The organism is Streptomyces sp. NPDC057002, assembly GCF_042673825.1.
In the GTDB taxonomy this organism is placed as follows: Bacteria; Actinomycetota; Actinomycetes; order Streptomycetales; family Streptomycetaceae; genus Streptomyces.
The window spans coordinates 292,168-349,838 of sequence record NZ_JBHURZ010000009.1 but is presented as its reverse complement, the minus strand read 5'-3'; the positions used below and the strand labels follow the sequence as shown (position 1 = coordinate 349,838).

Sequence of the window (57,671 nt, the reverse complement as noted above, 5' to 3'; positions counted from 1 at the left end):
ATGACCTGGTCGTTCTCGTCGACGATGTCGAGGATCTCGTCAGCAGCGCTCATGCCCTCATCCAAGCAGTGAGCGGCGCCGGAAATCACTGGGGCTGCGGCTGTGCCTGCAGCTTTCCCACGTGGGCCCGCTTCGCCAGTCCGTGCGGCATCGCCGGATGCAGCCCCAGCAGCACGATCCCGGCGACCACGGCCAGCAGACCGCCCGCCTCCCAGCTCAGGGCCACCGCGTCGGTCCGCAGCCGGTCGCCGAGGAAGCCGACGCCGCAGATGATCCCGGCGAGCGGCTGGGCCGCGGTCAGGGCGGGCAGCGACTTGCGCAGGGAGGCAGTCTCGAAGGCGCTCTGCACGAGGACCAGCCCCGTGACGCCCAGCGCGAGGACCGCGTACGGCTGCCAGCCGGTCAGCAGCTCGGCGAAGCCGCCCTCGGAGAACTTCTGCCCGCTCACCCGGGTCAGCGCGTCCTGCACGCCGTACAGCAGCCCGGCGGCCAGGGCCAGCAGCACCGGTCCGGAGCTCAGCCGCGAACGCTTGGCGTGGGTCGTGAGCAGCAGGGCGAGACCGACCATGGCCCCGATGATCAGCCACTGCCGCACCGGATCCGCCGTCGCGGCTCCGCCCTGCGGCTGGCCCGCCACGATGAACGCGGTCACCCCGCCCGCCAGCAGCAGGAGCCCCGCCCAGCCCTGGCGGCCCAGTGGCTGCTTGGTCTGCCTGCGGGACAGCGCGAGCGCGAACAGCAGGTTCGTCGCCAGCAGCGGCTCCACCAGGGACAGCTCGCCCTGCCCGAGGGCGGCGGCGCCCAGCGCCATGCCGACCACCATCAGCGCGATGCCGCCGAGCCAGCGCGGCACCTTCACCAGGTCGATCAGCAGGCGGAAGGAGAGGAAGTCGCTCAGCGGAGCCCGCTGGGCCGCGTTCTGCTGCAGAACGAAGCCGAAGCCCAGACAGCAGGCGGCGCTCAGGGCGAGCACGAGTACTAGAACCGACACGCGGTGTACCTCGATCATCAGGTCGGGTTCACGGTTGCGTAGGGGCCGACTGTACCGGCCGGCTCCGCCCGGCGCGCCCGTACGTCCTGCCATGGTCCGGGTCAAAACCGGCCAACGCTATGACGTACGTCACAAAGGGCGAAACGGAAAAATCGGATGTCGGTCTCACGCTCCTCCCACACCCCGTTGATCACAAAACCCTCACGAGTCACGCTACTTGACGCGTGTAACGCGATGGCGGCCCTTGACGTCAACCGTTGGCGGGGGGTTGGCTGTGTGTGATCAGTTCATGGCATTGCGCACACCCGCGCCCCATCGACCGCCGTGAGCCGAAACACCAGAAGAGCGCGTGAGGAAGTCCCGCGGTGTCCCCACCCCCGCCTCCCCTCGGCCGTGGCCGCAGACGTGCGGCACAGGCCTTCGACGAGGCCCTCGACGACGCCGACCTCGTGGCCGCGCGCGCCGCGCTGGCGCAGGGCCGCTGGCAGCACGTCCGTTCCCTGCTAGTCCGGACCGGAGAGGACTGGGACCGCCGCGGCCACCGGATCACGGTCCTCGCCGGGGAGTCCTACAGCGCCGCCTGGGCCCGTGAGTGGCTGCTCGCCGAACCCGAGTCCGCCGACGCCTCCGTCCTGCTCGCCCTCGCCGAGGTCCGGCGGGTGCTGCGCGGCAAGGGCAAGCCGGTCCGCGCCCGCGAGGCCTGCGAGACCGCCGCCGCCCGTGCCCCGGCCGACCCCACCCCGTGGCTCGGCCTGCTCATGCTGGAGTGCGCGACCGGCAGGGACCTGGACGTGGTCCGGCAGTTCGAGGCGGTTCGCGGCCGGTATGCCGACCACCACCACGCCCACCACCTGATGGTCGCCCGGCTCGCCGCACGCCGTACCGACGCCGGCCCGGACCCGTTGCACGAGGTCTACGACTTCGCCAACTGGGCCGCCGAACAGGCGCCGGCCGACTCTCCGCTCGCGATCCTGCCCGTCGTCGCCCACGCCGAGCGCTACCGCGTGCTGGCCGCCGCCGGGTACGAGCCCGCCGATCCGGCCGCCTCGGGCCACTGGGCCGGCCGCCGTGCCCGGCAGGTGATGAAGGCCGCCTTCGACTGGTGGCTGGAGTGGGAGCTGGAGGGCCACCCGCGCCGGCTGATCGACCTGAACTTCCTCGCCCATGCCAAGTTCTGCGAGGGGCGGGGCGCCGAGGCCGCCGCCCTGTTCCACCGGATCGGCCGGTACGCCACCCCGGCGCCCTGGTCGTACCCGGACCGCGACCCGCACACCGCCTTCGCCGCCGCTCGCGCCGGCGCACTCGGCACGGCCTGACCCCCCGCCATTTCAGAAGTGAGGACGCTCTCCCGATGACCACGGACAGTTCGAGTACGAGCACGTCCGCCGCCGGCGGCGGCATCAGTACGTTCAAGGGGCAGGAGCGCGCCCTGCGCGCCGACCGCCTCGGCACCGGGGGACTGCTGCTCTCCGTCCTCGCGGCGACCGCCCCGCTCATGGTGGTCGCTGGTGTCATGCCCACTACATTCGCGGTGATGGGCATCGTCGGCCAGCCGCTGCTCTTCGTCGTCCTCGGCGTCGTCCTGGTCCTGTTCAGCGTGGGCTACGCCGAGATGAGCCGCCACGTCCACAACGCGGGCGCCTTCTACGCGTACATCTCCCGCGGCCTCGGCGGCACCGCCGGCGCGGGTGCCGCCCTGGTCGCCCTCGTCGCCTACAACGCGCTCCAGATCGGCATCTACGGCATCTTCGGCTTCGAGGTCTCCGGGCTCCTCGCCACGTACGCCGACGTGGAGATCGCCTGGTGGATACCGGCCCTGGTGGCCGCCCTGGCCGTCGGACTGCTCGGCTGGCTGAAGATCGACGTCAACGCGCGGGTGCTCGGCGTGCTGCTGGTCATCGAGGTGCTCCTCGTCGTGATCTTCGACGTCGCCGCCCTCGCCGACCCCGGCAAGGAAGGCCTGTCGCTGCACGCCTTCAACCCCGACACGCTCACCGGCGCGGGCGTCGGCACCGCCCTGTGCTTCTGCATCGCCGCGTTCCTCGGCTTCGAGCAGGCCCCCGTCTACGCCGAGGAGACCAGCCGCCCGCACGTCCTGGTGCCGCGCGTGATGTTCTTCGCCGTCGGCGGGGTCGCCGTCTTCTTCGCGCTGAGCAGCTGGGCCCTCACCGTCGCCACCGGCCCCTCCGCGATCGTCGGCACGGCCCAGAAGCAGAGCGCGGGACTGCTGTTCTTCCTCACCGAGTCCCGCCTCGGCGGCACCTTCACCGACGTCCTGCACGTCCTGTTCGTCACCGGCATGTTCGCCGCCCTGCTCAGCTTCCACAACGTCGTCGCCCGGTACGCCTTCGCCATGGGCCGCGAGGGCCTGCTGCCCGCCGCCTTCGGCCGCACCAGCGGCACCAGCGGCGCCCCCGGCACCGGCTCGCTGCTGCAGACCGTCACGGCCGTGGTGGTCGTGATCGCCTTCGCGATCGCCGACGACAAGCCGGTCGGCGACCCGACCGCGCCCGTCCTGCAGCTGTTCACCTGGCTCGGCAACATCGGCGCCCTCGGCGTGATCGTGCTGATGGCGGCGGCCTCCCTGTCGGTCGTCGTCTTCTTCGTCCGCCGCGGCGCCGCCGGCGCCCAGGCCTGGCGGCTGGCCACCGCCACGCTGTCGGGCCTCGCCCTGCTCGTGATCGCCGGCTACACGGTGAAGGACTTCGAGGTGCTGGTCGGCGCCGGCCCCGACTCCTCGCTGAGCTGGGTCCTGCCCGGCGTCATCGGCCTCGCCCTGGCCGCCGGCCTGGTCCTGGGCCTGGTGCTGCGCGCCCGCGCCCCCGAGAAGCACGCCCGGATCGGGCTCGGCAACGAGGCGTTCCAGCTGGACAAGGCCGCGTCGTCCTGACGCACCGGACGTAAGAACCGGTTACGGAACTCTGACGAGCACCCGCGATCCCTGTCCTACCGGGGGCTGCGGGTGTTCGAATGAGAACGTGAACGAGAACGCGGGCAAGGACGTGAATGGGGGCGTGCACGAGGACGTACAAGACGGCGTGAACGACGGACACCCCGAGGAGCGGGGCACCCCGGTCGGCCGCCGTGTCTTCCTCGGCACCCTCGCCCTGGGCGCCCTGGGCGTCGCCGCCGCGCCCAAGCTGCAGCGCGGCCTGGAGGGATTCCTCGGCGGCGCCGCCGACAAGGACCCCACCGGCCTGACCGGACTGCTCCCGAACGGCGGCGGCTTCCGCTACTACTCGGTCGCCTCGTCCGTCCCGCGCAAGAACGACGACACCTACCGCCTCAGGATCGACGGCCTGGTCGACCGCCCCACCACCTACACCCTGGACGCGCTGAAGGCCCTCCCGCAGACCCGCATGGTCCGCGACGTCCAGTGCGTCACCGGCTGGCGGGTCCCGGACACGCCGTTCGAAGGCGTACGTCTCTCCCGGCTCCTCGACGCGGCCGGGGTACGCCCCACCGCGAAGGCGGTCCGCTTCACCTGCTTCGACGGCACGTACAGCGAGAGCCTCACCCTCGCCCAGGCCCGCCGCGCGGACGTCCTGGTCGCCCTGCGGATGCAGGACAAGGACCTCGGCCACTCCCACGGCGGCCCGGTACGCCTCTATGTGGCGCCCATGTACTTCTACAAGTCGGCCAAGTGGCTCTCCGGCATCACCCTCACCGACGAGGTCGAGCCGGGCTACTGGGAGGAGCGCGGCTACGACGTCGACGCCTGGGTGGGCCGCTCGAACGGACGCGACGATGCCCCCACTAGCTGACACCGCGGCCGAGGTCGGCCGCTTCACCCGGGCCGAGCGCTGGATCCACCGCACGACGGCCGCCCTGATGGGCGTCTGCGTACTGACGGCGGCCTGCCTCTACGTCCCTCAGCTCGCCGAACTCGTAGGCCGCCGTGCCCTGGTCGTCACCCTGCACAAGTGGTCAGGCCTCGCCCTGCCCGTCCCGGTCCTGGCAGGCCTCGCCTCCCGCGCCTTCCGAGCCGACCTCGGCCGGCTCAACCGCTTCGGCCCCCACGACCGCACCTGGCTGCGCGCCGCCCTGCACCGCGACAAACGGCAGGCTTCCCGCCCGGCCGCCAAGTTCAACGCCGGCCAGAAGATCTACGCGGCCTGGATCGCCGGAGCCACCCTCGTCATGCTCGCCACCGGCCTGATGATGTGGTTCACCCACCTCACCCCCCTGCTCTGGCGCACCAGCGCAACCTTCGTCCACGACTGGCTGGCCCTCACCATAGGAATCGTCCTGGCGGGCCACATCGGCATGGCGGTGGCGGACCCGGAGGCCCGCAGAGGAATGCGAACGGGCAAGGTGAGCAGCGACTGGGCGACCCGACAGCACTCTCTATGGCGCTTGTAGGTGTTGCCCTTCAGGGGCGCGGGGAACTGCGCGAACAACCACACCGCCCCCGCAGCCCCCGGACGACATCAACCACCTACGGCGCAACGGCGAAATCCAACAGCACCTTGCAAGACCGACTCCGATCAGCGGCCAGGGCAAAAGCCGACTCGGCCTCCCCCACGGGAACCACCGCACTCACCAGACCGTCGAACGCCGGCTCCACAGCCAACAACTCCAGCGCCGCATCAAACTCCGTGTCGAACCGGAACGCCCCCCGAAGCTCGATCTCCCGGCTCACCACAAGGTTCCCCGCAAACGGACTCTGCCCCGGCGGCAACATCCCCAACTGCACGACAACCCCACCCCGCCGCACCCGCCGCAGACACGCGTCAAGCCCCGCGGCCACCCCGGACGCCTCGATCGCCACATCGACTTCATCGGGCCACCCGGCGTCATCCGGGTCATCGGCCCGGACAACCGTGTCCGCACCGGCGACCCGGGCATACTCCAACGCCTCGGGCAGCAGGTCCGTCACAGTGACCCGCGCCGCCCCCGCCGCCTTCGCCGCCGCGACCACCAGACACCCGATGGGCCCGGCACCGGTCACCAGAACATGCCGCCCGGCCACGTCCCCGGCCCGCCGCACCGCGTGCAGCGCGACGGACAGCGGCTCGGCGAGCGCGGCCCGGCGCGGCTCCAGACCGTCCGGCAGCGCCCGCAACTGCTCACTCGGCACGACCACCCGCGCCGCGAACCCGCCCTGCACATGCGGGAAACGCGCCGCACTGCCCAGATAGCGGGTGTCCCGGCACACGTTCCGCCGCCCGGCCGAGCACTCCGGGCACACTCCGCACGGGGTCGCCGGGTGCACGGCCACGGCCGTACCCGGAGCCGGGCCCGAGGCGCCGTCCCCGTACGCGAGCACCGTGCCGACGACCTCGTGCCCGAGCACCATCGGCTCGCGGAGCCGGAAGTCCCCGACGCCGCCGTGCCGCCAGTAGTGCAGATCGGACCCGCACACCCCGCCGTACCGGACGGCGATCAGGGCCTGCCCGGGACCGGGCTCAGGAACCGGCAACTGCGCGACCCGGAGGTCGTCCTGACCGTGAATCACACAACCCAGCATCGAAACCTCCTGATCGGTCACTGCGATGGTCACAGCACGCTCGTCATGCCGCCGTCGACGTACAGCACCTGCCCGCTGATGAAGTCGGCGGCCGGGGAGGCGAGGAACAGCACCCCGCCCACCAGGTCTTGCGTACGGCCCCAGCGCCCGGCCGGGGTACGCCGCCGCACCCAGGCGCTGAACTCCTCGTCGTCGACGAGGGGCTTGGTCAGCTCGGTCTCGATGTAGCCCGGGCCGAGCCCGTTGACCTGCACACCGCTCGGGCCCCAGTCCGCGCACATGCCCTTGGTGAGCATCTTCAGCGCGCCCTTGGTCGCGGCGTACGGCGCGATCCCGGGCCGTACGACCTCGCTCTGCAGCGAGCAGATGTTGATGATCTTGCCGTGGCCGCGTTCCGTCATCCGGCGCGCAGCCTCACGGCCGGTCAGGAAGGCACTGGTCAGATTGGTGTCCAGGATCCGGTGCCAGTCCGAGTCGGTGAACTCCAGCAGCGGGGCGCGCAGTTGCATGCCCGCGTTGTTGACGAGGATGTCGAGCGGGCCCACCCGCTCCTCGACCTCGGCGATCCCGTCCGCCACGGACGATCCGTCGGTCACGTCGAACGCGGCCGTGTGCACCTTGTCGCCGGGCAGCCCGGCGGCGGCCTCGGCCAGCCGGTCCTTGTCGCGTCCGTTCAGGACGACCGTGCAGCCGGCTTCCGCCAGACCACGGGCGAGGGCGAGTCCGATGCCCCGGCTGGAGCCGGTCACCAGGGCCGTACGGCCGCCGATGTCGAACAGGGGGTGAGCAGTCATGGCCGTACCTCTCCTAGATCACCAAGGACAACAGCAGGACGATGCCGCCGGCGACCACCGAGATGATCGTCTCCATGACGGACCAGGTCTTGATGTTCTGGCCGACGGTCAGTCCGAAGTACTCCTTCACCATCCAGAACCCGGCGTCGTTCACATGGCTGAAGAAGAGCGAGCCTGCGCCGATGGCCAGGACGAGGAGGGCCGCGTGCGTCGTCGACATGTCGGCCGCCAGCGGGGCGACCAGACCGGCCGCCGAGACCGTCGCCACCGTCGCCGAACCGGTCGCCAGCCGGATCGCCACCGCGATCAGCCAGGCCAGCAGCAGCGCCGGGATCGACCAGTCCTCGGAGATCTCCAGGACCATCCGGCCCACGCCGGTGTCGATCAGCGTCTGCTTGAAGCCGCCGCCCGCGCCGACGATCAGCAGGATGCCCGCGATCGGCATGAGGCTCTTCTCGACGAGCGGCGAGACGCGCTCCTTGGAGAACCCGGCGGGCCGCAGCAGCGTGAAGATGCCGACCAGCACCGAGGCGAGCAGCGCGATCATCGGGGCGCCGATGACGTCGAAGACGCGCTGGACCGGGTTCTCCGGGTCGTCCACGACGATGTCGACCAGCGCCTTGGCGAGCATCAGGATCACCGGCAGCAGGACGGTGAACAGCGTGGCGCCGAAGCCGGGGCGCTTCTCCAGGTCCTCGGAGGCGCGCTGCGGAATCATGTTGTCGGGGGCGGGCACGTCCACCCAGCGGGCGGCGTACTTCGAGAACACCGGACCGGCGATGATCACCGTGGGGACGGCGACCAGGACACCGAGCGCCAGCGTCACGCCGAGGTCGGCCCCGACCGCGTCGATCGCGACCAGCGGACCGGGGTGCGGCGGCACCAGGCCGTGCATCACGGACAGGCCCGCGAGCGCCGGGATGCCGATGCGCATCAGCGAGTAGTTGCCGCGCTTGGCGACCATCAGCACCACCGGGATCAGCAGCACGATGCCGACCTCGAAGAAGAGCGGCAGTCCGATCACGGAGGCGATCAGCACCATCGCCCACGGCATCGACCGCCCGCCGGCCTTCTCCAGGATGGTGTCGACGATCTGGTCGGCGCCCCCGGAGTCGGCGAGCATCTTGCCGAGGATCGCGCCCAGGGCGATCAGCACGCCGACGCCGGCGACCGTGGTGCCGAGGCCGGCGCTGAAGCTGGTGAGGACCTTGTCCAGCGGAGCCCCTGCGATCGCGCCGAGCGCCAGTGACCCGATGGTCAGCGCCAGGAACGCGTGCAGCTTGAACTTGGTGATGAGCAGGACGATGACGGCGATGCCCGCCAGAACGGCGATGCCCAGCTGAGCGTGGCCGGCCGAGGTGATCGGCTCGGGTGCGTCCGCTGCCAGCATCTCGACGCTGAGTCTGGTCACGGGTGAGGTGTCCTTGGGGTGAGGAGTCGTAGGAAGGGAGTGAGGGGCTACTGGACGGGCTCGGGGAGATCCTCGAGCGCGCTAGCCGCCCGTTCGGTGATCTCCTCCGGGCTGCCCAGGACGTCCACGCGGACCCCCGCCTCGTCGCTCTCCAGCGGCTGGAGGGTGGCGAACTGGGAGTCGAGCAGCGCCGTGGGCATGAAGTGCCCCTGCCGGTGCGACATCCGGTCCTCGATCAGCGCGCGGTCGCCCGCGAGGTGCACGAAGACCACGCCGGGCGCGGCGGCCCGCAGCCGGTCGCGGTACGACCGCTTCAGTGCCGAGCAGCTGACCACCCCGCCGAGCCCGGCCCGCCCGTGCCCCCACGCGCCGATGGCGTCCAGCCAGGGCCAGCGGTCCTCGTCGGTGAGCGGCGTACCGGCCGACATCTTGGCGATGTTGGCCTGCGGGTGGAAATCGTCGCCCTCGGCGTAGGGAACGCCGAGCCGGGCCGCGAGCAGGGGACCGATGGTGGTCTTGCCGGTGCCCGCGACGCCCATGACCACGACGACGTGGGGGGTGTTCATCGCTGCCTCACTGTCTGCTGTCTTCGTCGACACGTGATGTCGACGCAACTGAAACCCATTAGGTACGACTAATTCAAGAGGCCGTGACAAATAAGTCTGACTTTTTATCTCCGTGATCTACCCCGTACGCTGAGTGCATGAGCACACCGGGTCGAGGGCTGCACGGCCATGTACTGGACACCCTCGGCCCCGAGATCACGGCGGGCGAGTACCCGCCGGGCAGTGTGCTGCGCACGGACGAGCTGGCCCAGCGTTTCGATGTGTCGCGCTCCGTGATGCGCGAGGCGGTCCGCGTCCTCGAGTCCATGCACCTGGTCGAGTCCCGCCGCCGTGTCGGCGTGACGGTCCGCCCCAAGTCCGAGTGGAACGTCTACGACCCCGAGGTCATCCGCTGGCGTTTGGCCGGCGCCGACCGCGCCGGGCAGTTGCGGTCCCTCACGGTGCTGCGCTCGGCGGTCGAACCGGTCGCGGCGGGCCTCGCCGCCCGGCACGCCACCGCCGAGCAGTGCGCCGAGCTCACCGAGTGCGCCCTCGGCATGGTCGCCAACTCACGCGGTCACAGGCTGGAGGAGTACCTCGTCCACGACGTCGCCTTCCACCGCGCCGTCCTGGCCGCCTCCGGCAACGAGATGTTCGCCCGCCTCGGCGACGTGGTCGCCGAGGTCCTGGCCGGCCGCACCCACCACGACGTGATGTTCGAGGACCCCGACCCGGCCGCCGTCACCCTGCATGTCCAGGTCGCCGAGGCGGTCCGCGCGGGCGACGCGGCCCGCGCGGAGGAACTGACCCGTGAGATCACGGTCGGAGCCCTCCAGGAACTGGACATCCTGGCGCCCTAGTTCTGAGCGGCTCTCAGTCGAGGATGTCTCCGTCGACGTACACCCAGGCCCCGCCGACCCGCTCGAACCGGCTCCGCTCGTGCAGCGATCCGCCCCGGTACGAGGCCCGGAACGTCACGGTCCCGGTGGTGTGGAACGCGGACCCGTCACTCGTGTCCAGGATCTCCAGGCCCGTCCACCGCATCCCGGGATCGAGGTCCAGCCGCCCGGGCCGCGTCCGAGGATGCCAGGTCCGCAGCAGATACCCGGCGTCCCCCTTCACGAAGGCGCTGTACCGCGACCGCATCAACGCCTCGGCGGTCGGGGCGGCGGCGCCTCCCGAGTGGTAGCGCCCACAGCAGTCGCCGTAGGTCCCGGGGCGGCCACAGGTGCAGGAAGGCGTCGTCATGCCGGTCATTGTCCTAGACGGCCCCACCCGTCCGGGGCGAGGGCAGCGGAGGCAGCGTCGTTCCGTACAGCCACATGTGGAACAGCGCGTCCAGCGGCTCGTCCGTGAACCGCCCCACGTGCGCGGTGAAGTTCGCCGTCGTCACGGCCCCGCCCCGGTGCTGCCCCGCCCACCCGCGCAGCATGCGGAAGAACGCGTCGTCGCCCAGGGCGCACCGCACCGCGTGCAGGACGAGCCCGCCCCGCTGGTAGAGACGGTCGTCGAACATCGACTTCCGCCCCGGATCGGCCAGCCGGAGGTCCTGAGGCAGCGAGAACAGCAACCGGTGTGCACCGGCGGCCAGTTGCTGGGCGCTGCGCCCTCCCGAGCGCTCCGACCACAGCCACTCGGCGTACTTCGCGAACCCCTCGTTCAGCCAGATCTGCCGCCAGTCGGCGATGGACACGCTGTTGCCGAACCACTGGTGCGCCAGCTCGTGCGCGACCAGCCGCTCCGAACCCCGCTCCCCGTCCACGTGGTTGGACCCGAACAGCGACAACCCCTGCGCCTCGACGGGGACGTCGAGCTCCTCCTCGGTCACGACGACCGCGTACTCGTCGAACGGGTACGGCCCGAACAGCTCCTGGAACAGGTCCATCATCGCGGGCTGCCGCGCGAAGTCCCGGGCGAACCGGGGGAGCAGATGCGCCGGGATGTGCCCGTGCTGCGGAACCCCGCCCGGGCCCGGGTCACCCAGCAGCACCGTCTGGTACTTCCCGATCGACAGCCCCACCAGATAGCTGGACGTCGGCGCCGCCTGCTCGTAGACCCAGGTGGTCGTCGAGGCCTTCGTGGTGCGGGTCAGCAGGCGTCCACCGGCCACCACCGCGTAGGCCGACGGCGTCGTGACCGAGATGTGGTACGAGGCCTTGTCGGCGGGCCGGTCGTTGCACGGGTACCACGAAGGCGCCCCGACCGGCTGGCTCGCCACCAGCGCCCCGTCCTCCAGCTCCTCCCAGCCGAGACCGCCCCAGGGACTGTTCACCGGCCGGGGGTTCCCCGACCACTGCACCTCGACGGTGAAGGCCGCACCGGCGCGCACCGGCTTCGCGGGGCGCACCCGCAGCTTGCCGCCCCGGTGCGTGTAGTGCGGCGTACGGCCGTCGACCTTCACCCGGCCCACCCGGAAGTCCGCGAGGTTCAACTGGAACTCGGTGAGCTGCCCGCGGCCCGCGATGGCGTTGATCCGCGCGGTCCCCGACAGCCGGTTCGGCGCGGGGCGGTAGTCCAGCGTGAGCTCGTACCGGTGCACCCGGTACCTGAGGTCACCGTTGCCCGGGAAATACGGGTCCTGACCCACTGACTGCTGAACCGCCACTGTTGCGTCTGCTCCCTGCACTGCGCTCGTACGACGTCCGCCGGCCCCGTGGGGGGCTGTGCCTAGCGACGCCATGCCTCGATCGGGTTGCCCAGCCAGCGCGTGTCGTCGGGCACGGACTCCGCGGCCATCACCAGGGACGCCGGACCCAGCGTGGCGCGGGCCCCGACGGCGCTGCCGGGCAGGATGATTCCGCCCGGGCCCAGAGTGGCGCCCTCACGGAGGACCACAGTATCCGTCCGCAAGATCCGGTCGTGGAAGAGGTGGGTCTGGAGCACACAGCCCCGGTTCACGGTCGCCGCGTCCCCGAGGGTCACCAGATCCGTCTCCGGCAGCCAGTAGCTCTCGACCCACACCCCCCTGCCGATGTGCGCACCGAGTCCGCGCAGCCACGCCGACAGCAGCGGCGTACCCGGCACCGAACCGGCCAGCCACGGCACGGCCAGCACCTCGACAAAGGTGTCCGCCAGCTCGTTGCGCCACACGAAGGAGCTCCACAAGGGGTGCTCGGCCCGGCGATGCCGCCCCACGAGCAGCCACTTCGCGGCGATCGAGACGAGCCCCGCCGCGCAGCCCGCCCCGAGCAGCACAAGACCCGACAGCAGGGGAGCCCACACCCCGAGCGCGCACAGCGCCGCCGCCGTCCCCACCGCCAGCGCCGCCGAGCAGAACACCGGCAGGATCCGGCAGAGCTCCACAAGACCGCGCGCCCACAGCAGCCGCGCGGGCGGATCGTACGTACGGCTCTGGTCGCCGTCGGACGCGGCCCGCGGCAGCTTCATCGGCGGCAGCCCCAGATACGAGCTGCCCTTCTTGGCCTTCTTCGGCGTCGCCGACAGCACACCCACCAGGCCGCCGTCCGGCACGCTGCGCCCCGGCCCGGTCATCCCCGAGTTGCCGAGGAAGGCCCGCCGCCCGATCTCCGCGCGCCCGACCCGCAGCCAGCCGCCGCCGAGCTCGTACGGCGCGGTCAGGGTGTCGTCCGCGAGGAACGCGCCCTCACCGACCGTGGTCAGGCTGGGCAGGGCCAGCACGGTGGACACCTCGGCCCGCCGCCCGATCCGCATCCCGAGCAGCCGCAGCCACACCGGCGTGACCAGCCCCGCGTACAGCGGGAACAGCGTGTCCCGCGACCGGTCCATCAGCTGGGTCACGGTCCAGGCCTGCCAGCCCACCCGGCTGTGCGTGGCGTGCGTGCCCTCCCGAAGCCCCAGGCTCAGCAGCCGTACGCCGATCACGATCAGCAGCGCGTACGCCAGCCCGAAGGCGAGCGTCGCCGGCACCAACGCGAGCACGGCACCACGCAGGGCCGCCGCGAGCCCGGCGTCCGGACCGACGAACAGCCCCGCCACCAGCAGCGCGGCAGCCGCCGAGACCACCGGCAACGCGGTCAGCGCGAAACCCGTCACGCCGTACATCACCCGCCAGAACGCGCCCCGCCCGGGCCGGTCCCCCGGCCAGTTGCGCTTGGCACGGCCCAGCTTGACCGCCGGCGCGCCCGCCCACCGCTGCCCGGTGGGAATCTGTCCGGTGACCGCCGAGCCGGGTGCCACCTCGGCCCGCTTGCCCACCCGCGCGCCCGGGAAGAGCAGGCTGCGCGTGCCGACGACGGCGTGCGCGCCCACCTTCACCGGCCCGACCTCCAGCCGGTCGCCGTCCAGCCAGTACCCGGACAGGTCCACCTCGGACTCGACGGCCGCGCCCCGGCCCAGCTTGAGCATGCCGGTGACCGGCGGCAGCGAGTGCAGGTCCACGTCCTGCCCGACCTTGGCGCCCAGCGCTCGCGCGTACCGCTCCAGCCAGGATCCGGTCAGTGAGGTCGCCCCGCTGAACTCGGCCAGCCGCTCGGCCGTCCACAGCCGCAGATGGACGCTCCCGCCGCGCGGGTAACGGCCCGGCCGCACCCCCCGCAGCAGCAACCGGGCCCCGCCCGCGGCGAGCCCCAGACGCCCGGGCGGGCTGAAGAGCAGCACGGCACCGGCCGCGACCAGCCACCAGGGCGCGGTCGGCAGCCAGGCGTAGCCGGGCAGCACGTTCCCGAGCGCGGCGAGCGGCACGGTCCAGCGCAGCCCGAGCAGTGTGAACAGCGGAACCAGCAGCAGGAGCTGGACGAGCTGGGCACGCCTCGGCACCGGGGCCACGACCCGCTGGGCGTTGTCGTCCTGTACCGACTCCTCCAGGTGGCGGGCCAGCTTCCGCAGGACCGGCCGCTGGTAGATGTCGAGGACGGCGGCGCTCGGGTAGCGCGTGCGCAGCCTCGTCGTCAGCTGGGCGGCGGCCAGACTGCCCCCGCCGATCGCGAAGAAGTCGTCGGAGGCCGACGTCACCGGAATGCCGAGGACATCCGTCCACTGCTCGGCGAGCCAGGCCTCGGTGCCGTACAGCGGCTCCGCCGGGCCGCCCGTCTCCAGCCCCTCCAGCGGCCAGGGCAGCGCGTCGCGGTCCACCTTGCCCGACGTACGCGTCGGCAGCTCGTCGACCGGCGCGAGCAACGGCACCAGGGCCGCGGGCAGCTCGGCGCGCAGCCGCTCGACGGCGGTCGAGTGGTCCCAGCCGTCCTGGATGACGACGTAGCCCACGAGGAGCTCGTTGCCGCTGCGGGCCGTACGCACCGCGGCCGCGGCCCCGGCCACCCCGGGCAGCGCCTGAAGCGCCGCGTCCACCTCACCGAGCTCGATACGGCGCCCACCGAGCTTGATCTGCTCATCGGCCCGCCCGAGGAAGACCAGCCCCTCCGGCTCGGCCCGCACCAGGTCACCGCTGCGGTACGCCCGCTCCCAGCCCAGCGACTGAAGCGGTGCGTACTTCTCCGCGTCCTTCTCGGCGTCGAGATACCGGGCGAGCCCGACCCCGCCGATCACCAGCTGACCGCTGCCGCCCATCGGCACGGGCTCCCCAGCCTCGTCCACGACGGCCAGCTCCCAGCCGTCCAGCGGCAGCCCGATCCGGATCGGCTCCTCGCCGCTCATCAGCGACGCGCACGCCACGACGGTCGCCTCGGTCGGCCCGTAGGTGTTCCACACCTCGCGCCCCTCGGTCACCAGACGCTGCGCCAGCTCGGGCGGGCACGCCTCCCCGCCGAAGATCAGCAGGCGTACGTCGTTGAGCGTCTCCGGCTCCCAGAGCGCGGCCAGCGTCGGCACGGTGGACACGACGGTGATCTCCTGCTCGACCAGCCAGGGCCCGAGATCGGCACCGCTCCTGACCTGCGAGCGGGGCACCGGCACCAGACAGGCGCCGTGCCGCCACGCCAGCCACATCTCCTCACAGGACGCGTCGAACGCCACGGACAGCCCCGCCATGACCCGGTCACCGGGCCCGATCGGCTCCTCGGCCAGGAACAGCCCGGCCTCCGCGTCCACGAACGCGGCGGCGCTGCGGTGGCCGACGGCCACGCCCTTGGGCTTGCCGGTGGAGCCGGAGGTGAAGATGATCCACGCGTCGTGCCCGAGGCCGGGCCGGGCGGCGGTGTGCCCGGCGGCATCGCCGACGGTCAGCTCGTGACCGGCCCCGATGACCGCCCGCACCCCGGCCTCGCCGAAGACCAGCGCGGCCCGCTCGTCCGGGTCCTCGGCGTCCACGGGCACGTAGGCCGCACCGGCGGCCAGCACGGCGAGGATCGCCACGTACAGGTCGTTGGTGCCCGACGGGACCCGGACCCCGACGCGGTCCCCGAGCCCGACCTTCGCGGCGGCCAGGCTCCGGCGCAGGTTCTCCACCTCGGCGGCCAGCGCGCGGTAGGTGAGCAGCCGGTGGCCGTCGTCGAGCGCCGGCTCGTCGGGATACGACCGTACGGATGCCTCGAAGATGTCGACCAGGGTGCGGGGCGAGGCCGCGGGGCCGGCGGAGAAGCGGGCCATGTCGCGGAGTCCTGTGCTCCACTCCCGGTCCAGCAGAGTGAGGTCGGGGCTTTCGTGCAGGGCGGCCATCGGATCCTCGCGTCTCGAACCCGGACGGTCCGGGGCGCCGTCGGGCCCGCAGGTCTGCCTGGGGATGTTCCGGTCCGGCGCGAACAAGCCCAATACTCTAGTGGTCGGGTGACTTCGTCCTGTCATGTCCGCCACTCGGAGGCAAACGCGAGACACCGCTCAGGCGCGGCGCCGCCCCCTCCCACCTGCGCTTCTCCCGGCGGGGCGAGACGTCGACCACATTCCTCGCGTCCCGGGCACAAACGACGAAAAGCCCCTCGATGAGAGGGGCTTTTCGATCTGTGTCCGAGGGGGGACTTGAACCCCCACGCCCGATAAAGGGCACTAGCACCTCAAGCTAGCGCGTCTGCCATTCCGCCACCCGGACAAGGTGTCTGTCGCGTGGGTTCTCCCCGCGGCGACGACGTAAACATTACCAGGCTTTCAGGGGTGGCCGATCACCCCCGCCCGCGCCGCGGTGGGGTGTGAACGGCGTGTGACGGGCCGGGAGCGGTCTTGGGGACCGGGCCGTCTGGAGAGAGGATGAGAGAGACCCACCAGCAGTGACAGCGGGAGGAAGCACGTGAGCGAGACGGACACGGCCAGGAGCGTCACCGGCGAGGACGAGGTCGTGGACCTCTGCCGCGAGCTGATCCAGATCGACACCAGCAACTACGGCGACCACTCGGGTCCGGGCGAGCGCAAGGCGGCCGAGTACGTCGCCGAGAAGCTCGCGGAGGTCGGGCTCGAACCGCAGATCTTCGAGTCGCACCCGGGCCGCGCCTCCACGGTGGCCCGGATCGAGGGCGAGGACCCCTCCCGGCCGGCGCTTCTCATCCACGGCCACACCGACGTCGTACCGGCCAACGCGGACGACTGGACCCACCACCCCTTCTCCGGCGAGGTCGCCGACGGCTGCGTGTGGGGCCGCGGGGCCGTCGACATGAAGGACATGGACGCGATGACCCTCGCGGTCGTCCGCGACCGGCTGCGCAGCGGGCGCAAGCCCCCGCGCGACATCGTCCTCGCGTTCCTCGCCGACGAGGAGGCGGGCGGTACGTACGGAGCGAAGCACCTCGTGCGCAACCACCCCGACCTCTTCGAGGGCGTCACCGAGGCGATCAGTGAGGTGGGCGGATTCTCGTTCACCGTGAGCGAGCAGCGGCGGCTCTACCTGATCCAGACGGCCGAGAAGGGCATGCACTGGATGAAGCTCACCGTGGCCGGCACGGCCGGGCACGGGTCGATGATCCACCGGGACAACGCGATCACCGAGCTGTCGGAGGCCGTGGCGCGGCTGGGGCGGCACAAGTTCCCGGTGCGGGTCACCAAGACCACCCGCGCCTTCCTCGACGAACTCGGTGACGCGTTCGGCACCGAACTCGACCCGGAGGACATGGAGTCGACCCTCGCGAAGCTCGGCGGCATCGCCAAGCTCATCGGCGCGACGCTGAGCAACACGGCCAACCCCACGCAGCTCGGTGCCGGCTACAAGGTCAACGTCATCCCGGGCGAGGCGACCGCCCACGTCGACGGCCGGTTCCTGCCCGGTTTCGAGGAGGAGTTCCTCACCGACCTCGACGGGATCCTCGGTCCGAACGTGCGGCGCGAGGACGTCCACGCCGACAAGGCCGTCGAGACCACCTTCGACGGGGCGCTCGTGGAGGCGATGCAGTCCTCGCTGCTGGCCGAGGACCCGACCGCCAAGGCCGTCCCCTACATGCTCTCCGGCGGCACCGACGCCAAGTCCTTCGACGACCTGGGCATCCGGGGCTTCGGCTTCGTACCGCTGAAGCTGCCCCCGGAGCTGGACTTCGCGGGCATGTTCCACGGTGTCGACGAGCGGGTGCCGGTGGACGGCCTGAAGTTCGGCGTGCGGGTGCTCGACCGGTTCATCGACGCGTCCTGAATCGGCCCTCCGGTACGGAACTATTCGCTCGCCCGTACGGAACCGACTGGGAAGAGTGAATGCGACCATAAGCTCGTAGCCTCATTACTCCCTCCTCGTTACAGGTAATGCGATCGCAAGATGGGTCGCTTTGCCAACTAGGAGGAATAATGATCAAGAAGGTCGTCGCTGCTGCGGCTGCCACCGGTGGGCTGGTTCTCGCGGGCGCGGGCCTGGCCGTCGCCGACTCGGGTGCCCAGGGTGCCGCCGTGCACTCCCCGGGTGTCCTGTCCGGCAACGTTGTTCAGGTGCCCGTTCACGTCCCGGTGAACGTCTGCGGCAACACGGTCTCCGTGATCGGGCTGCTGAACCCCGCCTTCGGCAACACCTGCATCAACAAGTGATGCTTTCCCCTCGCTGAGGGGAGCTCAAAAGCCATCGGTCCCGGAGCGCGTGCCATGCGCTCCGGGACCGAACGCTTCTTTCGAGTAATTCGAGAAGAATTCGAGACAGGGCCGAAGGTAGGTATTCAGCAATGCGACAGGTCACCCGCAAGGGTCTGATGACCGTGGCGGCCGCGACCGGCGTGATCGCCGCCGCGGGCGGCTCCGCTTACGCCGACTCGGGCGCGCAGGGCTCCAGTTCGGGCTCGCCCGGCGTGCTCTCCGGGAACACGGTGCAGGCGCCGGTGCACGCGCCGGTCAACGTCTGCGGCAACACGGTCAACGTCATCGGTGTCCTCAACCCGTCGGTGGGCAACTCGTGTGCCAACAAGGGCGGTGGATCGTCCCCGGGCGGCCACGGCGGCTCGCACGCGGGCGGCCACGCCAGTGACTCGCCCGGCGTCGGCTCGGGCAACCACGTCCAGGTGCCGATCCATGTGCCGGTGAACGCCTGCGGCAACAGCGTGGATGTCATCGGCGTCGGCAACTCCACCACGGGCAACGACTGCGCGAACGGCTCCGGCGGGCATCACACCGACCCGCCCGGCGGCGGATACGAGACGCCGCCCGGGCAGCCGGGGAACCCCGGTGAGCCGGGGGAGCCCGGCAACCCGGGTGAGCCGGGTGAGCCCGGCAATCCTGGTGAGCCGGGGAACCCCGGTGAGCCTGGCAACCCGGGTGAGCCCGGTAACCCGGGTGAGCCCGTCAACCCCGGTAACCCGGGGGAGCCCGGCAACCCCGGTGAACCCGGCAACCCGGGCAGCCCCGAGAACCCCGGGAACGAGCCGGGCGGCCAGTTCGTCACCCAGCCCAAGGGCGACGCCCAGCTCGCGGAGACCGGCAGCAGCCTGCCGCTCGGCCTCACCCTGCCGGCCGGTGCGGGCGCGCTGCTGGCGGGCGCGATCCTCTACCGCAAGGCGCGTGCCTCGGCCTGACACCTGCGGCAAACACCCAGGCAAACGGAGCGGGCCCCGCCGATGCGGGGCCCGCTCCCGTGTATGCCTTCTCCCGGTGCGCCGTCTCAGCTCACCACGTGGCCCGCACCTGGCGGATGATCCGCCGGCGCAACCGCACCTTGCGGCTGCCGTCGCGCAGCAGGCTCAGACGGTGCAACTCCCAGTGTCCGTACTCGGCGTGGTCCGTCAGCAGACGTGCCGTTTCCTTGCGGGAGACCCCACGAGGTACGTACACGTCGACAAATTCGTATTCCGGCATCGCATCTATTGTGCGGGCTGGGGCCTGGTACGGATAGCGTCTGCACTATGTCTGATGCTGCGCAGCCCACCGCTGCCGAGGTACGCGCCGCCGCCGAGGCGGTCAAGACCGCGCTCGACCGCCACCTGGCCGCGGTCGAAGGCAGGTCGGGTGAGGACGACCCGGCCGTCTACGAGGCGTTCAACCAGCTGGCCGCGGCCGCAGAGGTGTACGACGAACTGCTCTACGACCGCTATGACGAGGTCACCCCCTTCGAGATCCCCGGTGCGGAGGACGCGCTGCCCCCGTACGCGGGCCCCGAGGAACCGAACGCGCTGAGCGTACTGATCCGCCGCGACTACGCGGTGGCGGAGCCACAGCGTCTCCTGGCACAGGCGCAGCGGATCGAGGCCGCCGAAGGCGAGGACGGCCCGGCCGCCTCCGGGACGACCCATGGCGCGCTCGGCCTGCTCTTCGGCGAGTTCGAGCCCGACGAGATCGCCTCCCGGCACAAGGAGTTCGGACTCGAGGAGGGCGACTCCACTCTCTGGGTGATGGCGGCGGACGAACCGGCCGAACCCGGAGAGTGGCTGGAGGCCCCGTTCGAGCAGGTCGACCCGCAGCAGGTGGTCTGCCGCTTCGACGTCAGCGCCGTGTTCGACGACGTCGAGGACGACGATGTCGAAGAGGACGAAGAGGACGACGATGGGGAGGGCCTGGAGGAGGGCCTCACCGACCTGGACGAGGACGAGGACCTGGAGCGCCTGGACGCGGACCGCCGCTGAGCGCACACGCCGGCCACCCGACGGCGGTGGTCACGGGGACTGCCCCGTGACCACCGCCGTCGTCAGCTTCCGTCGACCTGCGGAGCGAGCAGCACCGGAAGCCGGGTCGTCCGGGGCTTCGCCGGAACCTCGGCCACGGCCTTGGGCAACGCCTGTTCCACCCCGTGCACCACGGACAGATGGCGGTCGGCCCGCCCGAACGCCGTGTACACCCAGGGCCGGCTGAGCGTCTGCGCGGCATCGCCGGGCAGTACCACGACCACCGCGGGCCACCGGCTCCCCACCGCCTGGTGCGCGGTCAGCGCCCACCCGTGCCGTACGGACTGCTCGACCCGCTCCTTCGGTACGACGACGTCCTCGCCCTCGCACGACAGATGGAGCCCCTCGGCGTCCGCCTTGACCACACGGCCCGGCAGCGTACGGCCCGGCGTGGGGGAGTGGACGATCCGGTCACCGGGGTCGAAGCCGCCGAAGCGGCCCGGGCCCGGGTTGAGCCGCTCCTTCAACGCCGTGTTGAGCGCGCGGGTGCCGACGGCGCCGCCGTGTCCCGGTGTGATCACCTGAGTCTCCTCGGCCGGTACGCCGATCGCCCGCGGCACCGAGTCGACCACGAGCTGCACCGCCCGGTGCACCGCCTCGCCCGCGTCCCGCACCGGCACGATCACGACCTCCTTGCCGGGGGCCTCGACCGGGTTCAGCTCGCCGATGCCGATCCCCGAGACCAGCTCGCCCAGCGGCCCCGGGTCCGGCCGCCGCGAGGCGACCTGCGGGCAGATCCGCGCCGCGAGCAGATCCGCGAACACCCGGCCCGGCCCCACGGACCACAGCACCGCGGGGTCCCCGGCCAGCACCAGCCGCGCCCCGTCGGGCAGCGACTCCGTCAGCAGCGCCGCCGTCTCGACGTCCAGCTGCGGCGCGTCGAGCACGACGAGCAGATCGAGATCCAGCGCCCCCTCGGCATCCCGGCCGGGGCCTTCGAGGCCGGCGAGCAGCCCGGAGACGGTGGCGACGGGGGAGCGGCCCTCATCCGCCGCGCCCTCATCCGCCGCGCCCTCCGGGCCGGAGCGCAGCAGAGCCGCGAAACGGTTCCGGCCGATCGGGCCATGGGCGGCCGCCCAGGCGCGCAGCCCGAGGGAGTGCGCGGCGGTCAGCAGCGCGGCCGGTTCGGCCAGGGACGCCTCCGCGCCGGTGTGCAGGACCAGGCCATGACCGGCGACCGCGCGGAGCAGCTCACCCGCCGATCCCTGGGCCGCGGCGGCGAGCCGTTCCCACTCCTCGGCCGAACCGTCCTGCTTGGGCGCCGAGTTGACCAGCCGGGCCAGACCGTCCGCCAGGCTCTCCTCCGCGAGCGCGTACCGCTCGAGCCCGACCAGGACCCGGACCGGGCGCTCCTCGTCCTCCTCCGAGCCGTCCTCCTCCGAGTCGTCCTGCTTCGCCCGGGCCGGCGCACCGGTCTCCTCCAGGGCGTCCTGGAAGACCAGCGCGTCGCCCTCCGCGATCGTGTCCTGCACGGCGCTGTCGGGCTCCGGCACGCCCCGCTGCGCCAGGGCCGCGAGAAGCGCCGGCATCTCCAGGGCGGTGTGCCCGGCCAGCGCGGCCTGCTCCAGGAGCCAGACGGTGACGGCCCGGCCCCGTCGCTCGTCGTCCGGGCCGCACTCGGCGCCGAGCAGCGCCCGCGCGAATCCGTCGGCCTGCTCGGGCCGCACACCGGCGACCCGCAGCAACTGCCAGGGGTCCGCGCGCAGCCGCTCGTCCGCGCCCTCGCCGAGTGCCTCGGCCACTTGCGGCGCGAGCGTGTCCGGGGCACCGCCCTCGCCGAGCACACGCAGGACGGCCCGCACCGCCTCCGGAGCGGGTGCCGAGGACGCGGCGACGGTCTCGGCCGGCACCGGCCGCGGTGGCCGTACCGGCTCGGGAGCGGAGCGCCGGGGGGCGGGCGCGGGCTCTGCGAACACCGCGGCCGCCGGCTTCTCACCGCTCTCCACGGCCCGTACGGCGGCGAGCAGATCGGCGGCCTTGCCGCTCAGCTTGGTGCCGCTCTCGATCGGCGCCTGCTTCTCGGCCTTCCGCTGCTCGATGCGCTCCCGCTCGGCCTGCTGGGCCCGCAGCTCGGCCTCGGCCTCGGACACCTGGCCGGCAGCGGCCGCGTCCCCTTGGGCCTCCTCGGTCTCCGCACCACCGGTCGGCTTCCCCGGCTCGGCGTCCTCCGTGGTCTCCGGCTCCGTGCTCACAGCGTGCTCCAGTCGTGATCGGGATAGCGGTGCACGGGCGCCGACACATCGTCGAGCGCCCGGCAGATCTCGTCAGGAAGACTAAGGGCCTCCACTGACAACGCGGCCGTGAGCTGCTGCGCGTTGCGCGCGCCGACGACGGGGGCGGCCACGCCCGGCCGGTCACGGACCCATGCCAGGGCCACCTGGAGCGGCGTCACCGCGAGGCCGTCGGCCGCGGTCGTCACGGCGTCCACGATGCGGCTCGCCGTGTCGTCGAGGTACGGCGCGACGAACGGGGCGAGGTGCTCCGAGGCGCCGCGCGAGTCCGAGGGCGTCGTGTCGCCCCGGTACTTGCCCGTCAGCACCCCACGCCCCAGCGGGGAGGACGGCAGCAGTCCGATGCCCAGGTCCAGCGCGGCCGGCAGCACCTCGCGCTCGACACCGCGCTGGAGCAGCGAGTACTCCAGCTGGGTGCCCGCCAGCCGGGTCCGGGTGCCGGGGGAGGCGAGCTGCCAGGTGGCGGCCTTGGCCAGCTGCCAGCCGCAGAAGTTGGAGACCGCGGCGTAGCGGGCACGTCCGCTGGTGACCGCGAGGTCCAGGGCCTGGAGGGTCTCCTCCAGCGGGGTGTCCGGGTCGAAGGCGTGCACGTGCCACAGGTCGACATAGTCGGTTCCGAGGCGGGAGAGCGAGGCGTCCAGCGCGGCGAGCAGATGGCCACGCGAGCCGTCGAAGCGGCGGTCGGGGTCCGGTACGCTGCCGGCCTTGGTCGAGATGACCAGGTCACGGCGGGGCACCAGGCCGTCTATGAGTCGGCCTAGCAGGTACTCGGCCTCTCCGTCGCCGTACACGTCCGCGGTGTCGACGAGGGTCCCGCCCGCTTCCCAGAACGTCTTCATCAGGTCCGCGGCGTCGTGCTCGTCGGTGTCCCGCCCCCAGGTCAGGGTGCCGAGCCCGATCCGCGACACACGAAGGCCGGTGCGGCCGAGATGCCTCTGCTCCATGAACGCCGAGATTACTGGCCAGAACCTACGGTGTGGGGGGCTGTGGACGACCGATTTCCGCGCGCTATGGTCTGCGGACAAGGCACGTTACTGATGGGTAAGGGGAATCGGGATGCAGCTCGGTATCAACCTCGGCTACTGGGGTGCCGGCATGGACGCGGACAATCTGGCCGTCGCCCAGGAGGCCGACCGGCTCGGATACGACGTCTGCTGGGCCGCCGAGGCCTATGGATCCGACGCCGCCACCGTACTGACCTGGGTCGCCGCCCAGACCGAACGGATCGACGTCGGCTCGGCCATCTTCCAGATCCCGGCGCGCCAGCCCGCGATGACCGCCATGACGGCCGCCACCCTCGACTCGCTCTCCGGCGGCCGCTTCCGCCTCGGCCTAGGCGTCTCCGGGCCGCAGGTCTCCGAGGGCTGGTACGGCGTCAAGTTCGACAAGCCGCTGGCACGCACGCGTGAGTACGTCGAGATCATCCGCAAGGCCATGACGCGCGAGCGCCTGTCGTACGAGGGTCAGCACTGGACGCTGCCGCTGCCCGGCGGTCCGGGCAAGCCCCTCAAGCTGACCGTGCACCCGCAGCGCGAGCACATCCCGCTGTACATCGCCGCGATCGGCCCCAAGAACCTCGAGCAGACCGGCGAGATCGCCGACGGCGCCCTGCTGATCTTCCCCTCCGCCGACCACCTCGAGGACACAGCGATCCAGTACCTGCGGGCCGGCCGGGAGAAGGCGGGCAAGACCCTCGACGGCTTCGACATCTGCCCGACCCTGCCCCTGGCCCTCGGCGACGACAAGGACGTGACCACGCTCGCCGACACCTTCCGCCCCTACACCGCGCTGTACGTCGGCGGCATGGGCAGCCGCAAGCAGAACTTCTACAACCAGCTCGCCCAGCGCATGGGCTACGAGAAGGAAGCCGCCGAGATCCAGGACAAGTACCTGTCCGGCGACAAGCAGGGCGCCGCGGCCGCCGTACCGCACGACCTGATCGACAAGACGACCCTGCTCGGTTCCGTGGAGCGCATCGCGGACCGGATGAAGGCCTACGCTCAGGCCGGTGTCACCACGCTCACCCTGGCCCCGGCGGGCTTCACGCTCGACGAGCGGATCGCGTCCCTCCGCGCCGGCACGGAGGCCCTGGAGCGCGCCGGGCTCGCCTGACACGGCTGAAGCCCGACGGAGATTTCTGCGGCCGTGGTGGGGGCTCGGGGGGTCTTCCCCGCCACGGCCGTCACGCAGAACAACGCGGGGAGCCGCCGACGGTTACGTCCTCCATTTGGCGGAGTTGTCCGTCGCACCTGTTGCAGCACCGTGCGGCCCGCACTTGACTCGTTCTTTGCGGAAACTGCGGAATCCTGCAGCACGCGCACGCGCGCGGGAGAGGTGCCCACGATGCTTTCGGCCAAGAGTCTGTTCCAGGAGATCCTCGCCAACGACGAGTCCTTCGCCCTGTTCTGCTCCATCGCCGCGAGCGGCGAGTCCCAGGGCGGCTGGGAGAACGCCCGTATCGCCGCGCTCGTCCCGGAGAGCGAGCGAGAACTCGCCCCCAAGATCACCCGCCACGGCGCCGACGAGGACAAGCACGGGCGGATCTTCAACGCCCTGCTGAAGAAGCGCGGCCTCGACCCCGTCCCGGTCCCGCCGGAGACCGACTACACGATGCTCCTGGAGAAGAACGGCATCGGCCTCGCGCACGAGCAGCTCAAGCGCGACGAGCGGCTCGCGGTCCGGGACATCGTCACGTACCTCTCGCACAGCAGGGTCACCGAACAGCGCGCCTCCGAGCAGATGGACCTGCTCCGCAAGCACTTCGCCGACGACCCCGACATCGGCCGCGCGGTCAAGCAGATCTCCAACGACGAGGACAACCACCTCGCCTACTGCCACGAGGAATTGCTGCGCTTCGCCTACGCGGGCCACGGCCGGGTCATCCAGCGGACCCTGCGCGAGTGCGCGCTCGCCGAGATCCGGATCTACCGGGACGTCAGCCTCGCGGTCATGGCGAACATGGGGCGCATCCTGGGCTGGCCGAAGGCCAAGTCGGCGATGCTGGCGGCGGGCATCCACGCGGTGTACGCCTACGAACGGCTGGGCGGCTGGCGCCGGATGGTGTCCCTGGAGATGCCCGAGCGCCGCGACGCGCTCGGCGGCCCGGCCTCCACGGCACCCGAGTTCGCCTGAGCCCACCCGGTCTACAGCCACCCCCGGCGCTTGAACAGGCGGAACACCAGCACCTCCAGGACGACCATCAGCATGATGAGAACCGGGTAGGACCACTCCCAGCGCAGCTCGGGCATGTGCTCGAAGTTCATGCCGTAGATCCCCGCGACCATCGTGGGGATCGCGGCCATGGCCGCCCAGGCGGAGATCTTCCGCATGTCGTCGTTCTGCCGGACGCTCATCTGCGCCAGATGTGCCGAGAGGATGTCCGACACCAGCCGGTCCAAGTTCTCCACGGACTCGTTGACGCGCGTGAGGTGGTCGCCGACGTCCCGGAAGAAGGGCCGGGCCCGGTCGTCCACGAACGGCACCGTCACACCGGACTGCGCCGTGCCCGCCAGCCGGCTCACCGGCAGGGCCAGCGGCCCGGTCGCCCGGCGGAACTCCAGAACCTGGCGCTTGAAGGCGTAGATCCGGGACGCGGTGTTCCGCGAGCCGCCGTCGAGCGGTGAGAACACCTCCGTCTCCAGCCCCTCCAGGTCGGCCTGCAACTCGATCGCGACGTCCAGATAGTGGTCGACGGTGGCGTCGGCGATCGCGTACAGCACGGACGTGGGCCCGTTGCCCAGCAGCTCCGGCTCGTGCTCCAGCCGGTGCCGTACGGCCTTGAGCGGGGCGCCCTCGCCGTGCCGGACGGTGACCGCGAAGGAGTCGCCCAGGAAGATCATGATCTCGCCGGTGGAGACGGTGTCGCTCCGCGGCTCGTAGACCACCGGCTTGAGGACCACGAAGAGCGAGTCGTCGTACACCTCCAGCTTGGGCCGCTGATGGGCCTTGAGGGCGTCCTCGACGGCCAGCGGGTGCAGGCCGAACTCCCGGGTGACATGGTCGAATTCGCGCTCTGTCGGCTCGTGCAGCCCGATCCACACGAAACCTCCCGCCCCACGGGCCTCACCCAGGGCGTCGGAGAAGTCCTCCGGCCCCTCGGTCCGGTGTCCGTCGCGGTAGATGGCACAGTCGACGATCACGAAGCGAGTCTCCCGTCACTCGAACGACACCGTACGCGCGCGTGCGCCTACGCTGGATCGCATGCCCACGTTGATCCTGGTCCGGCACGGACGTTCCACCGCCAACACCGAGGGACTGCTCGCCGGCTGGACGCCCGGCGTGGCCCTCGACGAACGCGGCGCCGCGCAGGCCGCCGCGCTGCCCGGGCGGCTCGCCGAACTGCCCCTCGCCGAGATCGTCGCCAGCCCGCTCCAGCGCTGCCAGGAGACGATCGGGCCCCTTCTCGAGGCCCGGCCGGATCTGCGCCCGCACACCGACGAGCGCATCGGCGAGTGCCACTACGGCGACTGGTCCGGGCGCAAGCTCGCCGAGCTCAAGGACGAGCCCCTGATGGAGGTGGTGCAGGCGCACCCGTCCGCGGCGGCCTTCCCCGGCGGCGAGTCGATGCGGGCCATGCAGACCCGTGCCGCCGAGGCCGTGCGCGAGTGGAACGCGCGCGTGGAGCGCGACCACGGCGCCGACGCCGTCTACCTCATGTGCTCGCACGGCGACATCATCAAGTCGCTCGTCGCCGAGGCACTCGGACTTCATCTGGACCTCTTCCAGCGGATTTCCGTTGAACCGTGTTCCATCACCGCGATCCGTTACACACGACTGCGACCGTTTCTCGTCCGCCTCGGCGACACCGGCGACTTCACGTCCCTGGTGCCGCGCGAGGAACCGCCGGGCGACGACGCCCAAGTCGGGGGTGGTGCGGGCGCACCGTGATCGTCCGCCGCAGTAGGGTGAAGCGGTCGCAGCAGTGCCGTGGTCACACGGCCCCCACGATTCCAATGGAGACAGGACGTGTCCCGTCAGGTGTTCCTCTACGACCATCCGGAGCGTTTCGTGGCCGGTACGGTCGGGCTGCCCGGACGCCGTTCGTTCTTCCTCCAGGCCACCGCCGGCTCCCGGGTGACCAGCGTGGCCCTGGAGAAGACCCAGGTCGCCGCGCTCGCCGAGCGCATGGACGAACTGCTCGACGAGGTCGTACGCCGTAGCGGCGGCAGCGCCTCCGTCCCCGCCGTCGCACCGACGGAGATCAACGACAGCGCCCCGCTGGACACCCCCGTCGAGGAGGAGTTCCGGGTCGGCACCATGGCGCTCGCCTGGGACGGCGACGAGCAGCTCATGATCGTCGAGGCGCAGGCGCTCGTGGAGCTCGACGCCGACTCCGAGGAGGACCTCGCCGAGGCCGAGGAGCGGCTGCTCCAGGACGAGGAGAACGGGCCGCCGATGCTGCGGGTCAGGCTCACCGGCGCGCAGGCGAGGGCCTTCGCCAAGCGCGCCCTCGACGTCGTCAACGCCGGGCGGCCGCCGTGCCCGCTGTGCAGCCTCCCGCTCGACCCGGAAGGACACGTATGTCCGCGCCAGAACGGATACCGCCGCGGAGCGTGACACCTCCTGACGACCCCGCCGAGCTGCTCGCCCGGGGCGAACTCACCGTACGCGGCCGCATCCGTGACGCCTCCAACGCCGCCCTGTACTGCTCGGTGTCCTACGACGGCCGGGAAGCGGCCTGCGTCTACAAGCCGGTCGCCGGGGAGCGGCCCCTGTGGGACTTCCCCGACGGGACCCTCGCCCAGCGCGAGGTCGCCGCGTACGAGGTCTCCGAGGCGACCGGCTGGGGCCTCGTACCGCCCACCGTGCTGCGCGACGGCCCCTACGGCGAGGGCATGTGCCAGCTGTGGATCGAGGCGGTGCCGGACGCCGAGCTGCTCGCGCTGGTCGACGGGGAGGAACCCGAACCGGGCTGGAAGGCGATCGGGTTCGCCGAGGTCGGCGAGGGACGTACCGCGCTGCTCGTGCACGCCGACGACGAGCGGCTGCGGCGGCTCGCGGTGCTGGACGCCGTGATCAACAACGCCGACCGCAAGGGCGGGCACCTGCTGCCCACGGGCGACGGGCGGTTGTACGGGATCGACCACGGCGTGACCTTCAACGCGGAGAACAAGCTGCGGACCCTGCTGTGGGGCTGGGCGGGGGAGCCCCTCACCCGGGAGGCCGCCGACGTCCTCGAGGGCCTCAGAAAGGATCTGGCCGAGGGCGGGGCCCTCACCGCACGGCTGGAACCGCTGATCACCGCCGCCGAGATCGACGCCGCACGCGCGCGGGTCGGTGCGCTCCTCGCCTCGGGGACGCATCCGGAGCCGAGTGGGGAGTGGCCGGCGATTCCCTGGCCACCCGTGTAGGAGCACAGAGGCCGAGATCGCGCAAGAACGCCTTCTCGGCCGTCCGGACCGCTCCCATTCGTATATGGAACTTCAGTCCGGTTACGCTCATGACATGCATGCCTGGCCCGCTTCCGAGGTCCCCGCCCTGCCTGGTCAGGGCCGCGACCTGAGGATCCACGACACCGCGACCGGCGGCCTCGTCACCCTCGACCCCGGTCCCGTCGCCCGTATCTACGTCTGCGGCATCACCCCGTACGACGCCACCCACCTGGGACACGCGGCGACGTACAACGCGTTCGACCTCGTGCAGCGCGTGTGGCTCGATACCAAGCGGCAGGTTCACTACGTCCAGAACGTCACCGACGTCGACGATCCGCTCCTGGAGCGGGCGCAGCGCGACGGTATCGACTGGGCCGCCCTCGCCGAGAAGGAGACGGTTCTCTTCCGCGAGGACATGACGGCCCTGCGGATGCTGCCGCCGCGGCAGTACATAGGCGCCGTCGAGGCGATACCCGGCATCATCCCGCTCGTCGAGCGGCTGCGGGACGCGGGCGCGGCCTACGAACTCGAAGGGGACGTCTACTTCTCCGTCGAGTCCGACCCGCACTTCGGCAAGGTCTCGAACCTCGACGCCGAGGCGATGCGGCTGCTGTCCGCCGAGCGCGGCGGCGACCCGGACCGGCCGGGCAAGAAGAACCCCCTCGACCCGATGCTCTGGATGGCGGCCCGCGAGGGCGAGCCCAGCTGGGACGGCGGATCGCTCGGGCGCGGACGGCCCGGCTGGCACATCGAGTGCGTGGCCATCGCCCTCGACCATCTCGGCATGGGCTTCGACATCCAGGGCGGCGGCTCCGACCTCGCCTTCCCGCACCACGAGATGGGCGCCTCGCACGCCCAGGCCCTCACCGGCGAGTTCCCCATGGCCAAGGCGTATGTGCACGCCGGCATGGTCGCCCTCGACGGCGAGAAGATGTCCAAGTCCAAGGGCAACCTGGTCTTCGTCTCCAAGCTCCGGCACGACGGCGTCGACCCGGCCGCCATCCGGCTCGCGCTGCTCGCCCACCACTACCGCGCCGACTGGGAGTGGACCGACCAGGTCCTCCAGGACGCCGTCGCCCGGCTCGGCCGCTGGCGTGCCGCCGTGTCCCGGCCCGACGGCCCGCCCGCGGAGGCCCTCGTGGAGGAGATCCGCGAAGCCCTCGCGAACGATCTGGACGCCCCTGCCGCGCTCGCCGCGGTCGACCGCTGGGCCGCCCTCCAGGAGGAGAGCGGCGGTACGGACATCGGCGCACCCGGTGTCGTCTCCCGCGCGGTGGACGCGCTGCTCGGCGTGGCGCTCTAGCCGTAGACAGGCAGAAGGGGCGTCTCCCGGCCGGGAGACGCCCCTTCTGCCTGTGCATGCGCGGCTCAGTCCTCCGACGACTCCTCGTCGTCCGTGCCCGGCTTGGGCTGGGACGGGGACTCCCCGTCGTCCGTGCCCGCCTTGGGCGGCTTCGGCGGTCGGGTACGGCCGCTGGGGCTGTCCCGCAGATACGACGTGCTGTCGCTGCCGTCCGCCGTGGCGTGTCCGCCGGAGGCGGTCGGTCCGCCGCCGTCCCGGCGTCTCAGATAGCGCTCGAACTCACGCGCGATGGCCTCGCCCGACGCCTCCGGCAGCTCGGCGGTGTCCCGGGCCTCCTCCAGCGACTGGACGTACTCGGCGACCTCGCTGTCCTCGGCGGCCAGCTGGTCCACTCCCACCTGCCAGGCGCGCGCGTCCTCGGGCAGCTCGCCCAGCGGGATGCGCACATCGATCAGGTCCTCCAGGCGGTTCAGGAGAGCCAGCGTGGCCTTCGGGTTGGGCGGCTGCGACACATAGTGCGGCACCGCAGCCCACAGCGAGACGGCCGGTACGCCCGCGTGCGTGCACGCCTCCTGGAGGACGCCCACGATGCCCGTGGGGCCCTCGTACTTGGTCTCCTCCAGGTCCATCCGGCGGGCCAGGTCGGCGTCGGACGTCGTCCCGCTGATCGGAACCGGACGCGTGTGCGGGGTGTCGCCGAGCAGGGCGCCCAGGACGACCACCAGTTCCACCCCCAGTTCGTGCGCGAAGCCCAGCAGTTCGTTGCAGAACGAGCGCCACCGCATGGACGGTTCGATGCCCCGCACGAGAACGAGATCGCGCGGCTTGTCCCCGCCGACCCGGACCACCGACAGCCGTGTCGTCGGCCAGGTGATCTTGCGGACGCCCGCTTCCATGAACACCGTGGGGCGGTTCACCTGGAAGTCGTAGTAGTCCTCGGCGTCCAGCGCCGCGAACACCTCGCCCTTCCATTCCCTGTCCAGATGCGCGACCGCGGTGGAGGCGGCGTCGCCGGCATCGTTCCAGCCCTCGAACGCGGCCACCATGACCGGGTCGACCAGCTCGGGAACCCCCTCGAGCTCGATCACCCAGTGCCTCCTTCCGACGTACCCTCGCGAACGCCCCAACCTTACGGCGTGCCAAGGGGGCGCCCGCAGCCCCCTCGCAGGGGGAGTGACCCCATCACTGCCCCGCGACGCACTCCTGAACACCCCGGATTCATCCGAGCTGTCCGTGAGGCTCCGGTCACAGCGTGGAGCGCAGCCACTGCTCCACGCTCGCGATGTGCACGGTCGCCCACGAGCGCGCCGCCTCGGCGTCCCGGTCGCGCAGGGCGGCGAGGATCGCCCGGTGCTCGCGCAGGGTGCGGGCGACGGCGTCCTCCTGGGTGAGGCCGCGCCAGATCCGCGCCCGGGTGGTGGGGCCGGACAGCCCGTCGAGCAGCGAGCACAGCACGGAGTTGCCCGAGCTGTGCACGATGCCCCGGTGGAACTCCAGGTCGCAGGCGACGAGATCCTCCACGGACGGGGCGTCGCCGAGCTTGTCCAGCTGGGCCGTGAGCGCGTCCAGCTGCTGCTCGCTGATCCGCAGCGCCGCCATGGCCGTCGCGGCCGGCTCCAGGATGCGGCGTACGGCGAGGAACTCCAGGACCGTGTCGTCGCGGTGGAAGTCCACGACGAAGCTCATGGCCTCCAGCAGGAGTTGCGGATCGAGGCTCGTCACATACGTGCCGTCGCCCTGCCGGACGTCCAGGATCCGGATGAGGGACAGCGCCCGTACGGCCTCCCGCAGCGAGTTGCGGGACAGGCCGAGGTCGGCGGCGAGCTCGCTCTCCTTGGGCAGCCGGTCGCCCGGGCGCAGCGCGCCGGAGACGATCATTCCCTTGATTTTCTCGATCGCCTCGTCGGTGACTGCCATGGCCGGCCTCCTGTCGCTTAAGACCTCCGACGTATCACGTCATTATGCGGCCACGGAAACGGGGAAGGGGCGGCTCCGTCGGCGGGGAGCCGCCCCTTCGTGCACGGGGCCCGTATCGCGCCTACTTCTTGTCGAGCAGGTCCTGGACCTTGGCGCGGACGTCGTCCGTGGCCAGGCCGCGGATCGTCAGCGTCGTCCGGCGGCGCAGCACGTCGTCCTGCGTCTCGGCCCACTCGTGGTCCCGGGCCCAGGCGACCTGCGCCCAGATCTCCGGGGCGTCCGGGTGCACGCGCTCGGCGAGCTCCGGGTTGTCGTTGGCCATGCGGGCGATGTCGAACGCCAGCGAGCCGTAGTGCGTGGCCAGGTGCTTGGCGGTGTCGGCGCCCATCCGGGGGCCGGGCGCCGGGCGGTCGGTGAGCAGCCGGTGGGCGACCGCGCGCGGGTTGGCGATGCCGGGCAGCGGCAGCTTCTTCGGCAGCGAGCTGATCGGCTCGAAGTCGTCGCCCAGGGGGTGGCCCGGCAGCGACTCCAGCTTCTGCATGATGGTGCGGCCGATGTGCCGGAAGGTGGTCCACTTGCCGCCCGCGACGGACAGCATGCCGCCCCGGCCCTCGGTCACGACCGTCTCCCGCTTGGCCTTGGAGGTGTCGCCGGGGCCGCCCGGCAGCACCCGCAGGCCCGCGAAGGAGTAGGTGATGAGGTCGCGGCTCAGCTGCTGGTCGCGGACGGAGAAGGCGGCCTCGTCGAGGATCTGGGATATGTCCTTCTCGGTGACCGAGACATCCGCCGGGTCGCCCTCGAACTCCTCGTCGGTGGTGCCCAGCAGCAGCATGTCCTCCCAGGGGAGGGCGAAGGTGATGCGGTACTTGTCGATCGGGGTGGCGAGCGCGGCCTTCCAGGGGGAGGTGCGCTTCAGGACCAGGTGCGCGCCCTTCGACAGCCGGATGGACGGCGCCGCCTTCGGGTCCTCCATCTTGCGCAGGTGGTCGACCCACGGGCCGGTCGCGTTCAGCACCAGCCGGGCGCTGACACCGAACTCGTCGCCGGACAGCCGGTCCTTCAGCTCGGCCCCGGTGACCCGGCCCTGGGTGAAGCGCAGGCCCGTCACCTCGGCGTGGTTGAGGACGACCGCGCCCGCCTCCACGGCGCCGCGGACCGTCATCAGCGCCATGCGCGCGTCGTTCATCTGGTCGTCGCCGTACACGGCCACGGCCTTGAGGTTCTCGGTGCGCAGCTCCGGCACGTCCTGCGCGGCCTTGGCCGGCGAGAGCAGATGTCCGACGCCGTCACCGAACGCGGAGAGCGCGGAGTAGGCGAAGACGCCCGCCCCGAGCTTCGCCGCGCCGTGCGGTCCGCCCTTGTACACCGGGAGGTAGAAGGTGAGCGGGTTCGCCAGGTGGGGGGCCACCTGGCGCGAGACCGCACGGCGCTCGAAGTGGTTCTCCGCCACCAGCTTCACCGCGCCGGTCTGCAGGTAGCGCAGACCGCCGTGGAGCAGCTTGGAGGAGGCGGAGGATGTGGCACCGGCGAAGTCGCCGGCGTCGACCAGAGCCACCCTGAGGCCGGACTGCGCGGCGTGCCAGGCGGTGGAGATGCCCAGGATGCCGCCGCCGATCACGAGAAGGTCGTACGACGCCTTGGCGAGCTGCTCCCTGGTCTCGGCTCGGCTCGGGTTCGAGCCGGAGGCCGGGTGCGTCCCCAGGGCAGGCACGGACTGCAGGGTGGACTGAGTGGTCATGCTGTTTCTTACTCCTCGTCCTCGAGCCAGCCCATGGTCCGCTCGACGGCCTTGAGCCAGCTCTTGTACTCACGGTCGCGGATTTCCGCGTCCATGCGGGGGGTCCACTCGGCGGCCCGGCGCCAGTTGGCGCGCAGGTCGTCGGTGCTGTTCCAGAAGCCGACGGCGAGGCCGGCGGCGTAGGCGGCGCCGAGGCAGGTGGTCTCGGCGACCATCGGGCGCACCACGGGGGCGTCCAGGAAGTCCGAGAGCGTCTGCATCAGCAGGTTGTTGCTGGTCATACCGCCGTCGACCTTGAGGGCGGTCAGCTCGACGCCGGAGTCCTTCGTCATGGCGTCGGCGATCTCCCGCGTCTGCCAGGCGGTGGCCTCCAGGACGGCGCGCGCGAGGTGCGCCTTGGTGACGTACCGGGTCAGGCCGGCGATCACACCGCGGGCGTCGGAGCGCCAGTACGGGGCGAACAGGCCGGAGAAGGCCGGCACGAAGTAGGCGCCGCCGTTGTCCTCGACCGAAAGGGCGAGGGTCTCGATCTCGGCGGCGGTGGAGATCAGGCCCATCTGGTCGCGCATCCACTGCACCAGCGAGCCGGTGACCGCGATCGAGCCCTCCAGGGCGTAGACCGTGTCCTGGTCGCCGATCTTGTAGCCGACGGTGGTCAGCAGGCCGCTGTACGAGTTGATGATCTTGTCACCGGTGTTCATCACCATGAAGGTGCCGGTGCCGTACGTCGACTTGGTCTCGCCCTCGGAGAAACAGGTCTGGCCGAACAGGGCCGCCTGCTGGTCGCCGAGCGCGGAGGCGACCGGGATGCCGCCGAGCAGGTCGCCCAGCTTGCCGCCGGTGATCTCGCCGTAGACCTCGGCGGAGGAGCGGATCTCGGGCAGGACCTGCTTCGGGACGCCGATCGACTCGCAGATCTTGTCGTCCCACTGCATGGTGTGCAGGTTCATGAGCATCGTGCGGGAGGCGTTGGTGACGTCCGTGACGTGCTTGCCGCCGTCGACACCGCCGGTCAGGTTCCAGATGACCCAGGTGTCCATGGTGCCGAAGAGGATGTCGCCCGCCTCGGCGCGCTCCTGCAGGCCGTCGACGTTCTCGAGCAGCCAGCGGGCCTTGGGGCCGGCGAAGTAGGAGGCGAGGGGGAGGCCCGTCTCGCGGCGGAAGCGGTCCTGGCCGACGTTGCGGCCGAGCTCGCGACAGAGGGCGTCGGTGCGGGTGTCCTGCCAGACGATGGCGTTGTGGACGGGCTCACCGGTGTTCTTGTCCCACAGCACGGTCGTCTCGCGCTGGTTGGTGATGCCGATGGCCTTGATGTCGTCGCGGGTGATGCCGGCCTTGGCGATGGCCCCGGCGACGACCTCCTGGACGTTCGTCCAGATCTCGGTGGCGTTGTGCTCGACCCAGCCCGGCTTCGGGAAGATCTGCTCGTGCTCCTTCTGGTCGACGGACACGATCCGGCCGTCGCGGTCGAAGACGATGCAGCGGGAGGAGGTCGTGCCTTGGTCGATGGCGGCGATGAAGGGGCCGGCGGTGTGCGCGTCGGTCACTGTGTGCTCCTGGAAGTTCCGTGTTTATGGGGCTTTACGTACGGCGCGTGCTGAGAGTTTCGCAAGGCGCGGGAATACTGCTGCTCCCGCGCGAGGATCACTTGCTCCTAAGCGAATGCGACGTTGTAGATGCCTGCCGCGATGGCGCCGCCGATCAGCGGACCCACCACGGGGACCCAGGCGTAGCCCCAGTCGGAGCCGCCCTTGTTGGGCAGCGGCAGCAGGGCGTGCACGATACGCGGACCGAGGTCACGGGCCGGGTTGATCGCGTATCCCGTCGGGCCGCCGAGGGACAGACCGATGGAGACCACCACGAGCGCGGTGATCAGGGCGCCCAGGGTGCCCAGGCCGTTGCCCTTGTCGTTCAGGCCCTGGGTGAGCACGGCGAGCACCAGCACGACGGTGCCGATGATCTCCGTGGCCAGGTTCTGCCAGGCGACCCGGACCTCGGGCCCGGTGGAGAAGACGCCCAGCACGGGGCCGGCGCCCTGCTCCTGGGCTTCGACGGCCTTGGCCGCGGTGTCCTGCGCACCCGGACCGCCGACGATCTCGCGGTCGGTGAGGTGCGCGTGGAACTGACCGTAGTAGGCGATCCAGACCAGAGCGGCACCGATCATGGCGCCGAGGACCTGTCCGGCCCAGTAGACCGGGACGTTCTTCCAGTCGCCGTCCTTGATGGCGAGCGCGAGCGTCACGGCCGGGTTCAGATGGGCGCCGGAGAGCGGCGCCGTCGTGTAGACCGCCGTGAGCACCGCGAAGCCCCACCCGAAGGTGATGGCGAGCCAGCCGGCGTTACGGGCCTTGGAAGCCTTCAGTGTGACGGCGGCGCAGACTCCGCCGCCGAGGAGGATGAGTATGGCGGTACCGATGGTCTCGCCGATGAAGATGTCGGAGCTGGACACCCGCGACTCCTTTGTCCTTCGTCCAGGGGGGAAGTTCGATACCGGCCTGGCGTTGTCCCACTCTAGCGCGTATTGCCGGTAGCTGTTCGACAATGTCGACCGATGGACGGGAGTCTTGCTTCGGGGTTACGAGCACGTCAAGGGCTCTGTTGGCGAAAATACGATCGTTACTGATCGCTGCCCGTTCTGCGGGTCGCCGACGCCCGTGATCGCGGACATGCCGAGGACCGGAACGCCGTACGACGCCCCGGTCCCGCTGTGTCCCGTCAGAACCGCCCGGCGCCCAGGTCCCGCGACACCGCGCGGGCGCAGTCCCGGACGGCCGCGATCAGTTCCGGCCGAACCGCGCCCTCCTCGTCGGACCGGCACAGCCGTTCCACGGCGCCGGTGATGCCGACCGAGCCGACGGGCATGCGCCGCCGGTCGTGGATGGGCGCGGCGAGGGAGGCGACGCCCTCCCAGGTCTCCTCGACGTCCGCCGCGTAGCCACGCGCGCGGGTGAGGTCGAGGAGGTGCTCGAAGTCCTCCGGATCGCACACGGTCCGGTCGGTGAACGCCTTGCGGTCGTTCTCCAGGGCCTCGCTGTGCGCCACCGGGTCGTAGGCGGACAGCACCTTGCCCAGGGCCGTGGAGTGCAGCGGCTGCATGGCCCCGATCTCCAGGACCTGCCGGCTGTCGTCGGGCCGGAAGACGTGGTGCACGATCAGCACGCCCTGCTGGTGCAGGACGCCCAGATAGACGCTCTCGCCGCTGGAACGGGCCAGGTCGTCGGCCCACACCAGGGCGCGCGCCCGCAGTTCGTGCACATCGAGGTAGGTGGTGCCGAGGCGCAGCAGCTCCGCGCCCAGCTGATAGCGCCCGGAGGCGTCGTCCTGCTCCACGAAACCCTCCTGCTGGAGCGTGCGCAGGATGCCGTGGGCGGTGCCTTTGGCCAGGCCCAGCGACGAGGCGATGTCCGACAGGCCGAGCCGTCGCTCGCCGCCCCCGAGCAGCCGCAGCATCGCGGCCGCCCGTTCGAGCGACTGGATGTTCCGTGCCATCGCCGTACTGCCTCCGTCCCCTTCGACCGCCGACAAGCGGCACCACAGCCCTTGTTCGGCAATGTCGAACACTACCGGTCGATGCCGACCTCTCGCTAATGGCCGGACGCCATTTGTTGCGTCACGGGCGGTTCAGGTCCGGGTTCATCGGACGCACAAGGGCCGGCCCGGCGCCATCGGCGTCCGCCCCGTGGACGCGGTGCCCATCCAAGCCGACTCCCGGTTACGCTGGCGCGGTGCGCCCTTCCACGGATGCCTAGCGGATGTCCGGGAAGCCGCAAAGCCGACAGCCGTCGCATCCGAGGGAGCCCTTTACATGGCCTCGTTGCCGCTGACCCCTTCCGCTGACAGCCGGACCCGCGTGTCCGCCCTCCGAGAGGCCCTGGCCACCCGTGTGGTCGTGGCCGACGGTGCCATGGGCACCATGCTCCAGGACCAGGACCCCACGCTCGAGGACTTCGAGAATCTCGAGGGCTGCAACGAGATCCTGAACGTGACCCGGCCGGACATCGTCCGATCCGTCCACGACGCGTACTTCGCGGTGGGCGTGGACTGCGTCGAGACCAACACCTTCGGCGCCAACCACACGGCCGCGGCGGAGTACGAGATCTCCGACCGCGTGCATGAGCTGTCCGAGGCGGGCACCCGGATCGCCCGCGAGGTCGCCGACGAGTACGCCGCCCGGGACGGCCGGCCGCGCTGGGTGCTCGGCTCCGTCGGCCCCGGCACCAAGCTGCCCACGCTCGGCCACGTCTCCTACGCCACCATCCGCGACGGCTACCAGGCCAACGCCGAGGGCATGCTCGCCGGCGGCGCCGACGCGCTGCTCGTGGAGACCACCCAGGACCTGCTCCAGACGAAGGCGTCCATCCTGGGCGCCCGCCGGGCCATGGAGGCCACCGGCGTCGATGTGCCCCTGCTGTGCTCGATGGCCTTCGAGACCACCGGCACCATGCTGCTCGGCTCCGAGATCGGCGCGGCGCTGACCGCGCTGGAGCCCCTCGGCATCGACATGATCGGCCTGAACTGCTCCACCGGCCCCGCCGAGATGAGCGAGCACCTGCGCTATCTGACGCGCCACTCGCGCATCCCGCTGCTGTGCATGCCGAACGCCGGCCTGCCGATCCTGACCAAGGACGGCGCCCACTTCCCGCTCGACGCGGAGGGCCTGGCCGACGCCCAGCAGAACTTCGTCCAGGACTACGGCCTGTCCCTGGTCGGCGGCTGCTGCGGCACCACCCCCGAGCACCTGCGCCAGCTGGTGGAGCGCGTCCGGGACCTCACCCCGACCGAGCGCAGCCCGCAGCCCGAGCCGGGCGCCGCCTCCCTCTACCAGAGCGTGCCGTTCCGGCAGGACACCTCCTACCTGGCCATCGGCGAGCGCACCAACGCCAACGGCTCGAAGAAGTTCCGCGAGGCCATGCTGGACGCCCGCTGGGACGACTGCGTGGAGATCGCCCGGGAACAGATCCGCGAAGGCGCGCACATGCTCGACCTGTGCGTCGACTACGTCGGCCGCGACGGCGCCGCCGACATGGAGGAGCTGGCCGGCCGCTTCGCCACCGCCTCCACCCTGCCGATCGTGCTGGACTCCACCGAGATCGACGTCATCCAGGCCGGCCTGGAGAAGCTCGGCGGCCGCGCGGTGATCAACTCGGTGAACTACGAGGACGGCGACGGCCCCGAGTCCCGCTTCGCCAAGGTCACCCGCCTCGCCAAGGAGCACGGCGCCGCCCTCATCGCGCTCACCATCGACGAGGAGGGCCAGGCCCGCACCGCCGAGAAGAAGGTCGAGATCGCCGAACGGCTCATCGACGACCTGAACGGGAACTGGGGCATCCACGAGGAGGACATCCTCGTCGACTGCCTGACCTTCACCATCTGCACCGGCCAGGAGGAGTCCCGCAAGGACGGCATCGCCACCATCGAGGGCATCCGCGAGCTGAAGCGGCGCCACCCGAAGGTGCAGACCACCCTCGGCCTGTCCAACATCTCCTTCGGCCTCAACCCGGCCGCCCGCATCCTGCTCAACTCCGTCTTCCTCGACGAGTGCGTCAAGGCGGGCCTGGACTCGGCGATCGTGCACGCCAGCAAGATCCTGCCGATCGCCCGGTTCAGCGAGGAGGAAGTCCAGACGGCCCTGGACCTCATCCACGACCGCCGCGCCGAGGGCTACGACCCCCTCCAGAAGCTCATGCAGCTGTTCGAGGGCGCCACCGCCAAGTCCCTCAAGGCCGGCAAGGCCGAGGAACTGGCCGCCCTGCCGCTGGACGAGCGCCTGAAGCGGCGCATCATCGACGGCGAGCGCAACGGCCTGGAGGCCGACCTGGACGACGCCCTCCAGGAGCGCTCCGCCCTCGACATCGTCAACGCGACCCTGCTGGACGGCATGAAGGTCGTCGGCGAGCTGTTCGGCTCCGGCCAGATGCAGCTCCCGTTCGTCCTCCAGTCCGCCGAGGTGATGAAGACGGCCGTCGCCCACCTCGAACCGCACATGGAGAAGACCGACGAGGCCGGCAAGGGCACCATCGTCCTGGCCACCGTCCGCGGCGACGTGCACGACATCGGCAAGAACCTCGTCGACATCATCCTGTCCAACAACGGCTACAACGTCGTCAACCTCGGCATCAAGCAGCCGGTCTCCGCGATCCTGGACGCCGCCGAGGAGCACAGGGCCGATGTCATCGGCATGTCCGGGCTCCTGGTCAAGTCCACCGTGATCATGAAGGAGAACCTGGAGGAGCTGAATCAGCGTGGACTGGCGGCGAACTTCCCGGTCATCCTCGGCGGCGCCGCCCTCACCCGGGCCTACGTCGAGCAGGACCTGCACGAGATCTACCAGGGTGAGGTCCGCTACGCCCGCGACGCCTTCGAGGGCCTGCGCCTGATGGACGCCCTGATCGGCGTCAAGCGGGGGGTGCCGGGAGCGAAGCTGCCCGAGCTGAAGCAGCGCCGCGTCCGCGCCACCGCCGCCGCCGTGGTCGAGGAGCGCCCCGAGGAGGGGCACGTCCGCTCCGACGTCGCCACCGACAACCCCGTCCCCGAGCCGCCCTTCCGGGGCACCCGCGTGATCAAGGGCATCCAGCTCAAGGAGTACGCGAGCTGGCTCGACGAGGGCGCCCTGTTCAAGGGCCAGTGGGGCCTGAAGCAGAACCGCGCGGGCGACGGCCCCTCGTACGAGGAGCTCGTCGAGACCGAGGGCCGGCCCCGGCTGCGCGGCCTGCTGGACCGGCTCCAGACGGAGAACCTGCTGGAGGCGGCCGTGGTCTACGGCTACTTCCCGTGCGTCTCCAAGGACGACGACCTGATCCTCCTGGACGACCGGGGCAACGAGCGCACCCGCTTCACCTTCCCGCGCCAGCGCCGTGGCCGCCGCCTGTGCCTGGCCGACTTCTTCCGCCCGGAGGAGTCCGGCGAGACCGACGTCGTGGGCCTCCAGGTCGTCACCGTCGGCTCGCGCATCGGCGAGGAGACCGCCCGGATGTTCGAGGCCAACGCCTACCGCGACTACCTCGAACTGCACGGGCTGTCCGTGCAGTTGGCCGAGGCGCTCGCCGAGTACTGGCACGCGCGTGTGCGTTCCGAACTCGGCTACGCCGGCGAGGACCCGGACGAGATGCAGGGCATGTTCGAGCTGAAGTACCGGGGCGCCCGCTTCTCCCTCGGCTACGGCGCCTGCCCCAATCTGGAGGACCGCGCCAAGATCGCCGACCTGCTCCAGCCGGAGCGCATCGGCGTCCACCTGTCCGAGGAGTTCCAGCTGCACCCCGAGCAGTCCACGGACGCCATCGTGATCCACCACCCGGAGGCGAAGTACTTCAACGCCCGCTGAGCCGCCTCACCGGGCACACGGGCCAGAAGAGGCGCTTCGTCCGCGCACGACGTAGACTGGTCGGTCCACCGCAGGCCGGTTCCCCTCGTGGGAGCCGGCCTGAACGTCCCTCAAGGAGGTACGTGGATGACCAGTACGGTCCCCGCGCTCGGAACCCGCACGGCCGAGGGCTCCGCCCTGCAGGCGGTGCTCCTCGACATGGACGGCACCCTGGTGGACACGGAGGGCTTCTGGTGGGAGGTCGAGGCCGAGGTCTTCGCCTCCCTCGGCCACACGCTCGACGACTCCTGGCGCCATGTCGTGGTCGGCGGCCCCATGACCCGCAGCGCGGGGTTCCTGATCGAGGCCACCGGCGCCGACATCACCCTCGACGAGCTCACCGTGCTGCTCAACGACGGCTTCGAGGACCGCATCGACCGCGCACTGCCGCTGATGCCGGGCGCCGGGCGGCTGCTGGCCGAGCTGTACGAGTACGAGATCCCGACGGCCCTGGTCTCCGCCTCGCACCGGCGCATCATCGACCGGGTGCTGACCTCGCTGGGCGCGCACCACTTCCGTCTGACGGTGGCCGGTGACGAGGTGCCGCGCACCAAGCCCCACCCGGACCCGTATCTGGCGGCCGCCGCCGGACTCGGCGCGGACCCGGCCCGGTGCGCCGTCATCGAGGACACCGCGACCGGAGTCGCCGCCGCCGAGGCCGCGGGCTGCCAGGTCGTGGCGGTGCCCTCCGTGGCCCCCATCACCCCGGCCCTCCGCCGTACGGTCGTCACCTCCCTCGAAGAGGTCGACCTGACATTTCTGCACGGTCTGATGACGGAAATGCGCTAGCCGTTCACCCAGCGTGCAGCGGAGTTAAGGCGGCAATTTCGCAGATGAATTCGACCGTCTCCGGGTGATCTCCGGGCGGTCGAATTACCGTACTCCGGAACCCGTTTGCAGTGTGACGTTCCCCACGCGGCCAGGGGTCGACAGAGGGTCCGGCGTGTGCCGTGGGGGGCTGTTGACGTGCCCTTGTGTCCCGATTGGTGGAACGCTGCACCAAAGCTTCCACCATCGGGTTTTCGGTGTGTCCGCGCCCGGTTCCGCAGCGTGATGAGGGCTCAACTCCGGTCGCTGCGAACCTTCCTGCCGGCCCCGACTAATCTCGTTGCGAGAACATCGCCCCACCCCCGTGATCCGCTGCGCCACCCCTGCATGCCGGGTACACGGAGTCGACAGCTCTGGAGAAACTCGAGCATGAACCGCAAGACTTTGGTGCTGCCGGCCGTGATCGGCCTGCTCGCGCCGGTGCTCGCCGCCTGCGGCGGGTCCGACAGCGGGAGCGATGACGGCGGCGCGATCGTCGTCGGCACCACGGACCGGTTCACCGCCTCGAAGGACGCCCCCGCACCCCTCGACCCGGCGTACGCCTACGACGTAGGCACCTGGAACATCCTGCGCCAGACCGTGCAGACCCTGATGATCCAGCCGCGCGGCGAGGGCGACCCGGTGCCTGAGGCGGCCGAGAGATGCGGCTTCACCGACACGGGCAACGAGCGCTACGCCTGCACCCTGCGCGACGGCCTGAAGTTCGCGAACGGCGACCCCGTCACCGCGTCCGACGTGAAGTACTCCATCGACCGCGCCCGCTCCCTCAAGGCCGACAGCGGTGTGTTCGCGCTGCTGTCCACCATCGACACCGTCGAGACGCAGGGCGACCAGGACGTCATCTTCCATCTGAAGACCGCCGACGCCACCTTCCCGTACAAGCTGTCGACCCCGGTCGCCGGCATCGTCCACCCCGACGACTACCCGAAGAACAAGCTGCGCGACGGCTTCGACCTCGAAGGCTCCGGCCCGTACACCCTCAAGGCCGACGTCGAGAACGACGAGCTGGTCAAGGCCGAGTTCACCCGGAACCCCGACTACAAGGGGAGCCTGAAGGTGAACAACGACAAGGTCGACATGGTCTCCTTCAAGGACACCGACGCCATGGGCGAGGCGATCGACAAGGGCGACATCGACCTGATGACCCGCACCATGTCGCCGGACCAGATCCGCAAGCTCTCGGGTGACGCGGACACCGGCATCGACCTCGTCGAGATGCCCGGCCTGGAGATCCGCTACCTGGGCTTCAACACCGACGCCCCGACCGTCGAGTCCAAGGCCGTGCGCCAGGCGATGGCCCAGGTCGTCAACCGCAGCGAGCTGGTCTCCAAGGTCTACGGCTCCCAGGCCGAGCCGCTGTACTCGCTGGTCCCGGCCAGCGTCACGGGCCACTCCAACTCGTTCTTCAACAAGTACGGCGACGCCGACGTCACCAAGGCCCGCTCCCTGCTGAACCAGGCGAACGTCACCACGCCGGTGAAGCTGACGCTGCACTACACGACCGACCACTACGGTCCGGGCACCAAGAAGGAGTTCGAGGTCCTGCGCGACCAGCTGAACTCCAGCGGCCTGTTCGACGTAGCTATCAAGGGAACGCCGTGGGACACCTTCCGCCCGGCCGAGAAGAAGGGTGAGTACGACGTCTACGGTATGGGCTGGTTCCCCGACTTCCCGGACGCCGACAACTTCCTCGCGCCGTTCCTCGACAGGGACAACACCCTTGGCTCGCCGTACGACAACAGCCAGATCCGCAACACCCTGATCCCGGAGTCCCGCCGCGAGGCGGACCGGTTGTCCGCCTCCACCAGCCTGACGGACATTCAGGACATCGTCGCCTCCGACGTGCCGGTGCTGCCGCTGTGGCAGGGCAAGCAGTACGTCGCCGCGCGCGACGACATCACGGGTACCGCCTACGCGCTCAACTCCTCTTCGACGCTCCAGCTGTGGGAGCTCGGCAGAGGCGTGAGCGGCTGACGCACCCGATGGAACCCCGGGGCCTGTGACCACGGCCCCCGGGGAACCGTGCCCCGGAGCCAGGGACATGCTCCGGGAGTTCTCGAGAACCGACGACAAGGCACACACGTGAACATACGCAAGCAGTGGCCGGTCCTGCCGGTCGTGGCGGGGCTCGCCTCCGGCCTGCTGACCGGCTGCGGCTCGGAGACCGGGGACTCCGCGGGGGAGGGCTCCAACGTGGTGGTGGGGATGTCCGACGACATCCTGGCCACCGATCCGGCCTCCGGCTACGACCCCGGCTCCTGGCTGTTGTTCAACAACGTCTTCCAGTCGCTGCTCAGCTTCCCCAAGGGCGCCACGGAACCGCAGCCCGAGGCAGCGGAGAGCTGCGCCTTCACCGACACGCAGAGCTCGGTCTACCGGTGCACGCTGAAGGACGGCCTCAAGTTCAGCAACGGTGACGCCCTCACCTCGGAGGACGTCAAGTTCTCCTTCGAGCGGATGCTGAAGATCAACGACCCCGACGGGCCCGCGATCATGTTCCCCACGCTGGACGAGGTCGAGACCCCGGACGATGCGACGGTCGTCTTCCACCTCAACACGTCCGACGCCACCTTCCCCAGCAAGATCGCGTCCGGCGCCGGCTCCATCGTCAACCACGACGAGTACGACGCGGGCAAGCTGCGCAAGGACGGCCAGGCCGTCGGCTCCGGCCCGTACAAGCTCGACTCGTTCGACGACGGCCAGGCCGTCTTCTCCGTCAACGAGAACTACAAGGGCACCGCCAAGGTGAACAACACCGGTGTGACGCTCAAGTTCTTCGACGGCGACCAGACCGCCCTGAAGCAGGCCGTCCAGAACGAGGACGTCGACATCGCCTACCGCGGCCTCACCGCGGGCGACATCGCCGACATGGAGAAGGCCGACGACGGCACCGGCACCGAGGTCGTCGAGGGCAGCAGCGCCGAGGTCCAGCACCTGGTGTTCAACATGGACGACCCGGTCGCAGGAAAGGTCGGCGTACGCAAGGCCATCGCCCACCTGCTCGACCGCGAAGCCCTCATCAAGGACGTCTACCAGGGCACCGCGACCCCGCTGTACTCGATCATTCCGGCCGGTGTCGCGGGCCACAACACGGCCTTCTTCGACACCTACGGCGCCCGCCCCTCCCGGTCCAAGGCGGCCGACGCGCTGCGTTCCGACGGCATCACCGGCAAGGTGAAGCTGACCCTCTGGTCGACCCCGTCCCGCTACGGCCCCGCCACCGACCAGGAGTTGACGGCCATCGCCGGCCAGCTCAACGCCAGCGGCCTGTTCGACGCGGACGTCAAGTCGGTCTCCTTCGCCCAGTACGAGAAGGACATCGCGGCCGGCAAGTACGGCGTCTACGTCAAGGGCTGGGTGCCCGACTACCCGGACGCCGACAACTTCACGGCCCCCTTCTTCGGCAAGGGCAACGTGCTGGGCAACAACTACGACAACGACACCATCACCGGCACGCTCATCCCGAGCACCGCGGCACTGACCAACCGCGCCGCCACCGACAAGGAGTTCGGGGAGCTGCAGGACATCGTCGCCGACGAACTCCCCGTCCTGCCGGTGTGGCAGGCCAAGCAGTACGCGGTCGCTCGCGAAGGTGTCTACGGACTGGAGTACTGCCTCGACGCGTCGACCGTGTTCCGCTTCTGGGAGCTCAGCAAGGACGCGTGACGCACCTCGTGCGAAGAGGGCGCCCCCTGCCTCGGCAGGGGGCGCCCTCTGTTCGTCCGTCGCGGGACCGCCTACTGCGCGCCGGGGCGCACCAGCCCGCTCTCGTACGCGTACACCGCGGCCTGCACCCGGTCGCGCAGGCCCAGCTTGGTCAGCACGTGCCCGACGTGCGTCTTGACCGTCGTCTCGCTGACGAACAGGTCGGCGGCGATCTCGGCGTTGGACAGTCCGCGCGCCACCAGCTTCAGCACCTCGACCTCGCGGTCGGTGAGCGTGTGCAGAGTGTCCGGCACCGGCTCGTCACCGGAGGGCAGATGCGTGGCGTACTTGTCGAGCAGCCGGCGCGTGATGCTCGGCGCGAGCATCGCCTCGCCCGCGGCCACGACCCGGATCGCCTGCACCAGCTCGTTGGCCGGGGCGTCCTTCAGCAGGAAGCCGCTGGCACCGGCGCGCAGCGCCTCCACCACGTACTCGTCGAGGTCGAAAGTGGTCAGCACCAGCACCTTCGCCGGGCCGTCCCGCTCGGGGCCCGTGATCTGCCGGGTCGCCTCCACACCGTCCATCCGCGGCATGCGGATGTCCATCAGGACCACGTCGGGCTGCAGGGCCCGCACCTGGTCGAGCGCCTGGAGGCCGTCTCCGGCCTCGCCGACGACCGCGATGTCCTGCTCGGCCTCCAGAATCATCCGGAAGCCCGTGCGGAGCAGCGGCTGGTCATCGACCAGTAGGACGCGGATGGCCACGTAAGTCTCCTTCGCTAGTCCGGCCCCATTCTGCCCTGCGCGGGCCCGCCGGACTCCGCCGCCCTCACCGGCAGCGGATACGGCGGGGGAGTACCCCCGAACTCCGGGCAGTGGGCCTGGTGGTCGCACCAGCCGCACAGCTTCGTGGGGCGCGGCCGCCAGTCGCCCGTCTCCGTCGCCAGCCGGATCGCCTCCCACAGCGCCAGCAGCTTGCGCTCGACCCGCTCCAGGTCGGCGAGGACCGGGTCGTACGTCAGCACCTGACCGCTGCCCAGATACACCAGCTGGAGCCGCCGCGGCACCACGTTCTTCAGCCGCCAGACCACGAGGGCGTAGAACTTCATCTGGAACAGGGCGCCCTCGGAGTACTCGGGCCTCGGTGCCTTCCCCGTCTTGTAGTCGACGATCCGGACCTCGCCCGTGGGGGCCACGTCGACCCGGTCGATGATCCCGCGCAGCCGCAGCCCGGAGTCCAGCTCGGTCTCGACGAACAGCTCCCGCTCGGCCGGCTCCAGCCGGCTGGGGTCCTCCAGTGAGAACCAGCGCTCGACGAGCTGCTCCGCCTCGCCCAGCCAGCGCGCCAGCCGCTCGCCCTGCGGATCGTCCGCGAACAGCTCCACGACCTCCGGCCGCGACTCGCGCAGCCGGTCCCACTGGCCCGGGATCAGCGACTTCGCCCGTGGTGCCGTGCGCTCGGCCGCCGGGGCGTCGAAGAGCCGCTCCAGGACCGCGTGCACCAGCGTGCCCCGGGTCGCCGCCTCGCTGGGCTTCTCCGGCAGCCGGTCGATGACCCGGAAGCGGTAGAGCAGCGGGCACTGCATGAAGTCGCTCGCACGCGAGGGGGACAGCGCCGAGGGCGGTATGGCGGTGGGCGCGGTCACGGCCGCGGTCACGGGCGCCGTCTCCACCGTCGTCTCGATGACCGCCTCCACGGACCCGGCCGGGACCGGCGGATCCACCGCCGCGGCAGGGCTGCTGTCGGGCTGCGCCGCGCCCTCGGTGCTCGTCTCCATGCCCCAGACCATACGGCCCGCCACTGACAGTGACCCAGCCACGGTCGGGCCGTGTGCGACGCCGGGAGCCGGGAAGGGAGGGGAGGGACGGGGAAACACAGGGGTGCCGGGGCGGAACGCACCCCGACGGACGCATACCATCGACTCGAGACCCTCCCGGCCGGCAGGCGCGGGGGACGCTTCGAACGAGGGGACACCGGTGGACGAGAGCGGCGGGCGCGGGCAGCCGCGGTCCGGCAACGACGAGTCGGCCGAGCGCCGCACAGGGGCACCGGCCCGGGCCACCGACCCGACCCCCGCCGACGAACAGCCCGTGGACGGACGGCGTTTCACCCCCGAACGGCCCGACGACGCCCCGACGGCAGGCCCCACGCCGACGCAACCGACCGGGCCCGAGGACGACTCCGCCGCGGACCAGGACTCTCGCTCGGCCGAAGGAGACGGTCCGTCGCTGCGGAAGCCCGGCTCGACGGGTGACCCCGCGACCGGTCAGAACGCCGGTGCGACCCCGCCCCCGGACCCCGGCGCCACGGACCGCGGGCAGCAGCCCTCCACTCCTGACCCGGACAGCCGTACAGAGCACGCCGCGCCCGGCGCCGGCGACCGCCCCCTCGCCCAATCCGCCGACGGCAAGGGACCCGCCCCCCAGCGGCCTCCGGAGCCCCGGGGCGGCCTGCTCATGGGACGGCCCTTCGGGGTGCCCGTGTACGTCGCGCCCAGCTGGTTCCTCGTCGCCGCGCTGATCACCTGGGTGTTCGGCGGGCAGCTGGAGCGCGTCCTGCCCGAGCTCGGCGCCGCCCGGTACCTGGTCTCCCTGTTCTTCGCGGTCGCCTTCTACGCCTCCGTGCTCGTCCACGAACTGGCCCACACCGTCGCCGCCCTCCGCTTCAAGCTCCCGGTCCGCCGCATCCAGCTCCAGTTCTTCGGCGGCGTCTCCGAGATCGAGAAGGAGGCCGAGACCCCCGGACGCGAGTTCGTGCTCGCCTTCGTCGGGCCCCTGCTCTCCCTCCTGCTCGCGGGCGTCTTCTACCTCGCCATGCAGACCGTGGACCCCGGCACCGTCCCGGGCGTCCTGCTGGCCGGCCTGATGATCTCCAACCTCATCGTGGCCGCGTTCAATCTCCTGCCCGGCCTGCCCCTCGACGGCGGCCGCATGCTCCGCGCGGTCGTATGGAAGATCACCGGCAAGCCGATGACCGGCACCGTCGCCGCCGCCTGGGTCGGCCGCGCCCTCGCCGTCTCCGTCCTCATCGGCCTGCCGCTGCTCACCCAGTCCGGCGCCCTCGGCTCCGAGGCCGTCGACAACGTCGGCATGGACACCGTCCTGGACGCCCTGCTCGCCGCCATCCTCGCCGCGATCATCTGGACCGGCGCGGGCAACAGCCTGCGCATGGCCCGGCTGCGCGAGCACCTCCCCGAGCTGCGCGCCCGTGCGCTCACCCGCCGTGCCGTCCCCGTCGAGACCCACACCCCGCTCTCGGAGGCCCTGCGCCGCGCCAACACCGCCGGCGCCCGGGCCCTGGTCGTCGTCGACGCCGACGGCAAGCCCCTCTCGCTGGTCCGCGAGGCCGCGATCGTCGGCGTACCCGAACACCGACGCCCCTGGGTCGCGGTCAGCGGCCTCGCCCAGGACCTCACCGACGGCATGCGGGTCTCGGCGGAGCTCTCGGGCGAGGAACTCCTCGACGCCCTCAGAGCGACGCCCGCCACCGAGTACCTCGTCGTCGAGGAGACCGGCGAGATCTACGGCGTCCTGTCGGCGGCCGACGTGGAGCGGGCCTTCGTGAAGGCCATGGCGAGGCCCAGCTGAGGTGGTCGGCACCCCCTCCGGGGACCGGTAGGCTGTTCACATGTCCGAACCGACCGGTGCCGCCCGCAGGCGCGGGCCCTTCAAGGTCGGGGACCAGGTTCAGCTGACCGACCCCAAGGGCCGCCACTACACGTTCACGCTCGAGGCCGGGAAGAACTTCCACACCCACAAGGGTTCCTTCCCCCACGACGAACTGATCGGCGCACCCGAGGGCAGCGTTGTCCGCACCACCGGTAACGTCGCCTATCTCGCGCTGCGCCCCCTGCTCCCCGACTACGTCCTGTCCATGCCCCGCGGGGCAGCCGTCGTCTACCCGAAGGACGCGGGGCAGATCCTCGCCTTCGCCGACATCTTCCCCGGCGCTCGCGTCGTCGAGGCCGGCGTGGGCTCCGGCTCGCTCAGCAGCTTCCTGCTGCGCGCCATCGGCGACCAGGGCATGCTGCACAGCTACGAGCGCCGCGCGGACTTCGCCGAGATCGCCCAGGCGAACGTCGAGCGCTACTTCGGCGGCCCGCACCCCGCCTGGCAGCTCACCGTCGGCGACCTCCAGGACAACCTGTCCGACGCCGACGTGGACCGCGTCATCCTCGACATGCTCGCCCCCTGGGAGTGCCTGGAGGCCGTCTCCAAGGCGCTCGTCCCCGGCGGCATCCTGTGCTGCTACGTGGCGACCACCACCCAGCTCGCCCGGACCGTCGAGTCCATCCGCGAGATCGGCTGCTTCAACGAGCCGAGCGCCTGGGAGTCGATGATCCGCAACTGGCACATCGAGGGCCTGGCCGTCCGCCCGGACCACCGGATGATCGGACACACCGGCTTCCTGCTCACCGCCCGCCGTCTCGCGGACGGCGTCGAGCCGCCCATGCGCCGCCGCCGCCCCGCCAAGGGCGCCTACGGCGAGGACTACGCCGGACCCAACGCCGACGGCGGCTCCGGCCGCTGAGGCGACCCGCCGCCGCACCCAACGCACAGGCGCTGTGGCGGAGTTCCCGGATCCACTCCGGAACTCCGCCACAGCGCCTGTGCGTTGTCTCTTCCGTTGTCCCTTGTGGCCGCAGCGGGTGAACCACGCCGCTCATCGGTTGACCTGACAGAAACACGACCGCGGCCCGCCCCGTCGACGCGATGCGCGCGGCAGCGGCCTGTGCCGAATCCGGCCCGCTGACACAGCGGCAGGAACCGTAACTCTTCTGACTTCCCCGGCACAGGACGCGCACACCCCGCCGTTCCCACGTGGTGTGACGTGTGGCACCATCTTGGCCATCCCCCCTTGGCCATCCCACCGGCACAGCCCTCAGGAGACACTCCTAGTGCAGCCTTCCGCCGTCCCGGAGCTCGCCCACACCCACACCCGTCCCATCCACTGGCTCGCCACCGCCACGGCCGTCGCCGGCGTCATGGCCCTCTCCTCGTTCCTGCAGCCGGGTGCGGCGACAGCGGCCCAGGCGGCCGCCCCCGAGACCGGAAGCGCTCCGGCGGCCGTCGCTCCGCCCGACCCGGCAGCGGTTACGTTCCCCATCGAGTGCGGCCCGGTGAAGGCCGTGGTGAAGAAGCGTGCTTCCGGAGACCTCGACGGCGACGGCTCCCCGGAGACGGTCGCCGTGGTCCACTGCGACTCCCCGATGGGCACCCCGCCGGACGGCGTCTACGTCCTCACCCGGGACGGCGACGGCGGCAAGCCGCGCGTGGTGGCGACCCTGCTCGCCCCCAAGGACGGCAACACCGTCAGTGACTTCGCCGTACGGCAGGGCGCCGTCACGGCCACGCTCTTCGGCTACTCGTCGGCCGACGTGCCGCGTTGCTGTCCCGACGTGAAGAGCGACGTGAAATGGCGTTGGCAGAACGGCGCGTTCGTCCGCTCGACGCCGTCAGGCGCTCGCAGCGTGTGAGGCCTGCGCGCCGGTGCGTGTGAGATATCAGACAGCAGTGACGGAGTGTGCGGAAAGAGTCACTCCGCGTCCGGACCGTAGACCTCGGCCCTGTCCGAAACTCGACGTACGTGGATGCACTCGCCCGGACACTCCTTGGCGGAGTCGACCACGTCCGTGAGAAGCGGCAGCGGTACGGGCGTTGTGGCGCCCTTGTCCTGGAGCAGCTCGTCGTCGGCGCCCTTCACATAGGCCAGACCGTCGATGTCCAGCTCGAACACCTCGGGCGCGTACTGGGCGCAGATGCCGTCGCCGGTACACAGGTCCTGGTCGATCCAGACCTCCAGAGCCTCGCCGTCGACCCCGGCCTCCTGCTGCACGCTCATGTCTCCTGCCGTTTCATGCGTCGAGCCGTATCGGGAATCCGGCCAGCTCTGACGGGTGTTGAACGCTTCGACCCTACCTCCGGCTGGGTTCCATTCATGTTCGGTGGGTATTCCCCTGGCGTGAGGGAGAGCGCAAGGGTGAAGATCGGACACACCCCGACCGTCTTTGTGATCTAGGGGTTTCAATCGACACCCGCCCAGGTAGGGTCTGGAAGCGTCCAGCTCCCCTTGGAGGAGGTGAGGACCGTGGCAGCCCACGACGACGACATGAACCGCGGCATCCGCCCGGGACGCGGGTCCGACGACCCGGCCGGGCAGATCGCCTACCTTGAGCAGGAGATCGCCGTCCTGCGACGCAAGCTCGCCGACTCTCCGCGACACACGAGGATTCTCGAAGAGCGGATCGTCGAGCTGCAGACCAATCTGGCCGGCGTGTCCGCGCAGAACGAGCGACTCGCCAACACGCTCCGTGAGGCCCGTGACCAGATTGTGGCCCTCAAGGAGGAGGTCGACCGGCTCGCGCAGCCGCCGGCCGGCTTCGGGGTCTTCCTGCAGGCGAATGAGGACGGCACCGCCGACATCTTCACCGGCGGCCGCAAGCTCAGGGTGAACGTCAGCCCCAGCGTCGAGCTCGACGAGCTCCGGCGCGGCCAGGAATTGATGCTCAACGAAGCGCTCAACGTGGTCGAGGCCATGGAGTACGAGAGCGTCGGAGACATCGTCACCCTCAAGGAGATCCTCGAGGACGGCGAGCGGGCCCTGGTGCTCGGGCACACCGACGAGGAGCGGGTGGTGCGGCTCGCCGAGCCGCTGCTGGACGTCACCATCCGCCCCGGCGACGCCCTCCTGCTCGAGCCCCGCTCCGGCTACGTCTACGAGGTCGTGCCGAAGAGCGAGGTCGAGGAGCTCGTCCTCGAAGAGGTCCCCGACATCGGCTACGAGCAGATCGGCGGTCTCGGCGGCCAGATCGAGGCCATCCGCGACGCGGTCGAGCTCCCGTATCTCTACCCGGACCTGTTCAAGGAGCACGAACTGCGGCCGCCGAAGGGCGTCCTGCTGTACGGGCCTCCCGGCTGTGGCAAGACCCTGATCGCCAAGGCCGTGGCCAACTCACTGGCCAAGAAGGTCGCCGAGGTGACCGGCCAGGCCGCAGGCAAGAGCTTCTTCCTCAACATCAAGGGCCCCGAGCTCCTGAACAAGTACGTCGGTGAGACGGAGCGGCAGATCCGCCTCGTCTTCCAGCGGGCCCGTGAGAAGGCCAGCGAGGGCACCCCCGTCATCGTCTTCTTCGACGAGATGGAGTCCCTCTTCCGCACCCGTGGCTCCGGTGTCAGCTCGGACGTGGAGAACACCATCGTCCCGCAGCTGCTCGCCGAGATCGACGGCGTGGAGGGCCTGCAGAACGTGGTCGTGATCGGCGCCTCCAACCGTGAGGACATGATCGACCCCGCCATCCTGCGGCCCGGCCGGCTGGACGTGAAGATCAAGATCGAGCGCCCGGACGCCGAGGCGGCCAAGGACATCTTCGGCAAGTACCTCACCGAGCGCCTCCCGCTGCACGGCGACGACGTCGCCGAGCACAGTGGCTCCAAGGCCTCCACGGTCCAGAGCATGATCCAGACGGCCGTCGAACAGATGTATGCCGAGTCCGAGGAGAACCGCTTCCTGGAGGTCACCTACGCCAATGGTGACAAGGAAGTCCTCTACTTCAAGGACTTCAATTCCGGCGCCATGATCGAGAACATCGTCGGCCGTGCCAAGAAGTCGGCGATCAAGGACTTCCTCGAGAAGAACCAGAAGGGTCTCCGCGTCTCCCACCTCCTCCAGGCCTGCGTGGACGAGTTCAAGGAGAACGAGGACCTGCCGAACACCACCAACCCGGACGACTGGGCCCGGATCTCCGGAAAGAAGGGCGAGCGGATCGTGTACATCCGTACGCTCATCACCGGAAAGCAGGGCGCGGACACCGGACGCTCCATCGACACGGTGGCGAACACCGGTCAGTACCTGTAAAAGGCAGGGCGGCTGCGGGTGCCCTCGGCGGGTACCCGCAGCCGACTGTTTTTCAGGCCACGGCTGGAGCAACGCAATGACGCAAATGATCTCCCCACCAGCGCAAAGGCGTTCTAGGCTCTTCCGTACCGCCGAGTCGCGCAGTGCGGGGACGGGCACCGCACACGCAACCGAGCGCCAGCGGTATCTGAGTGGCGCCCACGACCGAGGGTGCCGCCGGGCAAGGAGGGCCGCATGACCGTACGGCGAGTAATGGGCATCGAGACGGAGTACGGGATCTCCGTCCCCGGCCACCCCAACGCCAATGCCATGCTCACCTCGTCCCAGATCGTGAACGCCTACGCGGCTGCGATGCACCGGGCCCGCCGGGCTCGCTGGGACTTCGAGGAGGAGAACCCGCTGCGGGACGCGCGAGGCTTCGACCTCGCCCGCGAGGCCGCCGACTCCAGCCAGCTCACCGACGAGGACATCGGCCTGGCCAACGTGATCCTCACCAACGGTGCGCGGCTCTACGTCGACCACGCGCACCCCGAGTACAGCGCCCCCGAGGTGACCAACCCCCGGGACGCCGTCCTCTGGGACAAGGCCGGCGAGCGGATCATGGCCGAGGCCGCGGAGCGGGCCGCACAGCTGCCCGGGGCCCAGCCGATCCACCTGTACAAGAACAACACCGACAACAAGGGCGCGTCCTACGGCACGCACGAGAACTACCTGATGAAGCGGGAGACCCCCTTCTCGGACATCGTGCGCCATCTGACGCCGTTCTTCGTCTCCCGCCAGGTCTTCACCGGAGCGGGCCGCGTCGGTATCGGCCAGGACGGGCACGAGCACGGCTTCCAGCTCAGTCAGCGGGCCGACTACTTCGAGGTGGAGGTCGGCCTCGAGACGACGCTCAAGCGCCCGATCATCAACACCCGCGACGAGCCGCACGCGGACGCCGAGAAGTACCGCCGCCTGCATGTGATCATCGGCGACGCGAACCTCTCGGAGATCTCGACGTATCTGAAGCTGGGTACGACGGCTCTCGTCCTGTCGATGATCGAGGACGGCTTCATCGCGGTTGACCTGGCCGTCGACCAGCCGGTTCGTACGCTGCACCAGGTCTCGCACGACCCGTCGCTCAAGCGTCTGGTCACACTCCGTAGCGGCCGGACGCTCACCGCGGTCCAGCTGCAGATGGAGTACTACGAGCTCGCCCGCAAGTACGTGGAGGAGCGGTTCGGGGCCGACGTCGACGACCAGACCAAGGACGTCCTGTCGCGGTGGGAGGACACCCTCACCCGTCTGGAGCACGACCCGATGAGCCTGGCCGGCGAGCTGGACTGGGTCGCCAAGCGGGAGCTCATGGAGGGCTACCGGCGCCGGGACAGCCTCGACTGGGACGCGGCGCGGCTGCACCTGGTCGACCTCCAGTACGCCGACGTGCGGCCCGAGAAGGGCCTGTACAACCGTCTGGTGGCCCGCGGGCGCATGAAGCGGCTGCTGACCGAGGCGGACATCGAGCGGGCCCGTACGGCGCCGCCTGAGGACACCCGCGCGTACTTCCGCGGGCGCTGCCTTGAGCAGTACGCGGACGACGTCGCGGCGGCCTCCTGGGACTCGGTGATCTTCGATCTGCCGGGCCGCGACTCCCTGCAGCGCGTTCCAACCCTGGAACCGCTTCGCGGAACGCGTAATCACGTCAAGGAGCTCCTGGACCGCTGCCGCACGGCGGAAGACCTGGTCAGGGTCCTGTCCGGCGGATGATCGCGTTCAGTGGGTACTCGGGAGGAGACGGCCGGGCGGGGTGGAAAATCCCGGGCCCGGGAATCATCGAGGTGGTCCCCGTACGTTGGAGCAACTGCGGGGCCATTGTCAGACCCGGCGAGTAGGGTCTGATCTTGACCGAGCAACTGTGTCGGGCGAACCGAGCGGGGTGAGGGATATGGCGACCAAGGACACCGGCGGCGGACAGCAGAAGGCCACCCGGTCCACCGAGGAGGTCGAGGAGCAGGCGGCGGAGACGCAGGCTTCGGAGGACCTCAAGGAGCGTCAGGAGAAGCTGAACGACGACGTGGACTCGGTTCTGGACGAGATCGACGACGTCCTCGAGGAGAACGCCGAGGACTTCGTGCGCTCCTTCGTTCAAAAGGGTGGCCAGTAAGGCGCCTTTGCCTTCATTTCGAAGGTGAGCGGGTGCGGGTGACGGACGGGCGGAGCGCGGAGCGCTGTGCGCGGGGCGGTGAGTGACATGACGCCTCCGTGTGCGGCGCTCCGGGCGTCGATGGCGTCCGGAGCCCCGGGTGCCCCGCCGGTCGTGCGCGGCCGGCAAGTACGGCGTCGATCCGGTGGAGTTGGTCCCGCCGGACATGTGGATCACCGCCGAAGGACGGGTAGGGTCCGAGGCATACCGTGCCCCCGGTCGCAACCGGACCGGGGTTGTTCCAAGGATCGGCCCGACGTCACAGGGCGGGCTGTCGCATACGTGGAAGGAATCGCGTGGAAGCCAACACTCGTAGCACCGGGCGTCTACCAGCTGCCTTCCTGACGCCAGGGTCCTCCTCCTTCATGGACTTCCTGTCCGAGCACCAGCCGGAGATCCTGCCCGGCAACCGGCAACTGCCTCCCACCCAGGGTGTGATCGAGGCGCCGCACGGGACCACGATCGTCGCCGTGACGTTCCCCGGGGGCGTCGTGCTGGCCGGTGACCGCCGGGCGACGATGGGCAACGTCATCGCGCAGCGGGACATCGAGAAGGTCTTCCCGGCCGACGAGTACTCCGCGGTGGGCATCGCCGGTACGGCGGGTCTGGCCGTGGAGATGGTGAAGCTCTTCCAGCTGGAGCTGGAGCACTTCGAGAAGGTCGAGGGCGCGCAGCTGTCCCTGGAGGGCAAGGCGAACCGGCTGTCGACGATGATCCGCTCCAACCTCGGCATGGCCATGCAGGGCCTGGCCGTGGTGCCGCTGTTCGCGGGGTACGACGTGGGCCGCGACCGGGGCCGGATCTTCTCGTACGACGTGACGGGCGGCCGCTCCGAGGAGACGAACTTCGCGGCCACCGGCTCGGGCTCGATCTTCGCGCGGGGCGCCATGAAGAAGCTCTTCCGTGACGACCTGAGCGAGGAAGAGGCCACGACCCTGGTCGTCCAGGCCCTGTACGACGCGGCCGACGACGACTCGGCGACGGGCGGTCCCGATGTCGCCCGCCGGATCTACCCGATCGTCACCGTGATCACCGAGGACGGCTTCCGCCGGCTCGACGAGGAGGAATCCTCCGAGATCGCCCGCTCGATCCTGGCGCGGCGCCTTGAGCAGCCGGACGGCCCGCGGGCCGCGCTGCTCTAGACAGCGGCCGTTTCTTGTCAAGGTGATCCAGTGACTTCCACAGAAAGGGACGGATAACCGGTGTCGACGCCGTTCTATGTTTCACCCCAGCAGCAGATGGCCGACCGGGCGGAGTACGCCCGCAAGGGCATCGCCCGTGGCCGCAGCCTGGTCGTGCTGCAGTTTGCCGACGGCATCGTGTTCGTCGGCGAGAACCCGTCCCGTGCGTTGCACAAGTTCAGCGAGATCTACGACCGGATCGGTTTCGCGGCCGCCGGCAAGTACAACGAGTACGAGAACCTGCGGATCGGCGGGGTGCGGTACGCCGACCTGCGGGGTTACACCTACGACCGCGATGACGTGACGGCCCGTGGCCTCGCCAACGTCTACGCGCAGACCCTGGGCACGATCTTCTCCTCGGCGGCCGAGAAGCCGTACGAGGTGGAGCTGGTCGTCGCCGAGGTCGGGGAGACCCCGGAAGGTGACCAGCTCTACCGTCTCCCGCACGACGGCTCGATCGTGGACGAGCACGGCTCGGTCGCGGTGGGGGGCAACGCGGAGCAGATCAGCAGCTACCTGGACCAGCGCCACCGGGACGGTATGACGCTGGCCGAGGCCCTGAAGCTGGCGGTGCAGGCGCTGTCGCGCGACACCAACGGCAGTGAGCGGGAGATTCCCGCGGAGCGGCTGGAGGTGGCGGTGCTGGACCGTACGCGGCCGCAGAAGCGGAAGTTCAAGCGGATCGGTGGGCGTCAGCTGTCCCGGCTGTTGGGGGCGGAGGGAGACGGGGGCGCGGAGGACACGGCGTCCGAGGACGCCGAGGACGCCGAGTAGCTCGGCACGATCGTCACGGCGCGCGTCCTGGCTGCTGTTGCGGCCGGGGCGCGCGGTCTTTATGCCTGCGGCGCCTGTGCGGGTGGGGTGGGGGTGCGCGTAGCGCCATCTCGCCGGGGGTGGGTCGGGGGCGCGCCCGGGGGGGGGGGGGGGGGGCCCCGCCCCCAGGGGGTGGGGCCCCCCGGGCGGTGGCGTTAAGCCCCACACCCGGCCG

At 70.7% G+C, this 57,671-nt stretch carries 49 protein-coding genes and 1 tRNA gene (1 of these 50 running past the window's edge); 27 read left to right on the top strand and 23 right to left on the bottom strand.

Going from position 1 to position 57,671, the window contains the following annotated elements:
• Both ACFT32_RS36975 and ACFT32_RS36970 read right to left on the bottom strand, forming a co-directional pair.
• A protein-coding gene (locus ACFT32_RS36975; protein WP_382497905.1) for an NUDIX hydrolase crosses the window boundary here: on the bottom strand, positions 1-53 show its start. It extends 463 nt beyond the left edge of the window; 53 of the gene's 516 nt are visible here — the first part of the coding sequence; its start codon is at positions 51-53; its stop codon lies off the left edge, out of view.
• 32 nt (positions 54-85) lie between these two features.
• Positions 86-991: a DMT family transporter gene (locus ACFT32_RS36970; protein WP_382497903.1), complete on the bottom strand. Its 906-nt coding sequence runs from the start codon at positions 989-991 to the stop codon at positions 86-88.
• Between the two features lie 365 nt (positions 992-1,356).
• Between ACFT32_RS36970 and ACFT32_RS36965 the strand changes: the two genes are divergently transcribed.
• The 4 genes from ACFT32_RS36965 to ACFT32_RS36950 all read left to right on the top strand — a co-directional run bounded on the left by ACFT32_RS36965 (position 1,357) and on the right by ACFT32_RS36950 (position 5,353).
• Positions 1,357-2,307, top strand: a complete 951-nt coding sequence (locus tag ACFT32_RS36965; RefSeq protein ID WP_382497902.1) for a hypothetical protein — start codon at positions 1,357-1,359, stop codon at positions 2,305-2,307.
• Positions 2,308-2,342: 35 nt separating this feature from the next.
• Positions 2,343-3,881 carry an APC family permease gene (locus ACFT32_RS36960; protein WP_382497900.1) on the top strand — a complete coding sequence of 513 codons (1,539 nt, stop codon included), beginning with the start codon at positions 2,343-2,345 and terminating at the stop codon, positions 3,879-3,881.
• A gap of 148 nt (positions 3,882-4,029) precedes the next feature.
• The gene (locus tag ACFT32_RS36955) at positions 4,030-4,755 is read left to right on the top strand and encodes a molybdopterin-dependent oxidoreductase (RefSeq protein ID WP_382498137.1); all 726 of its coding nucleotides are present in this window, start codon (positions 4,030-4,032) and stop codon (positions 4,753-4,755) included.
• Complete coding sequence (locus ACFT32_RS36950) at positions 4,739-5,353, top strand: cytochrome b/b6 domain-containing protein (RefSeq protein WP_382497899.1); 615 nt, start codon at positions 4,739-4,741, stop codon at positions 5,351-5,353. Before ACFT32_RS36955 ends, ACFT32_RS36950 begins: the two co-directional genes overlap by 17 nt.
• Before the next feature lie 76 nt (positions 5,354-5,429).
• On the opposite strand, the gene ACFT32_RS36945 is transcribed toward ACFT32_RS36950, so the two are convergent.
• From ACFT32_RS36945 to ACFT32_RS36930, 4 genes are read right to left on the bottom strand one after another with little or no spacing between them, the layout of a single operon-like run.
• A complete protein-coding gene (locus tag ACFT32_RS36945; RefSeq protein WP_382498136.1) occupies positions 5,430-6,461 on the bottom strand; it encodes an L-idonate 5-dehydrogenase in 1,032 nt (343 codons plus the stop codon).
• A 29-nt stretch (positions 6,462-6,490) separates the two neighbouring features.
• A complete protein-coding gene (locus ACFT32_RS36940; RefSeq protein ID WP_193480350.1) occupies positions 6,491-7,255 on the bottom strand; it encodes an SDR family oxidoreductase in 765 nt (254 codons plus the stop codon).
• A gap of 13 nt (positions 7,256-7,268) precedes the next feature.
• The gene (locus tag ACFT32_RS36935; RefSeq protein ID WP_382497897.1) at positions 7,269-8,666 is read right to left on the bottom strand and encodes a gluconate:H+ symporter; all 1,398 of its coding nucleotides are present in this window, start codon (positions 8,664-8,666) and stop codon (positions 7,269-7,271) included.
• Positions 8,667-8,713: 47 nt separating this feature from the next.
• Entirely contained in the window at positions 8,714-9,232 is a 519-nt protein-coding gene (locus ACFT32_RS36930) for a gluconokinase (protein WP_382497895.1), read from the bottom strand.
• Between the two features lie 137 nt (positions 9,233-9,369).
• Between ACFT32_RS36930 and ACFT32_RS36925 the strand changes: the two genes are divergently transcribed.
• Positions 9,370-10,071 carry a FadR/GntR family transcriptional regulator gene (locus ACFT32_RS36925; RefSeq protein ID WP_382497893.1) on the top strand — a complete coding sequence of 234 codons (702 nt, stop codon included), beginning with the start codon at positions 9,370-9,372 and terminating at the stop codon, positions 10,069-10,071.
• A gap of 13 nt (positions 10,072-10,084) precedes the next feature.
• Here ACFT32_RS36925 and ACFT32_RS36920 read toward each other — a convergent pair whose 3' ends face one another.
• The 4 genes from ACFT32_RS36920 to ACFT32_RS36905 all read right to left on the bottom strand — a co-directional run bounded on the left by ACFT32_RS36920 (position 10,085) and on the right by ACFT32_RS36905 (position 16,112).
• Complete coding sequence (locus ACFT32_RS36920) at positions 10,085-10,459, bottom strand: YchJ family protein (protein ID WP_382497891.1); 375 nt, start codon at positions 10,457-10,459, stop codon at positions 10,085-10,087.
• Between the two features lie 13 nt (positions 10,460-10,472).
• Positions 10,473-11,816: a M1 family metallopeptidase gene (locus tag ACFT32_RS36915; protein ID WP_382497889.1), complete on the bottom strand. Its 1,344-nt coding sequence runs from the start codon at positions 11,814-11,816 to the stop codon at positions 10,473-10,475.
• A gap of 62 nt (positions 11,817-11,878) precedes the next feature.
• Positions 11,879-15,745, bottom strand: a complete 3,867-nt coding sequence (locus tag ACFT32_RS36910) for a Pls/PosA family non-ribosomal peptide synthetase (RefSeq protein WP_382498134.1) — start codon at positions 15,743-15,745, stop codon at positions 11,879-11,881.
• A 282-nt stretch (positions 15,746-16,027) separates the two neighbouring features.
• Positions 16,028-16,112, bottom strand: a tRNA-Leu gene (locus tag ACFT32_RS36905).
• Positions 16,113-16,307: 195 nt separating this feature from the next.
• Here ACFT32_RS36905 and ACFT32_RS36900 point away from each other — a divergent pair.
• The 3 genes from ACFT32_RS36900 to ACFT32_RS36890 all read left to right on the top strand — a co-directional run bounded on the left by ACFT32_RS36900 (position 16,308) and on the right by ACFT32_RS36890 (position 18,990).
• A complete protein-coding gene (locus tag ACFT32_RS36900; RefSeq protein WP_382497888.1) occupies positions 16,308-17,633 on the top strand; it encodes a M20/M25/M40 family metallo-hydrolase in 1,326 nt (441 codons plus the stop codon).
• A 149-nt stretch (positions 17,634-17,782) separates the two neighbouring features.
• Positions 17,783-18,016 carry a chaplin ChpH gene (chpH, locus tag ACFT32_RS36895; protein WP_030608446.1) on the top strand — a complete coding sequence of 78 codons (234 nt, stop codon included), beginning with the start codon at positions 17,783-17,785 and terminating at the stop codon, positions 18,014-18,016.
• Positions 18,017-18,147: 131 nt separating this feature from the next.
• Complete coding sequence (locus tag ACFT32_RS36890) at positions 18,148-18,990, top strand: chaplin family protein (RefSeq protein WP_382497886.1); 843 nt, start codon at positions 18,148-18,150, stop codon at positions 18,988-18,990.
• 91 nt (positions 18,991-19,081) lie between these two features.
• Here the strand turns inward: ACFT32_RS36890 and ACFT32_RS36885 are convergent, their stop codons facing one another.
• Entirely contained in the window at positions 19,082-19,270 is a 189-nt protein-coding gene (locus ACFT32_RS36885; RefSeq protein ID WP_010045410.1) for a DUF5703 family protein, read from the bottom strand.
• Positions 19,271-19,317: 47 nt separating this feature from the next.
• Between ACFT32_RS36885 and ACFT32_RS36880 the strand changes: the two genes are divergently transcribed.
• Positions 19,318-20,034, top strand: a complete 717-nt coding sequence (locus ACFT32_RS36880) for a hypothetical protein (RefSeq protein WP_382497884.1) — start codon at positions 19,318-19,320, stop codon at positions 20,032-20,034.
• A 62-nt stretch (positions 20,035-20,096) separates the two neighbouring features.
• On the opposite strand, the gene ACFT32_RS36875 is transcribed toward ACFT32_RS36880, so the two are convergent.
• The gene (locus tag ACFT32_RS36875) at positions 20,097-22,265 is read right to left on the bottom strand and encodes a helix-hairpin-helix domain-containing protein (protein WP_382497882.1); all 2,169 of its coding nucleotides are present in this window, start codon (positions 22,263-22,265) and stop codon (positions 20,097-20,099) included.
• Positions 22,262-23,248 carry an aldo/keto reductase gene (locus ACFT32_RS36870; RefSeq protein WP_382497880.1) on the bottom strand — a complete coding sequence of 329 codons (987 nt, stop codon included), beginning with the start codon at positions 23,246-23,248 and terminating at the stop codon, positions 22,262-22,264. The genes ACFT32_RS36875 and ACFT32_RS36870 overlap by 4 nt, the downstream gene beginning before the upstream one ends.
• A gap of 112 nt (positions 23,249-23,360) precedes the next feature.
• Between ACFT32_RS36870 and ACFT32_RS36865 the strand changes: the two genes are divergently transcribed.
• Together ACFT32_RS36865 and ACFT32_RS36860 are read left to right on the top strand one after the other, a co-directional pair.
• A complete protein-coding gene (locus ACFT32_RS36865; RefSeq protein ID WP_382497878.1) occupies positions 23,361-24,416 on the top strand; it encodes an LLM class F420-dependent oxidoreductase in 1,056 nt (351 codons plus the stop codon).
• A gap of 231 nt (positions 24,417-24,647) precedes the next feature.
• Positions 24,648-25,436, top strand: coding sequence for a ferritin-like domain-containing protein (locus ACFT32_RS36860; RefSeq protein WP_382497876.1), 789 nt, complete (start codon positions 24,648-24,650; stop codon positions 25,434-25,436).
• 11 nt (positions 25,437-25,447) lie between these two features.
• Here the strand turns inward: ACFT32_RS36860 and ACFT32_RS36855 are convergent, their stop codons facing one another.
• Positions 25,448-26,443: a magnesium and cobalt transport protein CorA gene (locus ACFT32_RS36855; RefSeq protein WP_382497874.1), complete on the bottom strand. Its 996-nt coding sequence runs from the start codon at positions 26,441-26,443 to the stop codon at positions 25,448-25,450.
• Positions 26,444-26,504: 61 nt separating this feature from the next.
• Here ACFT32_RS36855 and ACFT32_RS36850 point away from each other — a divergent pair, with 61 nt between their 5' ends.
• The 4 genes from ACFT32_RS36850 to mshC all read left to right on the top strand — a co-directional run bounded on the left by ACFT32_RS36850 (position 26,505) and on the right by mshC (position 29,978).
• The gene (locus ACFT32_RS36850; RefSeq protein WP_382497872.1) at positions 26,505-27,191 is read left to right on the top strand and encodes a histidine phosphatase family protein; all 687 of its coding nucleotides are present in this window, start codon (positions 26,505-26,507) and stop codon (positions 27,189-27,191) included.
• A 78-nt stretch (positions 27,192-27,269) separates the two neighbouring features.
• Positions 27,270-27,860 (top strand): DUF3090 domain-containing protein, encoded by a 591-nt coding sequence (locus ACFT32_RS36845; RefSeq protein WP_382497871.1) that lies wholly within the window; start codon positions 27,270-27,272, stop codon positions 27,858-27,860.
• Entirely contained in the window at positions 27,824-28,654 is an 831-nt protein-coding gene (locus tag ACFT32_RS36840; protein WP_382497869.1) for an SCO1664 family protein, read from the top strand. The genes ACFT32_RS36845 and ACFT32_RS36840 overlap by 37 nt, the downstream gene beginning before the upstream one ends.
• A 94-nt stretch (positions 28,655-28,748) precedes the next feature.
• Positions 28,749-29,978 carry a cysteine--1-D-myo-inosityl 2-amino-2-deoxy-alpha-D-glucopyranoside ligase gene (gene mshC / locus ACFT32_RS36835; RefSeq protein ID WP_382497867.1) on the top strand — a complete coding sequence of 410 codons (1,230 nt, stop codon included), beginning with the start codon at positions 28,749-28,751 and terminating at the stop codon, positions 29,976-29,978.
• Positions 29,979-30,043: 65 nt separating this feature from the next.
• Here the strand turns inward: mshC and ACFT32_RS36830 are convergent, their stop codons facing one another.
• From ACFT32_RS36830 to ACFT32_RS36805, 6 genes are all read right to left on the bottom strand, one after another.
• Positions 30,044-31,066, bottom strand: coding sequence for a PAC2 family protein (locus ACFT32_RS36830; protein WP_382497865.1), 1,023 nt, complete (start codon positions 31,064-31,066; stop codon positions 30,044-30,046).
• Between the two features lie 157 nt (positions 31,067-31,223).
• Positions 31,224-31,895, bottom strand: coding sequence for a FadR/GntR family transcriptional regulator (locus tag ACFT32_RS36825; protein ID WP_184597459.1), 672 nt, complete (start codon positions 31,893-31,895; stop codon positions 31,224-31,226).
• Between the two features lie 121 nt (positions 31,896-32,016).
• Entirely contained in the window at positions 32,017-33,633 is a 1,617-nt protein-coding gene (locus ACFT32_RS36820; RefSeq protein WP_382497862.1) for an FAD-dependent oxidoreductase, read from the bottom strand.
• A gap of 8 nt (positions 33,634-33,641) precedes the next feature.
• Positions 33,642-35,180: a glycerol kinase GlpK gene (gene glpK, locus ACFT32_RS36815; protein ID WP_382497861.1), complete on the bottom strand. Its 1,539-nt coding sequence runs from the start codon at positions 35,178-35,180 to the stop codon at positions 33,642-33,644.
• Positions 35,181-35,287: 107 nt separating this feature from the next.
• On the bottom strand, positions 35,288-36,082 hold the full coding sequence (locus tag ACFT32_RS36810; RefSeq protein ID WP_382497860.1) for an MIP/aquaporin family protein: 795 nt from the start codon (positions 36,080-36,082) through the stop codon (positions 35,288-35,290).
• Positions 36,083-36,348: 266 nt separating this feature from the next.
• A complete protein-coding gene (locus tag ACFT32_RS36805; protein ID WP_382497859.1) occupies positions 36,349-37,122 on the bottom strand; it encodes an IclR family transcriptional regulator in 774 nt (257 codons plus the stop codon).
• A gap of 316 nt (positions 37,123-37,438) precedes the next feature.
• On the opposite strand from ACFT32_RS36805, the gene metH reads away from it, so the two are divergent.
• The 4 genes from metH (at position 37,439) to ACFT32_RS36785 (ending at position 45,487) form a co-directional block, all read left to right on the top strand.
• Positions 37,439-40,954: a methionine synthase gene (metH, locus tag ACFT32_RS36800; protein ID WP_382497857.1), complete on the top strand. Its 3,516-nt coding sequence runs from the start codon at positions 37,439-37,441 to the stop codon at positions 40,952-40,954.
• A gap of 126 nt (positions 40,955-41,080) precedes the next feature.
• Entirely contained in the window at positions 41,081-41,782 is a 702-nt protein-coding gene (locus tag ACFT32_RS36795; protein WP_382497856.1) for an HAD family hydrolase, read from the top strand.
• Between the two features lie 408 nt (positions 41,783-42,190).
• Positions 42,191-43,795 (top strand): ABC transporter substrate-binding protein, encoded by a 1,605-nt coding sequence (locus ACFT32_RS36790; protein WP_382497854.1) that lies wholly within the window; start codon positions 42,191-42,193, stop codon positions 43,793-43,795.
• Between the two features lie 108 nt (positions 43,796-43,903).
• Positions 43,904-45,487: an ABC transporter substrate-binding protein gene (locus ACFT32_RS36785; RefSeq protein WP_382497852.1), complete on the top strand. Its 1,584-nt coding sequence runs from the start codon at positions 43,904-43,906 to the stop codon at positions 45,485-45,487.
• A 71-nt stretch (positions 45,488-45,558) separates the two neighbouring features.
• On the opposite strand, the gene ACFT32_RS36780 is transcribed toward ACFT32_RS36785, so the two are convergent.
• Together ACFT32_RS36780 and ACFT32_RS36775 are read right to left on the bottom strand one after the other, a co-directional pair.
• The gene (locus ACFT32_RS36780) at positions 45,559-46,230 is read right to left on the bottom strand and encodes a response regulator transcription factor (RefSeq protein ID WP_018570356.1); all 672 of its coding nucleotides are present in this window, start codon (positions 46,228-46,230) and stop codon (positions 45,559-45,561) included.
• Between the two features lie 14 nt (positions 46,231-46,244).
• Complete coding sequence (locus ACFT32_RS36775) at positions 46,245-47,243, bottom strand: PD-(D/E)XK nuclease family protein (RefSeq protein ID WP_382497850.1); 999 nt, start codon at positions 47,241-47,243, stop codon at positions 46,245-46,247.
• 199 nt (positions 47,244-47,442) lie between these two features.
• Here ACFT32_RS36775 and ACFT32_RS36770 point away from each other — a divergent pair, with 199 nt between their 5' ends.
• The 3 genes from ACFT32_RS36770 (at position 47,443) to ACFT32_RS36760 (ending at position 50,942) form a co-directional block, all read left to right on the top strand.
• A complete protein-coding gene (locus ACFT32_RS36770) occupies positions 47,443-49,053 on the top strand; it encodes a site-2 protease family protein (protein ID WP_382497849.1) in 1,611 nt (536 codons plus the stop codon).
• 40 nt (positions 49,054-49,093) lie between these two features.
• A complete protein-coding gene (locus tag ACFT32_RS36765) occupies positions 49,094-49,996 on the top strand; it encodes a tRNA (adenine-N1)-methyltransferase (RefSeq protein WP_033311897.1) in 903 nt (300 codons plus the stop codon).
• A 367-nt stretch (positions 49,997-50,363) separates the two neighbouring features.
• Complete coding sequence (locus ACFT32_RS36760; protein ID WP_382497847.1) at positions 50,364-50,942, top strand: hypothetical protein; 579 nt, start codon at positions 50,364-50,366, stop codon at positions 50,940-50,942.
• 59 nt (positions 50,943-51,001) lie between these two features.
• On the opposite strand, the gene ACFT32_RS36755 is transcribed toward ACFT32_RS36760, so the two are convergent.
• Entirely contained in the window at positions 51,002-51,307 is a 306-nt protein-coding gene (locus ACFT32_RS36755; RefSeq protein ID WP_382497846.1) for a ferredoxin, read from the bottom strand.
• Positions 51,308-51,553: 246 nt separating this feature from the next.
• On the opposite strand from ACFT32_RS36755, the gene arc reads away from it, so the two are divergent.
• The 5 genes from arc to prcA all read left to right on the top strand — a co-directional run bounded on the left by arc (position 51,554) and on the right by prcA (position 57,457).
• Entirely contained in the window at positions 51,554-53,320 is a 1,767-nt protein-coding gene (gene arc, locus ACFT32_RS36750; RefSeq protein ID WP_215122496.1) for a proteasome ATPase, read from the top strand.
• 234 nt (positions 53,321-53,554) lie between these two features.
• Positions 53,555-55,066 carry a depupylase/deamidase Dop gene (gene dop, locus ACFT32_RS36745; RefSeq protein ID WP_382497845.1) on the top strand — a complete coding sequence of 504 codons (1,512 nt, stop codon included), beginning with the start codon at positions 53,555-53,557 and terminating at the stop codon, positions 55,064-55,066.
• Between the two features lie 178 nt (positions 55,067-55,244).
• Complete coding sequence (locus ACFT32_RS36740; protein ID WP_252553352.1) at positions 55,245-55,463, top strand: ubiquitin-like protein Pup; 219 nt, start codon at positions 55,245-55,247, stop codon at positions 55,461-55,463.
• 335 nt (positions 55,464-55,798) lie between these two features.
• A complete protein-coding gene (prcB, locus tag ACFT32_RS36735) occupies positions 55,799-56,644 on the top strand; it encodes a proteasome subunit beta (protein ID WP_382497843.1) in 846 nt (281 codons plus the stop codon).
• A 60-nt stretch (positions 56,645-56,704) separates the two neighbouring features.
• On the top strand, positions 56,705-57,457 hold the full coding sequence (prcA, locus tag ACFT32_RS36730) for a proteasome subunit alpha (RefSeq protein ID WP_382497841.1): 753 nt from the start codon (positions 56,705-56,707) through the stop codon (positions 57,455-57,457).
• Positions 57,458-57,671: the final 214 nt, after the last annotated feature.

What these genes read in the sequence shown, in the direction of transcription:
- ACFT32_RS36960 (WP_382497900.1), top strand. Translation starts at nt 2,343, where the DNA reads ATGACCACGGACAGTTCGAGTACGAGCACGTCCGCCGCCGGCGGCGGC.
- ACFT32_RS36950 (WP_382497899.1), top strand. Translation starts at nt 4,739, where the DNA reads ATGCCCCCACTAGCTGACACCGCGGCCGAGGTCGGCCGCTTCACCCGG.
- ACFT32_RS36945 (WP_382498136.1), bottom strand. Translation starts at nt 6,461, where the DNA reads ATGCTGGGTTGTGTGATTCACGGTCAGGACGACCTCCGGGTCGCGCAG.
- ACFT32_RS36940 (WP_193480350.1), bottom strand. Translation starts at nt 7,255, where the DNA reads ATGACTGCTCACCCCCTGTTCGACATCGGCGGCCGTACGGCCCTGGTG.
- ACFT32_RS36930 (WP_382497895.1), bottom strand. Translation starts at nt 9,232, where the DNA reads ATGAACACCCCCCACGTCGTCGTGGTCATGGGCGTCGCGGGCACCGGC.
- ACFT32_RS36925 (WP_382497893.1), top strand. Translation starts at nt 9,370, where the DNA reads ATGAGCACACCGGGTCGAGGGCTGCACGGCCATGTACTGGACACCCTC.
- ACFT32_RS36920 (WP_382497891.1), bottom strand. Translation starts at nt 10,459, where the DNA reads ATGACGACGCCTTCCTGCACCTGTGGCCGCCCCGGGACCTACGGCGAC.
- ACFT32_RS36910 (WP_382498134.1), bottom strand. Translation starts at nt 15,745, where the DNA reads ATGGCCGCCCTGCACGAAAGCCCCGACCTCACTCTGCTGGACCGGGAG.
- chpH (WP_030608446.1), top strand. Translation starts at nt 17,783, where the DNA reads ATGATCAAGAAGGTCGTCGCTGCTGCGGCTGCCACCGGTGGGCTGGTT.
- ACFT32_RS36890 (WP_382497886.1), top strand. Translation starts at nt 18,148, where the DNA reads ATGCGACAGGTCACCCGCAAGGGTCTGATGACCGTGGCGGCCGCGACC.
- ACFT32_RS36885 (WP_010045410.1), bottom strand. Translation starts at nt 19,270, where the DNA reads ATGCCGGAATACGAATTTGTCGACGTGTACGTACCTCGTGGGGTCTCC.
- ACFT32_RS36880 (WP_382497884.1), top strand. Translation starts at nt 19,318, where the DNA reads ATGTCTGATGCTGCGCAGCCCACCGCTGCCGAGGTACGCGCCGCCGCC.
- ACFT32_RS36870 (WP_382497880.1), bottom strand. Translation starts at nt 23,248, where the DNA reads ATGGAGCAGAGGCATCTCGGCCGCACCGGCCTTCGTGTGTCGCGGATC.
- ACFT32_RS36865 (WP_382497878.1), top strand. Translation starts at nt 23,361, where the DNA reads ATGCAGCTCGGTATCAACCTCGGCTACTGGGGTGCCGGCATGGACGCG.
- ACFT32_RS36860 (WP_382497876.1), top strand. Translation starts at nt 24,648, where the DNA reads ATGCTTTCGGCCAAGAGTCTGTTCCAGGAGATCCTCGCCAACGACGAG.
- ACFT32_RS36850 (WP_382497872.1), top strand. Translation starts at nt 26,505, where the DNA reads ATGCCCACGTTGATCCTGGTCCGGCACGGACGTTCCACCGCCAACACC.
- ACFT32_RS36840 (WP_382497869.1), top strand. Translation starts at nt 27,824, where the DNA reads ATGTCCGCGCCAGAACGGATACCGCCGCGGAGCGTGACACCTCCTGAC.
- mshC (WP_382497867.1), top strand. Translation starts at nt 28,749, where the DNA reads ATGCATGCCTGGCCCGCTTCCGAGGTCCCCGCCCTGCCTGGTCAGGGC.
- ACFT32_RS36825 (WP_184597459.1), bottom strand. Translation starts at nt 31,895, where the DNA reads ATGGCAGTCACCGACGAGGCGATCGAGAAAATCAAGGGAATGATCGTC.
- ACFT32_RS36820 (WP_382497862.1), bottom strand. Translation starts at nt 33,633, where the DNA reads ATGACCACTCAGTCCACCCTGCAGTCCGTGCCTGCCCTGGGGACGCAC.
- ACFT32_RS36805 (WP_382497859.1), bottom strand. Translation starts at nt 37,122, where the DNA reads ATGGCACGGAACATCCAGTCGCTCGAACGGGCGGCCGCGATGCTGCGG.
- metH (WP_382497857.1), top strand. Translation starts at nt 37,439, where the DNA reads ATGGCCTCGTTGCCGCTGACCCCTTCCGCTGACAGCCGGACCCGCGTG.
- ACFT32_RS36795 (WP_382497856.1), top strand. Translation starts at nt 41,081, where the DNA reads ATGACCAGTACGGTCCCCGCGCTCGGAACCCGCACGGCCGAGGGCTCC.
- ACFT32_RS36790 (WP_382497854.1), top strand. Translation starts at nt 42,191, where the DNA reads ATGAACCGCAAGACTTTGGTGCTGCCGGCCGTGATCGGCCTGCTCGCG.
- ACFT32_RS36775 (WP_382497850.1), bottom strand. Translation starts at nt 47,243, where the DNA reads ATGGAGACGAGCACCGAGGGCGCGGCGCAGCCCGACAGCAGCCCTGCC.
- ACFT32_RS36765 (WP_033311897.1), top strand. Translation starts at nt 49,094, where the DNA reads ATGTCCGAACCGACCGGTGCCGCCCGCAGGCGCGGGCCCTTCAAGGTC.
- ACFT32_RS36755 (WP_382497846.1), bottom strand. Translation starts at nt 51,307, where the DNA reads ATGAGCGTGCAGCAGGAGGCCGGGGTCGACGGCGAGGCTCTGGAGGTC.
- dop (WP_382497845.1), top strand. Translation starts at nt 53,555, where the DNA reads ATGACCGTACGGCGAGTAATGGGCATCGAGACGGAGTACGGGATCTCC.
- ACFT32_RS36740 (WP_252553352.1), top strand. Translation starts at nt 55,245, where the DNA reads ATGGCGACCAAGGACACCGGCGGCGGACAGCAGAAGGCCACCCGGTCC.